Below are 57145 nucleotides of genomic sequence, written 5' to 3' on the forward strand. Positions count from 1 at the left end.
GCCGCGGAACATGGCGTCCCGCAGGCCGAAGACACCGGTGGCGCCGGCCAGTTCCCGCAGCAGGGCGAGGGTCTCGTCGGTGATCAGGTGCTTGGAGTAGTCGATGCGCAGGTCACCCACGCGTACGACGTACCGCTCGGCGCGCGAGGGGTCGGCGGCGAACAGCTCACGCAGGTCCGGACGGAGCAGCGCCTCGGCGCGGTGGTCCTCCAGGGCCGTCCACTCGGGACGGCGGGTGAGCTCGGGGGAGTCAGACATGGACAGGGGTCTCCTCGGTGCCCTCGCCGCGCAGGGCGATGGCGTACATCTCGTCCGCGTCGAGGCGCCTGAGCTCCTCGGCGATCAGTTCGGCGGTGGAGCGGACCTTCAGCGCCAGCGTGCGCGGCGGCTGGTCGGGCAGGGTCAGCGTGGCGACGGGGCCCTCGGGCCGGTCGATGACGATCTCGCCGGCCGCGGTGCCCAGGCGGACGGTCGTGACGGCCGGGCCGTCGCTGACCACCCGGTCGGCCGTGACGCCGAGGCGGGCCTCCAGCCAGCGGGCCAGCAGTTCGGCGGCCGGGTTGTCCGCCTCGGCCTCCACGACCGCGGAGGTGACCTTCATCCGCGCCTGGTCCAGGGCGGCGGCCAGCATGGAGCGCCACAGCGTCAGCCGGGTCCAGGCGAGGTCGGTGTCGCCGGGGGCGTAGGTGCGCACCCGCTTGTTCAGGGTCTCCATCGGGTTCTCGACCGCGTACAGGTCGGTGATCCGGCGCTGGGCGAGCGCGCCCAGCGGGTCCTTGGCGGGGTTGTCCGGGGCGTCCACCGGCCACCACACGACCACCGGGGCGTCCGGCAGCAGCAGCGGCAGGACGACGGAGTCGGCGTGCTGCGACACCTCGCCGTACATGCGCAGCACGACGGTCTCGCCGGTGCCCGCCTCGGAGCCGACCCGCACCTCGGCGTCGAGGTGGGACTTGGTGCGCTCGCGCGGGTTGCGGGTGTGCCGCTTGATGACGACCAGGGTGCGCGAGGGGTGCTCGTGCGAGGCCTCCTCGGCCGCCTTGATCGAGTCGTAGGCGTTCTCCTCGTCCGTGACGATGACCATCGTCAGGACCATGCCCACGGCCGGGGTGCCGATGGCCCGGCGGCCCTGGACCAGCGCCTTGTTGACCTTGCTTGCCGTGGTGTCGGTCAGGTCGATCCTCATGGCCTGCGCCAGCTCCGTCCGTCTCGTGCGAGCATCTCGTCGGCTTCCTCGGGGCCCCAGCTGCCCGAGGCGTACTGGGCGGGCTTGCCGTGGGTGGCCCAGTACTCCTCGACCGGGTCGAGGATCCGCCAGGACTCTTCCACCTCCTGGTGACGCGGGAACAGGTTGGCGTCACCCAGGAGGACGTCCAGGATCAGGCGTTCGTACGCCTCGGGGCTGGACTCGGTGAAGGACTCGCCGTAGGCGAAGTCCATGGACACGTCCCGGATCTCCATCGACGTGCCGGGCACCTTGGAGCCGAAGCGGACCGTCATGCCCTCGTCCGGCTGGACGCGGATGACGATCGCGTTGGCGCCGAGTTCCTCGGTGGCCGTCTGGTCGAAGGGGGAGTGCGGGGCGCGCTGGAAGACGACCGCGATCTCCGTGACCCGGCGGCCGAGACGCTTGCCGGTGCGCAGGTAGAAGGGGACGCCCGCCCAGCGGCGGTTGTCGATCGCCAGCTTCATCGCGGCGTAGGTGTCGGTGGTGGAGGCCGGGTCGATGCCGTCCTCCTCCAGGTAGCCGCGCACCTGCTCGCCGCCCTGCCAGCCGCCCGCGTACTGGCCGCGCACGGTGTGCTCGCCCAGGTCGTCCGGGAGCCGCACGGCCCGGAACACCTTCAGCTTCTCGGTGAGCAGCGACGCCGCGTCGAAGGAGGCGGGCTCCTCCATCGCGGTGAGCGCCATCAGCTGGAGCAGGTGGTTCTGGATGACGTCGCGGGCGGCGCCGATGCCGTCGTAGTACCCGGCACGCCCGCCGATGCCGATGTCCTCGGCCATGGTGATCTGGACGTGGTCGACGTAGGACCGGTTCCAGATCGGCTCGTACATCTGGTTGGCGAAGCGCAGCGCCAGGATGTTCTGGACCGTCTCCTTGCCCAGGTAGTGGTCGATGCGGAAGACCTGGTCCGGCTCGAACACGTCGTGCACGAGGGCGTTCAGCTCCTGCGCGCTCCGCAGGTCGTGCCCGAACGGTTTCTCGATGACGGCGCGGCGCCAGGAGCCCTCCGGGGCGTCCGCCAGGCCGTGCTTCTTCAGCTGCTGGACGACCTTGGGGAAGAACTTCGGCGGCACCGAGAGGTAGAAGGCGTAGTTGCCGCTGGTGCCGCGCGAGGCGTCCAGCTCGTCGACGGCCCTGCGCAGCTCCTCGAAGGCGTTGTCGTCGTCGAAGTCGCCGGGGATGAACCGCATGCCCTCGGAGAGCTGCTGCCAGACCTCCTCGCGGAACTCGGTCCGGGCGTGCTCCTTGACGGCCTGGTGCACGACCTCGGCGAAGTCCTGGTCCTCCCAGTCCCGGCGGGCGAAGCCCACCAGGGAGAAGCCCGGCGGCAGCAGGCCGCGGTTGGCCAGGTCGTAGACGGCCGGCATCAGCTTCTTGCGGGACAGGTCGCCGGTGACACCGAAGATGACCAGACCGGACGGGCCCGCGATACGGGGCAGCCGGCGGTCCTGCGGGTCACGCAGGGGGTTGCTCCAGTCGTGGACCGGGATCTGCGCCGAAGCCTTCCCTGCACGGGCCTGCTCCGGGCCCTGGTCCGGGTTCTGCTGCTCCCGGATCTGCTTCAGGGTCCGCTCCCGCTGCTGCGCCGGGGTCTCGGCGGGGGATTCGGCGTCCGCGACGCCCGCCGCCTCCTGGGCGTCCCGGACCTCCTTGGCCTCCTTCGTCGCCTTGGTCTCGCCCGCGTCCGGGTCGGGAAGCTTCTTGCTCATTCCCCGTCAACTCCCTTGTCGTCGACCTTGCTGTCGAGGGACTTCGTCACGGCGTCGAGCAGGTCCTGCCAGGCCGCCTCGAACTTGGTCACGCCCTCGCGCTCCAGCTGCTCCACCACCTCGTCGTACGAGATGCCGAGCCGCTCCACGGCGGCGAGGTCGGCCCTCGCCTGGGCGTAGCCGCCGGTGACCGTGTCGCCCTGGACGTCACCGTGGTCGGCGGTGGCCTCCAGAGTGGCCTCCGGCATGGTGTTCACGGTGCCGGGAGCGACCAGCTCCTCCACGTACAGGGTGTCCCGGTATGCCGGATCCTTCACCCCGGTGGACGCCCACAGGGGGCGCTGCCGGTGGGCGCCGGTCCCCGCCAGGGCGGTGAAGCGGTCGCCCGCGAAGACCTCCTCGTACGCCGCGTAGGCCAGCCGCGCGTTGGCCAGGGCCGCCTTCCCCTTCAGGGCGAGGGCCTCGTCCGTGCCGAGCACGGTCAGCCGCTTGTCGATCTCGCTGTCGACGCGGGAGACGAAGAAGGAGGCGACGGAGTGGACCGTGGCCAGGTCGTGCCCGGCGGCCCGCGCCCGCTCCAGGCCGGCGAGGTAGGCGTCCATGACCTCGCGGTAGCGCTCCAGGGAGAAGATCAGCGTGACGTTGACGCTGATGCCGGCGCCGATGACCTCGGTGATCGCCGGGAGACCGGCCTTGGTCGCCGGAATCTTGATCATGACGTTGGGGCGGTCCACCAGCCAGAACAGCTGCCGGGCCTCGGCGATCGTGGCCGCCGTGTCGTGGGCGAGGCGCGGGTCGACCTCGATGGAGACCCGGCCGTCCCGGCCGCCGCTCGCCTCGTACACCGGGCGCAGCACGTCGGCGGCGGCGCGGACGTCGGCGGTGGTCATCATCCGCACCGCCTCGTCCACGGTCACGCCGCGCACCGCGAGGTCGGCGAGCTGCTCCTCGTAGCCGGCGCCGGAGCCGATGGCCGCCTGGAAGATGGACGGGTTGGTGGTGACGCCGACGACCCCGCCGGTGGCGACCAGCCGGGCCAGGTCCCCCGACTCGATCCGGGTGCGGGACAGGTCGTCCAGCCAGACGGAGACACCCTCGTCGGCCAGGCGCCTCAGCGCCTTCGGGGTCCCGGTTGCTTCGGTCACAGTGATCATCATCTTCTTTCTGGCGTTGCGATCAAGCAGGAACGTCGCGGTCAGGCGCGGGCGGCGGCGAGGGACTCCCGGGCCGCGGCGGCGACGTTCTCGGCGGTGAAGCCGTACTCGGTGAACAGGGTCTTGGCGTCGGCGGAGGCGCCGTAGTGCTCCAGCGAGACGATGCGTCCCGCGTCGCCGACGAAGCGGTACCAGGTCAGGGCGATCCCGGCCTCCACGGCCACCCGGGCCTTCACGGCCGGCGGCAGCACGCTCTCGCGGTACGCCCGCGGCTGCTCGTCGAACCACTCCACGGACGGCATCGACACCACCCGGGTGGGGGTCCCCCCGGCCTCCAGCAGCTCCCGTGCCGCGACGGCGACCTGGACCTCGGAGCCGGTGGCGATCAGGATCACCTCCGGGGTCCCGGTGGAGGCGTCCCGCAGGACGTAGCCGCCCTTGGCCGCGTCCGGGTCCGCCTCGTAGGTCGGCAGGCCCTGGCGGCTGAGGGCGAGGCCGTGCGGGGCGGGGGCGGTGGAGTGGCGGCGCAGGATCTCCGCCCAGGCGGTGGCCGTCTCGTTGGCGTCGGCCGGGCGGACGACGTTCAGGCCGGGGATGGCGCGCAGCGAGGCGAGGTGCTCGACCGGCTGGTGGGTCGGGCCGTCCTCCCCGAGGCCGACGGAGTCGTGCGTCCACACGTACGTCACCGGCAGCTGCATCAGCGCCGACATGCGCACGGCGTTGCGCATGTAGTCGGAGAAGGTCAGGAAGGTGCCGCCGTAGATCCGGGTGTTGCCGTGCAGCGCGATGCCGTTCATCTCGGCCGCCATCGAGAACTCGCGGATGCCGAAGTGGACGGTACGGCCGTACGGGTCGGCCTCGGGCAGCGGGTTGCCCTCGGGGAGGAAGGAGGAGGTCTTGTCGATGGTGGTGTTGTTGGAGCCGGCGAGGTCGGCGGAGCCGCCCCACAGTTCCGGCAGCACCGGGCCGAGTGCCTGGAGCACCTTGCCGGACGCGGCCCGGGTGGCGACCGCCTGGCCCGGCTCGAACACCGGCAGCGCGTCCTCCCAGCCCTCGGGGAGCCGGCCGGCCACCACGCGGTCGAAGAGCGCCGCGCGTTCCGGCTGGGCGCCGCGCCACTTGTCGATCCGCTTGTCCCAGGCGGCGTGCGCCTCGGCGCCCCGGTCCAGCGCCTTCCGGGTGTGGGCGAGGACCTCGTCCGCGACCTCGAAGGACCGCTCCGGGTCGAAGCCGAGGACGCGCTTGGTGGCGGCGACCTCGTCCGCGCCGAGGGCGGAGCCGTGCGAGGCCTCGGTGTTCTGGGCGTTCGGCGCCGGCCAGGCGATGATCGTGCGCATGGCGATGATGGAGGGGCGGCCGGTCTCCGCCTTGGCGGCGGTGAGGGCCGCGTACAGGGCGTGCACGTCGACGTCGCCGTTCTCGGCGGGCTCGATGCGCTGGGTGTGCCAGCCGTACGCCTCGTACCGCTTCAGCACGTCCTCGGAGAAGGCGGTCGCGGTGTCGCCCTCGATGGAGATGTGGTTGTCGTCGTAGAGGAAGACCAGGTTGCCGAGCTTCTGGTGACCGGCGAGGGACGACGCCTCGGCGGAGACGCCCTCCTGGAGGTCGCCGTCGGAGACGATCGCCCAGATCGTGTGGTCGAAGGGGGACTCGCCGGCCGGGGCCCCGGGGTCGAACAGGCCGCGCTCGTAGCGGGCGGCCATCGCCATGCCCACCGCGTTGGCCACGCCCTGGCCCAGCGGGCCGGTGGTGGTCTCGACGCCGGCGGTGTGCCCGTACTCGGGGTGACCGGGCGTCTTCGACCCCTGCGTCCGGAACGCCTTCAGGTCGTCCAGCTCCAGCTCGTACCCGGCGAGGTAGAGCTGCGTGTAGAGGGTCAGCGAGGTGTGTCCGGGGGAGAGGACGAAGCGGTCACGGCCGGTCCACTCGGGATCGGCGGGGTCGTGACGCATCACCTTCTGAAAGATCGTGTAGGCGGCCGGGGCGAGGGCCATCGCCGTCCCCGGGTGCCCGTTCCCGACCTTCTGCACGGCATCGGCCGCGAGAACGCGGGCGGTGTCGACGGCACGCCGGTCGAGTTCGGTCCATTCGAAGCGGTCCGCTGTGTGCGTGCTCATCTTCAAGAAATCCTCGATTGGAGCGGAGTGACTGGTCTGACGTGTTCAAACTTAAAAGTCTGACTTTTTGGAGTGAAGGTCATCGTGTGCCAGCCTGTGGTGAAACTGGGACACGCCTCGGGCGCTCGCGCGCGCGAGGGGACGGTACGAGAAGGACATGGCGGACGAACAGAACAAAGACGCCGGTGGCGACGGGGGCGGAGGCGCTGTCGGCGGCAGGGACGGGGGCAGCCACGGCGGCGACGGGATCAAGACGTTCCCCTTCCCGGTCGATCTCAGCCTCCTCGGCGTCGGCATGCAGGTCGGCCCGATGGGCACCGGCCGTGCCTGGCACGCGCAGGCCCCGTTGCACCGCGTGCACCGCATCGACTTCCACGTCGTCATGCTCTTCACCGGCGGCCCGGTCCGCCACATGATCGACTTCACCGAGTACGAGGCGACCGCCGGCGACCTGCTGTGGATCCGCCCCGGACAGGTCCACCGCTTCTCGCAGACCAGCGAGTACCGCGGAACCGCGCTGACCATGCAGCCCGGCTTCCTGCCCCGCGCCACCGTCGAGGCCACCGGCCTCTACCGCTACGACCTGCCGCCCCTGCTGCACCCCGACCCGGCCCGGTACGACGCCCTGACGGCCTCCCTGGAACAGCTGCGGCGCGAGTACGAGGACGCCACCACCCTGCCGCTGAGCCTGCACACGGCGGTGCTGCGGCACACGCTCACCGCCTTCCTGCTGCGCCTCGCGCACCTCGCGGCCAGCTCGGCCGAGGCGGCGCGCACCCAGCAGGCCGACACCACGTTCACCCTGTTCCGGGACGCGGTGGAGCGCGGCTTCGCCACCAACCACAGCGTCAGCGCCTACGCCGACGCGCTCGGCTACTCCCGCCGCACCCTGGTCCGCGCGGTGCGCGCCGCGACCGGCGAGACGCCCAAGGCGTTCATCGACAAGCGCGTCGTCCTGGAGGCCAAACGGCTCCTCGCCCACACCGACATGCCGATCGGCCGCGTCGGCGCGGCGGTCGGCTTCCCCGACGCCGCGAACTTCTCCAAGTTCTTCCACCAGCACACGGAGCTGACGCCGGCGGCGTTCCGGGCGGAGCTGAGCTGAGCACGGCGAAGGGGGCCGCGCGGTGCCGCGCGGCCCCCTTCTCGCGTGGGTGCTCAGTGCCCGAAGCTGAACCAGTTCACGTTGACGAAGTCGGCCGGCTGGCCGCTGGTGAACGTCAGGTACACGTCGTGGGTGCCGGTCACCGACGAGATGTTCGCCGGGATCGTCCGCCACGACTGCCAGCCGCCCGTGCTGCCCACCGCGAAGCTGCCGACGGGCGTGGCGGTACGGCTGTCCAGACGGACCTCCACCAGCCCGCTGACGCCGCTCGCCGCCCCGCTCGCCACCCGGGCGTTGAACTGGGTGGCGGCGCTGGAGCCGAAGTTCACGCCCTTGTACTGGACCCAGTCGCCGTTGGCGAGCGAGCCGAGGTTCTGCCCGCCGCCCGAGTCGGTGGTGGTCTCGCTGATGCTGCCGGACTGGGCGTCGTAGGACTCGGCCTGGATGGCGGTGTAGGCGTCCCGGTTCGTGGGCGGCGTGGTGGAGCCCCCGCCGGACGACAGCACCTGGACGTAGTCGACCAGCATCGGGTGGCCGGGGACGGTGCCGCTGTCCGGGCCGCCGCCGAAGGCGCCCGGGAAGCCGCCGCCCATCGCCACGTTGAGGATGACGAAGAAGCCGTGGTTCGTGGCGTTGGACCAGGTGGTGGCGTCCATCTGGTCGGCGCGCACGGTGTGGTAGTTGACGCCGTCGACGTAGAAGCGGATCTGCTCGACGCTGGTCGAGCGGTCCCACTCCATGCGGTAGGTGTGGAACCCGGACTGGCAGGTGGAGCCGGGACAGGCGGTCGAACCGCCGATGCCGGTGGTCTCGTTGCAGGGGCCGCCCGGATTGGTCCCGCAGTGCATGGTCGACCAGACGGTGTTGAGACCCTGGACGTTCTCCATGATGTCCAGCTCGCCCACGCTCGGCCAGTTCCAGTAGTTGCCCCGGAACGGCGCCCCCAGCATCCAGAAGGCGGGCCAGTAGCCCTTGGCCGCGGCGCCGGTGACGTTCGGCATCTGGATGCGCGACTCGACGCTCAGCTTGCCGCCGGCCGGGGGCTGGAAGTCGGTGCGGTTGGTCTCGATGCGGCCCGAGGTCCAGTTGCCGTTCGCGTCCCGCAGCGGCGTGATGCGCAGGTTGCCGCTGCCGTCGAGGGAGACGTTGTTCGTGCTGGACGTCATCGTCTCGACCTCGCCGGTGCCCCAGTTGGCGGCGCCGCCGGGGTACGAAGTACCGGTCGCGTACTGCCAGTTGGACGTGTTCACGCCGGAGCCGGCCGCGCCGTCGAAGTCGTCCAGGAAGACCTGCGTCCAGCCGGACGGGGGCGTGGGCGCGGAGGCGTCCGCGGGCGGGGCGGCGAGGGTGGCGCCGGCCACGGCCAGCCCGAGCGCCCCCAGGGCGGCGACGAGCGCGCGCCGCAGGGGACGACGTCTGTGCGGGGTGCCGGAGGTTTCGCGCATGGGGGTGCCTCTCGGTACGGGGTGGGAGGATGCCGGGCAGTGCGACTCCGCAAGCGCGTTCTGAGAGCGCTCTCAGAGTGCGGCCAATGTGCTCCCCGGGCCCCCGGCCGTCAAGAGGTGAAGCCGATAAAGTCCTTGCCCCGTGAGGGAGTTCAGCCTCCGAAGGGCACGAAAAGCGCCCTTCGGACCGTGCCGTCCTCCCCGCACCGGCGGGCGGCTCAGCTCAGCGCGCTGCCCGCCTTCCACTTCTTCCAGGACAGGTTCCAGCCGTTGAGTCCGTTGGCCGGGTCGACGGTTTTGTCGCCCGAGTTCTTCACGATCACCACGTCCCCCAGCAGCGAACCGTCGTAGAACTCGTACCCCGCCGTGTCCTCGTCCGCCCCGCCCTTGGCGTCGTGCAGGCCGATGCAGCCGTGGGTGCCGTTGGTGTGGCCGAAGGCGGAGGCGGCGGTCCAGTAGTTGCCGTGGATGAAGGTGCCGGAGGTGGTCAGCCGCTGGGCGTGCGGCACGTCCGCGATGTCGTACTCGTCGCCGAGCCCGACCGTCGAGGACTGCATCCGGGTCTCCTTCAGCCGCTCGCTGATCACCATGATCCCGGCCCAGGTGGTGTGCTCGGAGTCGCCGCCGGTGACGGGGTAGGTGGCGGTCTTCTCGCCGTCCCGGACGACCGTCATCTTCTCGGCCTTCAGATCGACGGTGCTGATCTGGGACCGGCCGATGCGGAAGGTGAAGTTCTTCGTCTGGGTGCCGTAGAGGTCGTCGGCGGCGCGGACGCCGGCCAGCCGGAGGCCGACGGTGACGGTGGTGTCCTTCGCCCAGTACTTCTTGGGCCGGAAGTCCAGCCGGGTGTCGCTGAACCAGTGGCCGACCACCTCGACCCCGGAGTCGGCGCTCACCGTGATCGCCGACTCCACCGCCGCCTTGCGGGTCACCGCGTGCGAGAAGGTGATCGACACCGGCATGCCGACGCCGTAGGTGCCGCCCGCCTCGGGGGTCACGGTCGCGGTGAGGGAGCGGGCCTCGGCGGTGCCGCTCGCCGGGGCGGTCCCCTCGGCGGCCCGCGCGGTGCCGGTGCCCGCGCCCGCCAGCGCCGCCGCGACCGGCACGGCGCCGAGCACGGCGAGCACCCCGCGCCGCGACCACCGTCCCGGCTGGGCGTCCTGCTGGTCGGATATGGGGTGGCTGCTCACGGGACGGGCCTTTCGGGGGTTGGGCGGGGATCGGGTGCAGTCTGCACCTTATAGCTGGGTCGGAGCTGTGCGGCGCTGTTCGTCCCCTGGGGCGGCTGTGAGAAATGTGGCAGACGGGAACAGGCTCCCGGCCCGCGCGTCCGGTCCTCGTCAGGGGCGGGACGGCCCGCCCGGCCGCCACCCCAGCCCCCGTGAGATCCCGCGCGCCGCCAGCCGTACCGCCGGTGACAGCGCCGGGACGCGGACGGCGCCGTGCGGGACGACGACCGAGACGGCCGCCGTCACCGTCCCGTCCGGCCCGCGCACCGGGGCGGCCACCGAGACCGCGTCCTCGGTGACCTGCCGGTCACTGACCGCCACCCCCGTGCGCCGCACCTCCGCCAGCACCCCGCGCAGCCGGACCGGGTCGGTGACGGTGTACGGGGTGAAGGCGGCCAGCGGACCGGCGCAGTACTCCTCCTGGAACTCCGGTGCCCCGTGCGCCAGCAGGGCGAGGCCGACACCCGTGGCGTGCAGCGGCCAGCGGCCGCCCACCCGGATGTGCACGCCGACCGCCGACCGCCCCGACAGCCACTCGACGTAGACCACCTCGCCGCCGTCCCGCACCGCGAGCTGCACGTTCTCGTGCGTCGCCTCGTACAGGTCCTCCAGATGGGGCAGGGCGCTCTGCCGCAGTCCCAGGCCGCGCGGCGCGAGCGCGGCCACCTCCCACAGCCGCAGCCCCACGTGGTAACGCCCCGACCCGTCGCGCTCCAGGGCACCCCAGGCCGTGAGGGCGCCCACCAGCCGGTGCGCGGTGGTCAGGGTGAGCCCGGCCCGGCGGCTGATGTCCGTGAGGCACAGCGCGGCGTGCTCGTGGTCGAAGGCGGCGAGCACCGACAGCAGCCGGTCGGTCGCGGAACGGCCGGACGGGGGAGGAGCGGGGGCGGAAGGGCCGGGCGACAGAGAAGCGGGCGGAGGAGACGCGGACAGGGGAGCAGGGGGCAGGGAACGGTCGGACAAGGAACGGCCGGGGACGGAGGAGTCGGTGACGGAACGGACTGTCATGGCGCCGGGTCTCTTTCCGGGAGGGGGCCGGTGCCGACCCCGGTGCGGTCGCGTACCGGGCGCGGCGGTCCCCGTGAAGGTAGGCACCGGACGCGCCCCGGTCAATGCGCCGGTACCCCGTCCGCCGGACGGCCCGCGTGCCATGATCGGCGGCAGCGGGGGCCGGCGGCGGGCCGGCCGGTGCGGGAAGGACGCGGGTGTGAGGCTGACGATTCTGGGCGGCGGCGGATTCCGGGTGCCGCTGGTGTACGGGGCACTGCTCGGGGACCGCGGCGAGCGGCGGGTGAGCGAGGTGGTGCTGCACGACCTCGACGCGGACCGGCTGACCGCGGTGACCCGGGTCCTGGCCGAACAGGCCGCCGGCGTCCCCGACGCGCCCCGCGTCACGGCCACCACCGACCTCGACGAGGCGCTCACCGGCGCCGACTTCGTCTTCTCCGCGATCCGGGTCGGCGGCCTGGCGGGCCGCGCGGACGACGAACGGGTCGCGCTCGCCGAGGGCGTCCTCGGCCAGGAGACGGTCGGCGCGGGCGGCATCGCCTACGGCCTGCGGACCGTCCCCGTCGCCGTCGACATCGCCCGCCGGGTGGCCCGCCTGGCCCCCGACGCCTGGGTCATCAACTTCACCAACCCCGCCGGACTGGTCACCGAGGCGATGTCCCGGCACCTCGGCGACCGCGTCATCGGCATCTGCGACTCGCCGGTCGGCCTCGGCCGCCGTGTCGCCCGGGTGCTCGGCGCCGACCCGCGCGAGGCGTTCGTCGACTACGTCGGCCTCAACCACCTCGGCTGGGTGCGCGCGCTGCGCGTCGCCGGCCGCGACGAACTGCCCCGGCTGCTCGCCGACCCCGCCCTGCTCGGCTCCTTCGAGGAGGGCCGCCTCTTCGGCCCCGACTGGCTGCGCTCGCTCGGCGCGATCCCCAACGAGTACCTGCACTACTACTACTTCAACCGGGAAGCCGTACACGCCTATCGGCAGGCCGAGCGCACCCGTGGCGCCTTCCTGCGCGACCAGCAGGCCGGGTTCTACGCCGAGGCCCGCGACCCCGGTGTCTCCGCCCTGGAGCTGTGGCAACGCACCCGCGCCGAGCGCGAGGCCACCTACATGGCGGAGAACCGGGAGGCGGCCGGCGCCGGCGAACGCGAGGCCGAGGACCTCTCCGGCGGCTACGAGGAGGTCGCCCTCGCCCTGATGCGGGCCGTCGCCCGGGGCGAGCGCACCACCCTGATCCTCAACGTCCGCAACGGCTCCACGCTCGCCGCCCTCGACGCCGACGCCGTCATCGAGGTGCCCTGCCTGGTCGACGCGAGCGGCGCGCGTCCCCTGGCCACCGCGCCGCTGCCGGACCACGCCACCGGCCTCGTCTGCTCGGTCAAGGCCGTCGAACGCGAGATCCTCGCGGCGGCCGAGTCCGGCTCCCGCGCCCGGGCCGTGACGGCCTTCGCGCTGCACCCGCTCGTCGACTCCGTGAACGTGGCGCACCGCCTCGTCGACGGCTACACCGCCGTCCATCCCGGCCTCGCCTATCTCCGGTAGACGAGGCCGCACTCCGGCCGGAACGTTCCCATGAAGAATTAAGGAACGCGCGAAGCCCCAGCTCAGCCGTGCTGTAGGGCGAAAATCGACCCCGGCGCGTCGCCTGCCGTACACCTCCGGTTCGCCTGCCGCCCCTGGGATGCGGCCAGTACGACGAAGAGAGAGGTGGCACGGTGCGAGACCCGCGACTGTCCGCGATCGGCAAGGGACTGAAGCGCCGGGGGAGGCTGATGGCCCAGGCCGTCAGCCCGCCGCGCCGGGGCCTCGACGCGGTGCCCGCGCCCCGCAAGGCGGCGGACGACCGCGGCGGGTACACCGCCCCGCCCGCGCCGCGCCTGGTGGAGTCCCCGGTGTTCGTCCTGTCCTCGGTGCGCTCCGGGTCGACCCTGCTGCGGGTCCTGCTGAACAGCCACAGCCGCATCCGCGCCCCGCACGAGATGCATCTGCGCACCCTGCGCGTCCAGCTCTCCCGGCCGTTCACCCCCAAGGCCATGCAGGCGCTGGAACTCGACCGGGAGGAACTGGAGCACGTCCTGTGGGACCGGGTGCTCCACCTCGAACTGGTCCGCAGCAGCAAGGACGTCATCGTCGACAAGACCCCGGCCAACGTCCACGTCCTGCCCCGGCTGAGCCGATGTTGGCCCAAGGCCCGCCGGATCGTCCTGCTGCGCCACCCGGGCGCGGTCGTGGCCTCCCTCACCGCCCGCCGCAGCGACCCGGACCACACCGCCATCCGCGCCGAGGTCCTCGGTTACGCGGAGAAACTGGAGGAGGCGCGGCACGACCCCGCCGCCCACGTGATCACGTACGAGGACCTCACCGCCGAGCCGGAACGGGTCACCCGGGGCATCTGCGCGTACCTCGGCGTCCCCTGGGAGCCCGGCATGCTCGACTACGGCAGCAAGGACCACGGCGACTTCCGGCCCCAGCTGGGCGACTGGTCCGAGACCCTCAAGTCCGGCCGCATCCGCGCCGCCCGTTCCGCCGCCCCCGGCACCGACCTGCCGCCCCGGCTGCGGGACCTGGCACGGGCCTGGGGGTACCGGGACTGACCGCCCGCCGCCGGTACCCCCGCACGCGTGCGTCAGGGACGGCGCGGCCGGGTCGGGGCGGGGCGCCGGTCCGGATAGGTGACGTCCGGTATCCCGACGCCCAGGGCGGTCAGGCGGCGGGCTGTCTCGGCGGGGCTCAGGCCCAGCCTGCCGACGACGGTCAGCACCTCCTCCATCTTCAGCGGCCCGTTGGGCTTCGGCAGCGCCAGGGCCACCTCCAGGTCGTCGGCGTCGGCCGTGACCGGCAGCTCGACGGCGTGGCCGAGGCGGGTCAGCCGCTCGGCGATCGCGACGGGGGAGTCGCCCGTGGCCCGCGCCGCGCGCAGCACGTGCTCCACCGCCGGTGTCCTCCGCCACGGCAGCCAGGGCGCCCGCCCGTCGAGGCCCTGACTGAGCACGAGGATGTCCACGTCGTCGAAGCCGTCGAGTTCCGGCAGGGTGTGCTGGGCGTAGCCGTACTCCCCGAGCCGCTCGTCGATCTCGGCCGGGGTACGGCCGAGCACCCGCGCGGCGCGCAGGACATGACCGAGACCGGCGTCGCCGGAGAGCACCCAGGGGGCGTCGCCGTCCGCGTTCTGGCTGAGGATCAGGGCGTCCTCGGGCAGCGGGACGAACGGCAGGCGATGACCCAGGGCGACCAGCCGGGACGCGACCTCGTAGGCGCTGATCCCCAACCGGTGGGCGACGTCCCGGGGGTGGGCCCGGTCCACGGGCCGGCCGGGGTCGAGGAACTCCTTGCCCAGGCCGTACTGGCTGATGATCTCCAGGTCGTCGGGGTGGGACTCCTCCGGCAGTGAGCCGGGCAGGTGCCGGTACCCCAGGGCCCGCAGCCGGCGCCCGATCCCGGCCGGGCCGGTGCCTTCGGCCCGCGCCCGCCGGATGATGTGCCGGGGCGGCACGAGCGCGTCCGGGTCCAGCCAGCCGGTGTCGGTCCTGACCAGCGCGGCGGCGCCGGCACCGACCGGCCCGGCCGACGGATCGTCCGGCAGGACGACGTCGGTGTAGCCCAGCTCCCGGTACCGCTGGGCGGCCTCCAGGACGCCGGTGCCCGCCTCCTCGGCGGCCCGCACGACCCGTCCGTAGGGCACCGTGTCCGTCAGCGGGGCCGGACCGCCCTCCCTCTGATCGGTGATGAGCCGGAGGTCGTCGTCGGTGACGACCCGGTCGGGCAGCTCGGGCACCCGGTCGTGGCCCAGTTCCCGCAGCCGGGCCACCACGGCCCCCACGTTCATGCCCTCGGAGTGCGCGCGGTACAGCACGTGCCCGACCGGCACGGGCTCGGCCCAGGAGATCCAGGGCGCGGAGTCGTCTTGCACCGGCGGGCTGATGAGCCGCAGGTCGCTCTCCCGTGCCTCGGCGGGGACGCCCCGCGCGGGCAGCGCGTAGCCGAGCCGGCGCAGCCGGTCGGCGGCCTCGGCGGGGGCCCGTCCGGTGCGGACGCAGACGACGAGGAGGTGGGGCAGCAGGTCGGGGCCGTGCTGCTGGGGCCGGCTGGTGCGCCCCCGCCAGACGCCCTCGATCAGGTCGAGGTCCTCGGCGGTCACCGAGCCGGCCGGCGGGCCGTCGGGCAGCCGCCGGTGGCCCAGGTCGCGGAGCCGGGCGATGACCTTGTGCGGGTCCCGGCCGTGTGCCTGGGCGAAGCGCAGGACGTGGTGCAGCGGCACCGGCTGCCCGGCGTCGAGCCAGGGAGCCTGGCCGTCCAGCCCCTCACTGACCAGGACCAGGTCGTCGGGGCCGGTCTCCGCCAGGCCGGGTCCGACGCGGAAGCCGAGGGCGGTGAACCGCTCGCCCAGCGCGGCCACCGCGGCGGCCGACTCCCGCGGGGTCTTCGGCGCGTCCGTGCGGTGCCGCAGGCTGGGCAGCACCCGCAGGGCATGGCCGAGCGGCACGGGTTCGGTGTCGGCCAGCAGGAAGCCGGACTTCTTGAGCACCAGATGCCGGTCGTCGTCCTCGGCCCGGTCGGGGAAGGTGTCGGGGGAGGGCGCCCGGTAGCCCAGTTCAGCGAGGCGGTCGGCGAGTTCGCCGGGCGGCCGCTTCAGCTGGACGGCGGCGAGGATCGCGAGGGACCGCAGCCGAGGCGCGTCCTCCTCACACAGCCAGGGCCGGCCGCTCAGCCGTGGGCTGATCAGCTTCAGGTCGTCGTCGTCCACCGACTCCGGGAGCCGGTCGGAACCCGGCAGCGCCAGGCCGAGCGCGGCACAGCGGTCCGCCAGCTCGGCGGGCGGCCGTCCCAGTTTGCGGGCGGCACGCAGGACATGGGCCCGCAGGTACGGGAAGTCCGCCGTCGTGAGCCAGGGCGGGCGGCCGTCGAGGTCGCGGGTGAGCAGCTTGGTGTCGTCGTCGGTGAGCGAGGCGAGCAGCTCGGGCGGCGGCACCCGGTAGCCCAGTTCGGTGAGCCGGGCGGTCACGTCGGCGCGGTCCAGACGCCGTTGCCCCGCCGCGCGCAGGACATGGTGCGCCGGTACCGGCCGGTCCGGGTCCAGCCAGGGGGCCTCGCCGGTCAGGTCGGCGCTGACCAGGACACGCGCGGCGGGGTCGTCGGGGAGCGGGATCTTCGGCATGGGGGCCTTTCTGCGGTGGGTGGGCGAGGACGCGGCGGGTGTCACTCGGCGACGGCCGTGTAACGGACGGGCTCGTCGTCCCAGTCGTCCTCCTCCTGCCGGCCGGACAGGTCCACCCGCACGCCCGCCGGTTCCAGCGCGTCCCACACGCGCAGCATCATGGCGTCGCTGAGGTAGTGGTGGTGCAGGTCGAGGTAGCGCAGATGGGTGAGCGGCTGGCCGCGCAGCAGTGCCTCGGCGCCCTCGTCGCCCAGCGAGCCCATGGACAGGCGCAGCGAGTCCAGCCGCGCCACCACCGGCGCCTGGGCCACCGCGGCGGCTATCTCGTCCTGGAAGAGGCTGTTCTGCAACCCCAGGTGGCGCAGCGCGGGCAGCCGGTCGCCGTCCAGCAGCGGCCGCAGGTCGGCCACGGTCACGTCACAGCCGTAGTCCTCGACGCCCAGCCACACCTCCAGGCAGTCCAGGTTCGGCAGGCCGGAGGCGGCGACGCCGCGCACGACCTCGGCGGACAGCCCGCCGGCCTCGAAGCGCAGCGTACGCAGCCCCTCGTGGCGGAGAGCGGGGAACTCCAGGCCGTTGCTGCCGCGCACGCCCAGCTCCCGCAGACCGGGGTAGGCCCGCAGACAGGCGCTGACGTCGGACTGCTCGATCCAGGAGACCTCGCTCTCCTCCATCTCGACATCGCCGAGGAAGAGCGCCTCCAGGGAGGTCAGCCGGTCGCTCAGCGCGTCGATGTCCTCGCCCATGGGGCCCCCGTCGAAGCCGTACCACGGGCTGCCGACGAGCAGCGCGCGGATCGAGGCCAGCGGCGCGGTGGCCACGAACCGGTTCCAGTAGTCGCCGGGGTTCTCGTTCTCGGCCCGCTCGCCGCACCGCAGGCGCCATGCCACGGACCCCGGGTCGTCCGGCAGCGGGCGGTCCTCACCGGCCTCGGGGAAGTCGAACACCGGCAGCCCGTGGAAGTGGCTCAGATGGTCGGGGCTGCGCGGATGCAGGGGCACGTCGGCCGGGAGTTCCATGGTGGTCCTAGAGAGGTGACGGGTCGGTCAGGGCACGACTGTTCTAGCAGTGGCCACTGACAACCCGTCACCTCGGGCCGCACACGCCTTCTACACGGAACGCCCGGACACGCCGGTGACGTGGCCCGCGGCCGGGGCGGGCCGGGGCTCCACGGGGCGGGCCTGGACCGGCACGGCCGGCGCCGGGACCTCCGGCTGCCGCCGCGGCAGCGGCACCGGCAGCAGCGGACGCGGCCCGGACACCACCGTGTAGTCCTGGCCGAGGAACGGCGGCACCATCTCGCCCGGGTCGTCACCGAGCGCGAGCCGCACCGCGGCCCACGGGGCGTTGATCCCGCACAGCGACAGCTGGTGCAGCCCGCCCGCCGGACGGGTGTTGACGTCCATCAGCACCGGACGCTCGCCGTACATCCGGAACTGGATGTTGGACAGGTGGTGCAGCCCGAAGCCCTCCGCGACCCGCCGCGCGGGCTCCAGCCAGCGCTCGTCGAGCGTGAACCCGCGGCGGCGGCCGTTCTTGGTACGGCCCACCGCCATGCGCACCCGGTTGTCGGTGCCGGTGAGGCAGTCCACCGACACCTCCGGCTCCTCCAGGCGCGGCATCACCAGCCAGTCGACCGGCTCGTCCGCCGCCCGCACCGCCTCCACCGCCAGGTCCAGCGGCACGTACGGGGACGGGAAACCGCTCAGGTGCACCAGGGAGAAGGGGCTGCGGGTGATCACCCGGAAGCCCACCCCGCCCGCGCCGGACGCCGGCTTGAAGCACGCCCGGTGCCCCTGGTCCTCCAGTTCCTCCACCGCCGCGACCAGTTCGTCGGCCGTCCGTACCCGCCACCAGGGCGGCACCGGCACGCCGACCGCCTGGGCCGCCTCGTAGCCGATCACCTTGTCCCGGAAGACGGCCACCGCCTCGGGCGGCGGGGCGAGCAGCGCCGTACCGGCCGCCTCGAACTCGGCGCGGTGCGCCACGATCGCGCTCTGGTGCAGCCGGGGCACGAACACGTCGATGCCGCGCCGCCGGCACTGGTCCAGCGCGAACTCCACGTACGCCGCCGGGGACAGGTTCTCCGGCTCCAGTTCGGCGGTGTCGGCGGCGGCCAGGACGGGGGAGTCGGGGTCGCCGTGCGTGGCATGGATCTCGACGGCCCGGTCGCCGGGATTTCTCCGCAGCTGATCCATGAAGAACACGTTCTCCGCGTACGTGCGGTTGAGCCAGACGCGTACGCGAGAGACCATGCAGGCCGCCTTCCACGGTAAGCGGGCAGGGCACAGCCGGCCGTGCCCGGCCAAGGGAGAAAAGGGACACCGAGCCGCTCCGCGTGAAGGGGGAGTCAGGGGCGGTGGTGTTGGGGCGATCATAGGGGTTCGGGGGCGGCCCCGTGCAACGCGCGTGTTAAGGATCGACAGCGGCCGTGCCACGAGCGCGTGGCCGGACCGGTCGGTCTTGTCGCCCCGGCCCGCCGTGTGATCTCGTGGGGGCGACCGGCCGGGTCCGCGGGGGCGGGCGTGCGGCGCCGGAGCGTACGGAGGGGCGAGACGTGACGTCGACGGCCGGTGGCGCCGGACAACTGTGGGCCGTCAGCGACCTGCACATCGGATACGAGGAGAACCGGGCCCTGGTCGAGGCCATGCGCCCCGCCTCGGACGACGACTGGCTGCTGGTCGCCGGTGACGTCGCGGAGACCGTCGAGGACATCCGCTGGGCGCTCGGCATGCTCGCCGGCCGCTTCCGCCGCGTCGTCTGGGCGCCCGGCAACCACGAACTGTGGACCCACCCCAAGGACTCCGTCACCCTGCGCGGCACCGAGCGCTACGAGCACCTCGTCGAGGTCTGCCGCGGACTCGGCGTGACGACACCCGAGGATCCCTACCCGGTCTGGGACGGCCCGGGCGGCCCGGTGGCCGTCGCCCCGCTCTTCCTCCTCTACGACTACTCCTTCCTGCCGGACGGCTGCGCCACCAAGGACGAGGGGCTGGCCTACGCGCACGGCACCGGCATCGTCTGCGCCGACGAATACCTGCTGCATCCCGACCCCTACCCGAGCCGCGAGGCCTGGTGCCGGGCCCGGGTCGCCGAGACCGAGGCACGGCTCGCGGCGCTGCCGGACGGCCTGCCCGTCATCCCGGTCAACCACTATCCGCTGGACCGGCACCCCACCGAGGTCCTGTGGCACCCGGAGTTCGCCATGTGGTGCGGCACCCGGCTGACCGCCGACTGGCACCGCCGCTTCCGCGTCGACACCATGGTCTACGGCCACCTCCACATCCCCCGCACCACCTGGCACGAGGGCGTCCGCTTCGAGGAGGTGTCGGTGGGCTACCCCCGGGAGTGGCGCAGACGGTCGGGGCCGCCCGGGCAGCTGCGTCTGATCCGGCCGTACGAGAACACGGGGGAGGGCGGCGCGGACGGCGGCGACGGCACGGGCACGAAGGGCGGGTTCCGGTGATCGAGGAGGTGCTCCCCGAGACGGTGGCCGCCGAGGAGGCGCACGGCCACGACACCGCCGGGCACACGCCGCTGCACCCCGAGGAGGAGCCGCTCGTGGCCCGCGCGGTGCCCAAGCGCCGCCGGGAGTTCACCGTCGTACGCTCCTGCGCCCGCCGGGCCATGGCCCGCCTCGGCGTGCCGCCCCAGCCCATTCTGAACGGTGAACGCGGCGCGCCGCGCTGGCCGTCCGGCCTGGTCGGCAGCATGACCCACTGCGACGGCTACTGCGCCGCCGCGCTGGTCCGCGCCACCGACCTGGCATCCCTCGGCATCGACGCCGAACCGGACGGGCCGCTCCCGGAGGGGGTGCTGTCCGCCGTGGCGCTGCCCGCGGAGGCCGCGCGGCTGGACCGGCTGGCCGCCGAGCGGCCCCACGTGCACTGGGACCGGCTGCTGTTCAGCGCCAAGGAGTCCGTCTACAAGGCGTGGTTCCCGCTCACCGGCACGTGGCTGGACTTCTCCGAGGCCGACATCGAGTTCACCGAGGACCCCGGCGGCAAGGGCCGCGGCGCGTTCCGTGCGGCGCTGCTGGTGCCGGGGCCCCGGGTGGGGGAGCGGCGGCTGGACCGCTTCGACGGCCGCTGGGCGGCCCGGGACGGCCTGCTCGTCACCGCCGTCACCGTACCGCCGCCCGCCTGACGGACGTCAGGGCTCGGAACACCAGCTCGCCAGCAGCCGGAAGAACGCCTCCTCGCTCCCGGTCAGCCCCGCGTCGCGCAACGCCTGTTCGGCCTCCGCGAGGACGGCCGGCGGGACGACCGGGGGCGACGGGGCGCCGGGCGCGTCCGCGACCGAGTCGAAGGCGGCCCGTACGGTGTGCAGCAGGCGCAGATACGCCTGGACGGCGGCGCGTTCCCGGTCGGTCGGCACGGCGGTGGTCATCGGTCGGCTCTCCCCACATCGACGTCGAGCGCGCCGCCCCGTACGGCGGCCACCCCACCAGCTTGCCGCCCCCCACTGACAATCCGGGCGAGCGGCGCACGGCGGGCGGGTCGGGGCGGGCGAGTCCCGTCGGGCCGCGCGCCCTCGGCCGCCTTCTCGGCCCGTGTCGTCCTCGGTTGTCTGCTTTCTCGGCCCGTGTCGCCCTCGGATGCCCGCCGCCTCACCCCGAACTGCCCCCGGGAGCCCGCCGCCTCACCCCGAACTGCCTCCGGATGCCCGCCGCCTCACCCCGAACTGCTCCCGGATGCCCGCCCCTCACCCCGCGCAGCCCCCGGGATACCCCAACGACGCCTCGATCCGCCCCGCCAGACGGTCCCGCCGCACCGGCCCCCGCAACGACGCACCCGCCAGCCGGCTACGGCACTTGCTGGCCAGCAGCAGGCCGAAGCCCTCCGCCTCGCGTTCGTCGGCCAGGTCGAACCGGGAGCGGGCGGCGACCGCGCGGACGGTGGCCCGCAGGGTGTCGTCGTCGACGTCCCCGTCCAGCAGCCGGGCGGCGACCGCGGCGCCCTCGGCGACGTGCCCCCGGTGTCCGGCCCACATGTGCCACAGTTCGTGACCCAGGATGACCAACTGGTGTTCGGGGGCGGTGCGTTCCTCCACGACGACCAGGTCACGGTCGGCCATGTCGAGCCACAGTCCGCTGGCCGTCCCGGGCGGGAACGCGGCCGTACGGAACAGCACCGGACGCCCCCGGCGCCGGCTCATCGCCCCGCACAGTTCCGCGTACAGGTCGGCGGGCGGCGCCGGCACCGGCAGGGACAGTTCCGCCACCAGCCGGCCGCACAGGCGGCGCATCTGTCTCCCGGTGCCCCAGCTCACTCCCGGGCTCACGACTCGGGCCGCTTGACGCTCTCCAGGAGCATGTCCAGCCACTCGGCGACCTTGTCCCGGTGCTGGTCGGTGGGCAACTGCGCGGCCCGCCAGGCGATCCCGCGCACACCGTGGTCCTGTAACAGCCGCTCCAGCGGGTCGCCCGCCGCCTCGGTCGCCGCCCGCTCCCGGTCGGCGAGCTGCTGCAACAGCTCCTGCTCGGTGCGCTGCAGGGCGCCGGCCAGTGCCTCCGGGTCCTCGGCCGTCAGGAACCCGGCGTGCACCCGGAAGAAGCGCTGGAGGGCGTCGCAGTGCTCCATGGTGGGCCGCCGGTCGCCGTTGATGAGCGCGCCCGCCTGCTGGCGCGACATCCCGGCGCCGTCGGCGATCTCCTGCTGCGTGTACCTGCGGCCGTTGGGCTTGAGCCGGGTACGCCGCAGCAGGTCGAGGCGTTGCGTGAACCGGGCCTGCACATCGGGCTCCCCGGCCGCCCGGCCGCCCAGCAGGGCCTTGACCACGGACTCGGGCACCCCGGAGGCGGCGGACAGCCGGCCGGTGTCGAAGACCTCGGCGTGCGGCACGCCGAGCCGGTCGGCGAGCGCGGCGACGCGGGAGAGCACGGACGGCAGTGCTGCCGTCTGCGTGGTGCCCGGACCCTCGAAGTCACCCGCCACCGACAGATCTCCTACGTCTCTCACCGGACCCACAGGCCACGCACAAGCGGTTGCCGTGAACTTCCCGGAGAGTAGCCGTCGTTCGAACTGACATCCAGACGTCGCCACAACTGTGGCCAATTTCGGCCGTCAACGGTCATGAAATGCCACGATAGTTGACATGCCTTGCGTCCGAGCAGCAGGATCGGGGCGCCGCGTGAAGGCCGCATAGGCAAGAGGGGTGACCTCCCGATGGCATTTCAGGCAGGCGGACAGCGGCCGGCACCGCGGCCCGCCCCCGTGACTCCCGAGGCCCAGGCGTACCTGGACGACTACGCCGCGCTTCTGGACGCCGTCCCGCATCCCTCGTTCGTCGTCGACCACCGCTGGGACGTGGTCCTGGCCAACGGCGCGTTCCGGACACTTTTCCGCGAGGCCGGGCCGCACCCGACGGCGATGCCCGACGACAACTTCCTCCGTTACGTGCTCTTCCACCCGGACGCGCCCGCGGTCCTCGGCGAGGCCGAGCACGAGTCGCGCTGGTGCCTGCCGATGCTGGCCCACTTCGCCTCCGACATCGAGTGTCACGGCCACGACCACGTGCTCCAGGCGATCCGCCGCGACATCGCCCAGGACCCGATCATGGAGGCCGCCTACCGGCAGGGCCTGCCGCACTGGATCCGCGCGGTCGGCGAGGAGGCCGTGGAGCACGACGGCACGGTACGGCCGCTGCGCCACCCCGACGCCCGCCGGGCCACCGCCGAGTGCCGCGTCGTCGTCGAGACCTCTCGTTCGCTGGAGGAACTGGGCTATCGGCGGCTGACCCTGGTGCTGCGTCAGGCCCGGCGCACCCCGTCCCGCGAGCGCCGCACCCGGACCGGCAGCGCCCACCTCAGGGTGGTCCCGGCCGCGGACTGACCGCCGTCCTCGTCGGCGAGCTCCGGAGACCGCTTTACGCAAACCGCTTGCATTACTTGCGCTATTCTTGCGCGCATGACGCGACGACTTGCTGAGGTGGCGAAGAAGGTCGGGGTCAGCGAGGCCACGGTCAGCCGGGTGCTCAACGGCAAGCCCGGGGTCTCCGAGGCCACCCGGCAGGCGGTCCTGTCCGCCCTGGACGTGCTCGGCTACGAGCGGCCCACCCAGCTGCGCGGCGAGCGCGCCCGGCTCGTCGGCCTGGTCCTGCCCGAGCTGCAGAACCCGATCTTCCCGGCGTTCGCCGAGGTCATCGGCGGCGCCCTGGCGCAGCTCGGCCTCACCCCGGTGCTGTGCACGCAGACCAAGGGCGGCGTCTCCGAGGCCGACTACGTGGACCTGCTGCTGCAACAGCAGGTCTCCGGCGTCGTCTTCGCCGGCGGCCTGTACGCCCAGGCCGACGCGCCGCACGGCCACTACGAGCGGCTCGCCGACCGCAAGATCCCGGTGGTGCTGGTCAACGCGGCCATCGAACACCTCGGGTTCCCCGGTGTCTCCTGCGACGACGCCGTGGCCCTGGAACAGGCCTGGCGGCACCTGGCCTCGCTCGGCCACGAGCGGATCGGCCTCGTGCTCGGCCCCGCCGACCACCTGCCCTCGGGGCGGAAGCTGGCCGCCGCGCGGGCCGTCGGCGAGGTGCGTGACGAGTACGTGGCCCGCGCGATGTTCTCCATCGAGGGCGGCCACGCGGCGGCGTCCCGGCTGATCGACCGCGGTGTCACCGGCTTCATCTGCGCCAGCGACATCCTCGCCCTCGGTGTCGTACGGGCCGCCCGGCGCAAGGGGCTGGACGTGCCGTCACGGATCTCCGTCGTCGGCTACGACGACTCCGCGCTGATGAACTGCACCGAGCCCCCGCTGACCACCGTCCGGCAGCCCATCGAGGCGATGGGCCGGGCCGTCGTGGAACTGCTCAGCGCGCAGATCAACGGCCGGTCCGTGGCCGCCGAGGAGCTGCTGTTCGAACCGGAGCTGGTGGTGCGCGGCTCCACCGCGCAGGCTCTCCGCGTCTGACCGGCCGTCGCGAGTCCCCGAGATCCAACTACTTGTCGAATAATTGCAAATCCTGCGTGACATCTTGCGCCGTGCTGTTGCCGGTGCTTGAGTGTGCGGCGCCCACCGCTCCTGTCCTGAGGGGTCACCGATGTCACGCACCGGGTTCCGCCGTACCTTCGCCGCGCTGAGCGTCTGCTCGCTCGCCCTCACCGTCTCCGCCTGCGGGTCCGGCGACGACGAGTCCGCGAGCGGCAAGACCCGCATCACGGTCAACTGCATGCCGCCCAAGAGCGCCAAGGTCGACCGGGCCTTCTTCGAGGAGGACGTCGCCGCCTTCGAGAAGGCCAACCCGGACATCGACGTCGTCCCGCACGACGCCTTCCCCTGCCAGGACCCCAAGACGTTCGACGCCAAGCTCGCCGGCGGCCAGATGGAGGACGTCTTCTACACGTACTTCACCGACGCCCGGCACGTCGTCGACATCGGCCAGGCGGCCGATCTCACCCCGTACGTCAAGGAGCTGAAGAGTTACGACACCCTCCAGCAGCAACTGCGCGACATCTACACCGTCGACGGCAAGGTCTACGGCATCCCGCGCACCGGCTACTCGATGGGCCTGATCTACAACAAGGCGCTCTTCGAGAAGGCCGGACTCGACCCGGACCGGCCCCCGGCCACCTGGGACGAGGTACGCGCCGCCGCCAAGAAGATCGCCGCCCTCGGCGACGGCACCGTCGGCTACGCCGACTACAGCGCCCAGAACCAGGGCGGCTGGCACTTCACCGCAGAGCTGTACTCGCGCGGCGGCGACGTCGTCGGCGCCGACGGCAAGAAGGCCACCGTCGACACCCCGGAGGGGCACGCCGTCCTCCAGACGCTGCACGACATGCGCTGGAAGGACGACTCGATGGGCAGCAAGCAGCTCCTGGTCATCAACGACGTCCAGCAGATGATGGGTTCCGGCAAGCTGGGCATGTACCTCGCCGCCCCCGACAACATCCCGATCCTGGTCAAGGAGAAGGGCGGCGCCTACGAGGACCTCGCCCTCGCCCCGATGCCCGGCGGCCAGGGCACCCTCATCGGCGGCGACGGCTACATGTTCAACAAGAAGGCCAGCCCCGAGCAGATCCGGGCCGGCCTCAAGTGGCTCGACCACATGTTCCTCACCCCCGGGGAGGGCTTCCTCGGCGACTACGCCCGTGCCAAGGCGGAGGACGCCCCGGTCGGCCTGCCCGAGCCCCGGCTGTTCACGGGCGCCGCCGACGCCGAGGACCAGCAGGTCAAGAAGGCCAACGCCAACGTCCCGGTGGAGAACTACCAGTCCTTCCTCGACGGCAACCAGAAGCTGGAGATGAAGATCGAGCCGCCCAGCGCCCAGCAGATCTACTCCGTCCTCGACGGCGTCGTCTCCGCCGTCCTGACCAAGGAGGACGCCGACATCGACCAGCTGCTCGACGACGCCTCCGGGAAGATCGACAGCATCCTGGCCCGGAGCTGACCGGTGACGAAGACGGCTGAACGACCGACCGGGGCCGTGCCGGTCCGCCCGGTACCGGCGTCACCCGTGCGCACGGACCGCGGGCGGCGCCGCCTCGCCGAACAGGGCCGCGCCTACGGCTTCCTCCTCGGCGGACTGATCTGCTTCGCGCTCTTCTCCTGGTACCCGGCGATCCGCGCGGTCGTCATCGCCTTCCAGAAGTACACGCCGGGCGCCGAGGCCGAGTGGGTCGGCACCGCCAACTTCACCCGGGTCTTCCAGGACCCCGAGTTCGCCGACGCCTGGCGCAACACCCTCACCTTCACCGCGCTGGCCCTCCTCATCGGCTTCGCGGTCCCCTTCGTCCTCGCCCTGGTCCTCAACGAACTCCGGCACGCCAAGGCGTTCTTCCGGGTCGTGGTCTACCTGCCGGTGATGATCCCGCCGGTGGTCAGCGCCCTGCTGTGGAAGTGGTTCTACGACCCGGGCGCCGGCCTCGCCAACGAGGCCCTGCGCTTCCTGCACCTGCCCACCTCGAACTGGTCCAACGGCGCCGACACCGCCCTGGTCTCGCTGGTCATCGTCGCCACCTGGGCCAACCTGGGCGGGACCGTCCTGATCTACCTCGCCGCCCTCCAGTCCATCCCCGGCGAGCTGTACGAGGCCGCCGAACTGGACGGCGCGAACCTGCTGCAACGCGTCCGGCACGTCACGGTCCCGCAGACCAGGTTCGTGATCCTGATGCTGATGCTGCTCCAGATCATCGCGACGATGCAGGTCTTCACCGAACCGTTCGTGATCACGGGAGGCGGCCCGGAGAACTCCACGGTCACCGTCCTCTACCTCATCTACAAGTACGCCTTCCTCTACAACGACTTCGGCGGCGCCTGCGCGCTGAGCGTCATGCTCCTGCTGCTGCTCGGCCTGTTCTCCGCCGTCTACCTCCGGCTCACCCGCTCCGACGGGGAGGACGCATGAGCTCCGCCCGTACCCTCGTCTCCCCGGCCGTCCTGGCCCGCCCGCGCGGCAGGGCCGCCTACTGGGCCGTCTTCACCGGCACCGTCCTGCTCTTCGCGCTCGCCTTCCTCTTCCCCGTCTACTGGATGGTGACCGGCGCGCTGAAGTCCCCGGACGAGGTGGCCCGTACGCCACCCACCCTGGTGCCGGAGAAGTGGCGGACCAGCGGCTACACCGACGCCTGGGAGCTGATGCAGCTGCCGACCCACCTGTGGAACACGGTGGTCCAGGCGGCCGGCGCCTGGATCTTCCAGCTCGTCCTGTGCACGGCCGCCGCCTACGCCCTGTCCAAGCTGAAGCCCGCCTTCGGCAAGGTGATCCTCGGCGGTATCCTCGCCACCCTGATGGTGCCGACCCAGGCCCTGGTCGTCCCGAAGTACCTGACCGTCGCCGACCTCGGACTGCTCAACGACCCCCTGGCCATCTGGCTGCCGGCCGTCGCCAACGCCTTCAACCTCTACCTGCTCAAACGCTTCTTCGACCAGATACCCCGCGATGTGCTGGAGGCCGCCGAGATCGACGGCGCCGGGAAGCTGCGGGTGCTGTGGTCGATCGTGCTGCCCATGTCGCGTCCGGTCCTCGGCGTGGTGTCGATCTTCGCGCTGGTCGCCGTCTGGCAGGACTTCCTGTGGCCGCTGATGGTCTTCTCCGACACCGAGAAGCAGCCGATCAGCGTGGCGCTCGTCCAGCTCTCACAGAACATCCCGCTGACCGTGCTCATCGCCGCGATGGTGATCGCCAGCATTCCCATGGTCGCCATGTTCCTGGTCTTCCAGCGGCACATCATCGCCGGCATCAGCGCGGGCAGCACCAAGGGCTGACGCCCTCCCTCACCCTCGTAGAAAGGCACGCACCGTGGGACAGCCCACCCCTGCCCCGAACACCTCCGACTGGTGGCGCCGCGGCGTCATCTACCAGGTGTACGTCCGCAGCTTCGCCGACGGTGACGGCGACGGCACCGGCGACCTGGCCGGTGTCCGGGCCCGCCTGCCCTATCTCGCCGAACTCGGCGTGGACGCCCTGTGGTTCACCCCCTGGTACCTCTCCCCGATGAAGGACGGCGGCTACGACGTCGCCGACTACCGTGCCGTCGACCCGTCCTTCGGCACCCTCGCGGAGGCGGAGAAGCTGATCGCCGAGGCCCGTGAGCTGGGCATCCGCACCATCGTCGACATCGTGCCCAACCACGTCTCCGACCAGCACCCCTGGTTCCGGGCGGCGCTGGACGGCGGCCCCGAGCGGGAGCTGTTCCACTTCCGTCCGGGGCGGGGCGAGAGCGGTGAACTGCCGCCCAACGACTGGCAGTCGGAGTTCGGCGGGCCCGCGTGGACCCGGCTCCCCGACGGCGACTGGTACCTCCACCTCTTCGCCCCCGAACAGCCCGACCTCAACTGGGCCCACCCGGCCGTCCGCCAGGAACACGAGGACATCCTGCGGTTCTGGTTCGAACGCGGGGTCGCCGGCGTCCGCATCGACTCCGCCGCGTTGCTGGTCAAGGACCCCGGCCTGCCCGACTTCACCGAGGGCCGCGACCCGCACCCGTACGTCGACCGCGACGAACTCCACGACGTCTACCGCTCCTGGCGGGCCGTCGCCGACGAGTACGGCGGGGTCTTCGTCGGCGAGGTGTGGCTGCCGGACACCGAGCGCTTCGCGCGGTATCTGCGCCCCGACGAGCTGCACACCGCGTTCAACTTCTCCTTCCTGACCTGCCCCTGGGAGGCGGACCGGCTGCGCGCCTCCATCGACACCACGCTCGCGGAGCACGCGCCGATCGGGGCGCCCGCGACGTGGGTGCTGTGCAATCACGACGTCACGCGTACGGTCACCCGGTACGGGCGGGCCGGGGACACCGGGTTCGACTTCGCGTCCAAGGCGTTCGGCACGCCGACCGACCTCGCTCTCGGCACCCGACGGGCGCGGGCCGCCGCCCTGCTGTCGATGGCGCTGCCCGGCGCGGTCTACGTCTACCAGGGCGAGGAACTCGGGCTGCCCGAGGCCGACATCCCGCTCGACCGCATCCAGGACCCCATGCACGCTCGCTCGGGCGGGGTCGACCCGGGGCGGGACGGGTGCCGGGTGCCGTTGCCCTGGGCGGCGGACACGGCGCACTCCGGGTTCGGCGGCGACCCCTGGCTGCCGCAGCCGGCCGGGTGGGGGGCGTACGCGGCGGACCGGCAGGACGGCGATCCCGGCTCCATGCTCGCGCTGTACCGGGAGGCGATCCGGGGCCGGTCGGTTTTCGGGGACGCGGCGCTGAGCTGGCTGCCCGGACCCGAGGGAGTTCTCGCCTTCAGCCGTGGTGACGTCACCGTCGTGGTGAATCTCTCGGACTCGGCCGTCGATCTTCCCGCGCACACCAGTGTCCTGCTGCGCAGCGGGTCCCTGGACCCGGACGGGCGGTTGCCCGAGGACGTGGCCGTGTGGCTGCGCTAGAGGCTCGGCTGCGGGCCGGCTGAGGCTGGTCGCGCAGTTCCCCGCGCCCCTGACGGGGCGCTTCCCTGACCCCCACTTGAAAGGGAACCGCACATGCACCTCACCAGATCCGCTCACCTCGGTGTCGCCGTCGCCCTCGCCGCCGGCACCCTCGTCGCCCTGGCCCCCGGTGCCGCTCAGGCCGCCGCCGGGGCCACCCTCCCCTTCACCTCCGTCGAAGCCGAGGCCGCCACCTCCACCGGCACGAAGATCGGGCCGGACCACACCCAGGGCACCCTTCCCTCCGAGGCGTCCGGACGGCAGGCCGTACGCCTCACCGCCGGGCAGCGCGTCGAGTTCACCGTGCCCCGGGCCGCCAACGCCGTGAACGTCGCCTACAGCGTCCCCGACGGCCAGTCCGGCTCGATGAGCGTCTACGTCAACGGGCAGAAGCTCACCAAGACCCTCCCCGTCACCTCCAAGTACTCCTACGTCGACACCCCCTGGATCGCCGGCTCCAAGACCCACCACCTCTACGACAACGCCCGCCTGTTGCTCGGCCAGGACGTCCAGGCCGGTGACAAGGTCGCCTTCGAGGCGACGAACGTCCAGGTCACCGTGGACGTGGCCGACTTCGAGCAGGTCGCCGGGGCGGCGACGAAGCCCGCCGGTGCCGTCTCCGTCACCGACAAGGGCGCCGACCCCGCAGGCCAGGGCGACTCCACCCAGGCGTTCCGGGACGCCATCGCCGCCGCGCAGGGCGGGACGGTGTGGATACCGCCGGGGGAGTACCGGATCACCTCCTCCCTCAACGGTGTGCAGAACGTCACGATCCAGGGCGCGGGCGCCTGGCACTCCGTCGTGCGCGGCTCCCGCTTCATCGACCAGCAGAGCAGCGCGGGCCGCGTCCACCTCAAGGACTTCGCGGTCATCGGCGAGGTCACCGAACGCGTCGACTCCGCCCCGGACAACTTCGTCAACGGCTCCCTCGGCCCGGACAGCTCCGTCTCCGGCATGTGGCTCCAGCACCTCAAGGTGGGCCTCTGGCTGACCGGCACCAACGACAACCTCGTCGTCGAGAACAACCGCATCCTCGACACCACCGCCGACGGCCTCAACCTCAACGGCAACGCGCGGGGCGTCAAGGTCAGGAACAACTTCCTGCGCAACCAGGGCGACGACGCGCTCGCCATGTGGTCGCTCAACCAGCCCGACGTCGGCAGCAGCTTCACCGACAACACCATCACCCAGCCCAACCTCGCCAACGGCATCGCGATCTACGGCGGCACCGACATCACCGTCAGCGGCAACCTGATCTCCGACACCAACGCCCTCGGCAGCGGCATCGCGATCTCCAACCAGAAGTTCCTCGACCCCTTCCACCCCCTCTCCGGCACCATCACCGTCGACGGCAACACCCTCGTGCGCACCGGCGCCATGAACCCCAACTGGAACCACCCCATGGGCGCCCTGCGGGTCGACTCCTACGACAGCGCCATCGAGGCGCAGGTGAAGGTCACCGACACGACGGTCACCGACAGCCCGTACAGCGCCTTCGAGTTCGTCTCCGGCAGCGGGCGCGGCTTCGCCGCCAAGAACACCACCGTCGACGGGGCGACCGTGAACAAGGTCGGTACGGTCGTCGTCCAGGCCGAGACCCCGGGCGCCGTCACCTTCCGCGACGTCACGGCCACCGGCGTCGGTTCCGCGGGCGTCTACAACTGCCCCTACCCGGCCGGCTCGGGCACCTTCACGCTCACCGACGGCGGCGGCAACTCCGGCTGGGACAGCACCTGGGCCGACTGCTCCACCTGGCCCCAGCCCGGCCAGGGCAACCCCGACCCCGACCCGGACCGCAACCTGGCCGCGGGCCGCCCCGCCACCGCCACCGGGTCCCAGGACGTCTACACGCCCGGCAAGGCGGTCGACGGCGACCCGAACACCTACTGGGAGTCGGCGAACAACGCCTTCCCGCAGTCCCTCACCGTCGACCTCGGCTCCCGGCAGCCCGTACGGCGGCTGGTGCTGAAGCTGCCGCCGTCCGCGGCCTGGGGCGCCCGCACCCAGACCCTGTCCGTGCAGGGCAGCACCGACGGGTCCGCGTACACCACGCTGGTGGGCGCACAGGGCTACCGGTTCGACCCGGCCACCGGCAACACGGTGACCGTGCCGGTGAGCGGCGACGTCCGCTATCTGCGGCTGCACGTCACCGGCAACACCGGCTGGCCCGCCGCCCAGTTCAGCGAGGTGGAGGCGTATCTTTCGTGACCTCCGGCCGACCGGCCGCCGCCCCGCGCTTCGCCGCCTGGATCTGCTCGTACACATGGGTCCGCAGTTCGGTGAAGCGCGGGGCGGCGCGGGTGCGCACCTGGTCGCGCTCGGCCGGCAGGTCGACCGTGAGCTGCTCGCGGACCACGGTGGGGGAGGCGGAGAGGACGACGACCCGTTCGCCGAGGTACACCGCCTCGTCGATGTCGTGGGTGACGAACAGGATGGTGATCCCGCGCTCCTGCCACAGCCGCCGCACCAGGTCCTCCAGGTCGGCGCGGGTCTGCGCGTCCACCGCCGCGAACGGCTCGTCCATCAGCAGTACCTCGGGCTCGTAGGCGAGCGCCCGAGCGATGGCGGCCCGCTGCTGCATTCCGCCGGAGAGCTGCCACGGGTAGGCGCCGGCCGCGTCCGCCAGACCTACCGAGGCGAGCGCGTCCGCGACCAGTTCACGGCGCCGTGACTTGGTCATGTCCTTGTGTTTCAGGGGAAGTCCGACGTTCTCGGCGACCCGCATCCACGGGAAGAGACTGCGCCCGTACTCCTGGAAGACGAACGCCATCCCGGGCGGCGGCCCGTGCACCGGCCGCCCGGCCAGCGACACCTCGCCGCCCGTCGGCGTGAGCAGCCCGCCCACGCACTTCAGCAGCGTCGTCTTGCCGCACCCGGAGGGCCCGACCAGACACACCAGTTCACCGGCCTCGACGGTGAACGTCAGATCGCGCACCGCCTCGATCCGGCGCCCGGATCCCTCGTACACCTTCCGCAGGCCGCGTACGTCGAGCATGGACCGCCCTTTCGAGGACTGGGCTCATGGCCGCCGGGAGGCGGCGCGCGAACCGTGGTACCAGCCGAGCACCCGCCGCTCGACCAGCTGGAAGAGGACCGAGAGCACGAAACCCAGCAGACCGAGCAGCAGGATGCCGGTCCACATGTCGGGGATCGCGAACGAACGCTGGAACTGCACGACGGTGAACCCGAGCCCGTTGCTCGCCGCGAACATCTCGCTGATCACCATCAGGATGATGCCGATCGACAGGGCCTGCCGCAGCCCCGCGAAGATCTGCGGACTCGCCGACGGCAGCACGACGGTACGCAGCCGCGCCACGCCCGAGATGCCGTACGAACGGGCCGTCTCCGCCATCACCTGGTCGACCGCGCGGACGCCCTCGACCGTGTTGAGCAGGATCGGCCACACCGAACCGGCGGCGATGACGACGATCTTCATGGTGTCGCCGATCCCCGCGAACAGAATGATCACCGGCACCAGCACCGGCGGCGGCACCGCCCGCAGGAACTCCAGGACCGGCTCGCACACCGCCCGCACCCGCCGGTAGGACCCGATCAGCGTGCCCAGCGAGACACCGGCCACGGCCGCCAGGGCGTAGCCCGCCAGCAGCCGCAGCACACTGGGCAGTACGTCCCCGCGCCACCGCTCGCCCGTCCACACGTCCGGGAACGCGGTGACGATGGTCCGCAGCGGCGGCCAGTACACGTCCCGGCTGCCGTCCGACGCCACCCACCACACGGCGACCAGCACCGCGGGCAGCGCGAGCGTGAACACCAGCCGCAGCAGCACCGTCCTCACACCGCCACCTCCCCGCGTACCGACTGGTGCCAGGCCAGCGCCCGCCGCTCCACCGACCGGGCACCCACGTTGATCAGCAGCCCCAGCAGACCGGCGACGACGATCAGCGCGTACATCTCCGGCACCGCCTGCGAGGTCTGCGCCACCGCGATCCGCGCGCCCAGCCCCGGTGCGCCGATGACCAGTTCGGCGGTGACGGCGAGGATCAGCGCGACCGCCGCCGCCAGCCGCACCCCGGTCATCACGTACGGCAGCGCGGTCGGCCACAGCACGTGCCGCACCCGCGCCCACGCCCCCAGACCGTACGACCGTGCCGTCTCCTCCGCCACCGGGTCGACGTCCTGGACGCCGTACAGGGTCTGGATCAGCACCTGCCAGAAGGAGGCGTAGACGACCAGGAGCAGCACCGAGCGCAGTTCGGTGCCGTAGAGGAGGACGGCGAGCGGGATCAGCGCGACGGACGGGATCGGGCGGAGGAACTCGATCGTGGACGCGGTCGCCTCGCGCAGGTGCGGCACCACGGACAGCAGGACCCCGACGACGATCCCGGCGCCGACCGCGATCGCCAGGCCCAGCGCCCAGCCGGTGAGGGTGTCGCCGAGGGCGGTCCAGAAGGCGCCGTCGGTGACCTCGGTGACGAACGCGTCCGCGATCCGGCTGGTCGGCGGGAAGTACTCCTCCTTCACCAGGCCGAGCCGCGGCACTGCCTCACCGAGGGCGAGGAAGGCCGCGAGCCCGGCCGCGCCCAGCGCGGTGTTCACCCCCTTCACGGCAGCAGCTCGTCCAGGTCGGGCTCCTGCTTGAACAGGCCGCCCTCCCGGCCCAGTTCGGCCAGCGCCTCGATGGAGGCACGGTTCGCCTCGGCCGGCCACTTCGGCAGGGTGACCTCCGCCAGGACGTCCGCGGGGATCTTGGTGTACGTGGCGACGATCTCGCGGACCTCGTCGGGGTGGGAGTCGGCGTAGGCGAGCGACTCGGCGGTGGCCTCCTGGAACTTCTTCACCACCTCCGGGTTCTGCCGCGCGTACTGGGTGGAGGTGAAGTACATGGCGACGGTCAGGTCGGGGGCGATGTCCACCATCGAGGAGGCGATCTCCCGGCCGCCCTGGCTCTTGATGGTGGCCAGCGCCGGTTCCACCACCATCGCCGCGTCGATCTGCCCGCCGTCCAGCGCGGCCGGCATCTGGTCGAAGGCCAGCTCGACGAAGTCCACCTTGTCCGGGTCGCCGCCCGCCTTGCCGACCGAGGCCCGCACGGCGGTCTCGTTGATGTTCTTCAGCGTGTTGATGGCGACCTTCTTGCCCTCCAGCTCCTTCGCCGACTTGACCGGGCTGTCGCCCTTGACGGTGATCGCGCCGAAGTCCTTTCCCTCCTCACCGGTGGAGGCGATGCCGTTGGCCACGGCCTTCACCGGCACGTTGTTGGACTGGGCGATCAGCAGCGACGTGGTGTTGGAAAATCCGAACTGGAACTGACCGCTCGTCACGCCCGGCACGATCGCCGCGCCGCCCTGTGCGAGGGTCAGGGACAGCTTCAGGCCGTGCTTCTCGTAGAAGCCCTTCTTCTGGCCCAGATAGAGCGGGGCGACGTCGACGATGGGGATGAGGCCCACCTTGACGGAGGTGGTGGAGCCGGAGGAGCCGGAGCCGTCGGACCCCCCGGAGCCGGACGAGCCGCAGGCCGTTGCGACGACCAGGACGGAAACGGCCGTGAGGCCGACGAGCAGACGACGCATGACTCCCCCTGTGAGAGTGTGTGCGCGAACAGCACGAACGTGCTGAGCGGGAACGTAGGGCCCAGGGGAAGTGACGGTCAATGCCCGTGCACTCACTAAGCGTTGACAGCTTTGTTGACAGTGGCTGGGGGCAGATCACAGATCCAGGACGAGCCGCTTTCCCCGGCACCGGGAGACGCAGATGAGCATCGTCTCCCCGGCCGCCCGCTCCTCCTCGGTGAGCACCGAGTCCCGGTGGTCGGGGACGCCTTCGACCACCTCCGTCTCACAGGTTCCGCAGGTGCCCTCCGTGCAGGAAAACAGCACCTCGGCGCCGGCCGCGCGCACGGCGTCGAGGACGGAGACGTCCGGCGGGACGGCGACGGTGCGGCCACTGCGGGCGAGGACGACCTCGAACCCGTCGTTGTCCAAGGGGAGTCGCTCCTTGGGGCGGAACCGCTCGGTGCGCAGGACGCGCGGCGGGCACCGCTCCTCCACCGCGTCGAGCAGCGGACCGGGACCGCAGCAGTAGACGAGGGTGCCGTCCGGTACGCCGTCCAGCACGGTGGCGAGGTCCAGCAGCCCGGTCTCGTCCTCGGGGGCGAGGGTGACCCGGTCGCCGTAGCGCGCCAGTTCCCCCGTGAACGCCATGGAGCTGCGGCTGCGTCCGCCGTACAGCAACGACCAGCCGGCGCCCGCCCGTTCGGCGGCGGCCAGCATCGGCAGGAGGGGGGTGATGCCGATGCCGCCGGCGATGAACCGGTAGCGGGCGGCGGGCTCCAGCCGGAAGTGGTTGCGCGGCCCGCGCACCCGCACCGTGCCGCCCCGGCCCAGGTGCTCGTGCACATACGCCGATCCGCCCCGCCCGGCGTCCTCCCGCAGCACGGCGATCCGCCACGCCTCCCGGTCGGCCGGGTCGCCGCACAGCGAGTACTGCCGCTCCAGCCCCGGGCCGAGGAGGACGTCGATGTGCGCGCCGGGCTCCCAGGCGGGCAGCGGTCCGCCGAGCGGGTGGCGCAGGGTGAGGGCCAGCACGGCGTCGGCCGCCGGCCGGACGTCCGCGACGACGAGTTCGCTTTCGTACAGGGTCATGAACCGTTTCCTCGGGGATCGTGTCCGTCCGGGTGGGCGAGCATCCACTCCCACATCGCGACCGGGTCCTCGGCGGTGTGCTCGGCGCCGCAGTGACAGGTGCCGTGCAGGACGTCGGTGCCGGGCAGCCAGTCGACGCGGTACACCTCACCGGTGGTCACGCGTCACCCTCCTCGGCCAGCCGGGCCAGGATGCGGCGGGCGGCCAGGCCGCCGGTGTCGATGTTGATGCTCAGCTCCTGGTAGCCGGCGCGCTCGGCGCCCAGCGCGCGCTGGAGCAGGTTGAGCGCGTCGACGTCCTGCATCACGACGGTGTGGTTGTTCTTCCGCAGGAACTCGGTGACCTCGGCGTCGTCCGTCGCCCAGTCCCGGGAGACCGCCCAGAAGTCGTACACCTCGCCGTCGGCGGACGGGGTGATGGCGTACGTGATCTCGGTGTGGAAGGCGTGCGGATCGCTGCCGTCGGCCTCCGGCCGCACGCCCACCGGGGCGACGCGGCTGTGCAGCAGATACAGACTGGGCGCGTGGTACTCGATGTCCTGCCACCGGTCGATCCGGCCGCTGATGCCGGTCGACTTGGCGTAGAACGGCGGGCACTCGGCGTCGTCCATGTGCCGGCTGACCCGGACGATCCCGGCGCCCTCGTCGACCTCCGTGGTGATCGGCGTCTCGGCGACCTCGGGGGTGCCGATGTAACCGCCGTGCAGATACGTCTCGTGGGACAGGTCGAGGAGGTTGTCGACCAGCAGCCCGTAGTCGCAGTGGATCGGCTCCATGCCGCGGACCGTGACCCAGCCGGGGGAGTCCAGGTGCCGGGCACGCGGCACGGCCTCGGGGTCGGCGAGCGCCGGGTCGCCGATCCACACCCACACCAGCGAGTCGCGTTCGGCCACCGGGTAGGAGGCGACGCGGGCGGTGCGCGGCACCCGTTTCTGCCCCGGCACGTACACGCAGGTGCCGGTGGTGTCGTACGTGAACCCGTGGTAGCCGCACACGATCCGGTCGCCGTCGAGTCGGGTCGGGGCCTCGGAGAGCGGGTAGCGGCGGTGCACACAGCGGTCGTGCAGGGCGACCGGCGTGCCGTCCTCCGCGGTCCGGTACAGCACGAGCGGCTCCCCGAGCACGGTCCGGCCGAGCAACTCGCGCCCGACCTCGTGGGCGTAGGCGGCGACGTACCACTGGTTCCTGGCGAAGGCGGTGGTGTGAGGCATGGGGCGGCTCCCGTCTCTCTGTCGTGGCGACATGGTCCGGAGCGGGCTCGCACGGGCGCAACGGGGCTTCCGTCCCACGGAAGACGAGCGGGTGCGGTTCCGGTATCCGGGCGCTCCTTGACGAACAACGGGATGTGCTGCTGAATTGACCACATGACTGCCCAGCGGCGCCTGGTCTCGCGCGATCACATCGACTTCGGTCGGGTGTGGTCGGCCGCGTGTTGCGCCTGACCCGGCAGCGGGCCCTCTGACCGGCCCCTCCCACGCTCGGTGACCCCTTCGCGGGCCGGTTCCTGTCTTCGCGGGCGCTGCCGCGGCACCGCCTCCTCCGACGCCCGTCGTCGGCACCCGTAGCAGCCCGTACGCGCCGTCGCGGCGGGTGTCCGCGACGTGGTGACCCGGTCCCTCACCGCCGTGCCCGCCCCCCCCCTGCGGGGGGCCGGCGTTCTCGTCACGGACTTCCAGGAAGGCGCACACTCGTGTCCTCAACGTCCCTTTCCCCGCTGCACCTCGCCGTCGCCCTGGACGGCACCGGCTGGCACCCCGCCTCCTGGCGTGAGGCGGTGGCCCGGCCCTGGGACCTGTTCTCCGCCGCCTACTGGGCCGACCTGGTCGCGGAGGCCGAGCGCGGGCTCCTCGACTTCGTGACCATCGAGGACGGCCTCGGCCTCCAGTCGTCCCACTTCCTCGCCCCGGACCACCGCACCGACCAGGTACGCGGTCGCCTGGACGCCGTCCTCATCGCCTCCCGCGTCGCCCCGCTGACCCGGCGCATCGGCCTGGTGCCGACGGTGGTCGTCACCCACACGGAGCCCTTCCACATCTCCAAGGCGATCGCCACCCTCGACTACGTCAGCACCGGCCGGGCCGGCCTGCGTGTGCAGATCACCGCCCGTCCGAACGAGGCCGCGCACTTCGGCCGCCGTACGATCCCGCGCATCGAGTCCTACGACGCCCCGGGCACCCAGGAGCTGATCACCGACCTCTTCGACGAGGCCGCCGATCACGTGGAGGTGGTGCGCCGCCTCTGGGACAGCTGGGAGGACGACGCCGAGATCCGGGACGCCGCCACCGGCCGCTTCATCGACCGCGACAAGCTGCATCACATCGACTTCGAGGGCCGGCACTTCAGCGTCAGGGGCCCCTCCATCACGCCCCGCCCGCCGCAGGGCCAGCCGGTCGTCACCGCCCTCGCGCACGACACCGTCCCGTACCGGCTCGTGGCCCGCGCCGCCGACATCGGCTACGTCACGCCGCACGACGCCGACGAGGCCCGCGCGATCGTCGCCCGGATCCGCGCCGAGCAGAACGCGGCCGGACGGGCCGCCGAGCCGCTGCACGTCTTCGGCGACCTCGTGGTCTTCCTCGACGACGACCCGGCCGCCGCGCGGGCACGCCGGGAACGGCTCGACGCGCTCGCGGGACAGCCGTACACGAGCGACGCGCTGGTCTTCACCGGGACACCGTCCCAACTGGCGGATCTGCTCCTGGAGTTGCGCGGCGCCGGGCTGTCCGGCTTCCGGCTGCGCCCCGCCGTCGCCGGGCACGACCTCCCGGCGATCACCCGAGGGCTGGTCCCCGAACTCCAGCGACGCGGCGTCTTCCGCCGCGCCTACGAGGCCGGCACCCTGCGCGGCCTGCTGGGCCTGCCCCGCCCCGCCAACCGTTACGCGGCAGCCTGAACCGTCGGAAGGAAGACCGCAGCGCCATGACCAAGCCCCTGAAGCAGATCCACCTGGCCGCCCACTTCCCCGGCGTCAACAACACCACCGTGTGGAGCGACCCGAGGGCCGGCAGCCACATCGAGTTCAGCTCCTTCGCGCACTTCGCCCGGACCGCCGAACGCGCCAGGTTCGACTTCCTGTTCCTGGCCGAGGGACTCCGGCTCCGCGAACAGGGCGGACACATATACGACCTGGACGTCGTCGGCCGCCCCGACACCTTCACCGTCCTGGCCGCGCTCGCCGCCGTCACCGAGCACCTCGGACTGACCGGCACCATCAACTCCACCTTCAACGAGCCGTACGAGGTGGCCCGCCAGTTCGCCAGCCTCGACCACCTCTCCGGCGGGCGGTCCGCCTGGAACGTCGTCACCTCCTGGGACGCCTTCACCGGCGAGAACTTCCGCCGCGGCGGCTTCCTGCCCCAGGAGGAGCGCTACTCCCGCGCCCGGGAGTTCCTGGCCACGGCGCACGAACTCTTCGACTCCTGGCACGGCGACGAGATCCTCGCCGACCGGGCCACCGGCACCTTCCTGCGGGACGCCGACGCGGGCGCCTTCGCCCACACCGGACAGCACTTCGACATCCACGGACGGTTCAACGTCCCGCGCTCCCCGCAGGGCCGCCCGGTGATCTTCCAGGCCGGGGACTCCGAGGAGGGCCGCGAGTTCGCCGCCGCGGAGGCGGACGCCGTCTTCAGCCGGCACGGCACCCTGGAGGCGGGCCGGGCCTTCTACACGGACGTGAAGTCCCGCCTGGCCAGGTACGGCCGCCGCCCCGACCAGCTGCTCATCCTGCCCGCCGCGACCTTCGTCCTCGCCGACACCGACGCGGACGCCGAGGAACTCGCCCGCGAGGTGCGCCGGCAGCAGGTCAGCGGGGCCACCGCCATCAAACACCTGGAGTTCGTCTGGAACCGGGACCTGTCGGCGTACGACCCGGAAGGGCCCCTGCCCGACATCGACCCGGACGTCGGCGCCCGGCACATCTCCCAGGGCCGCGCCCAGGTCCGCATGTACCGGGACCCACTGGCCACCGCCCGTGAGTGGCGCGAACTGGCCGCCGCGCACGGCTGGTCCATCCGCGACCTGGTCATCAACACCGGCAACCGGCAGAACTTCGTCGGCTCCCCGGCCACCGTCGCGCACACCATCGACGAACTCGTCCAGGCCGACGCGAGCGACGGCTTCATCCTCGTCCCGCACATCACCCCGGGCGGGCTGGACGAGTTCGCCGACAAGGTGGTCCCGCTGCTCCAGGAACGGGGCGTGTTCCGCACGGAGTACGAGGGCACGACCCTGCGCGACCACCTGGGCCTGGCGCACCCGGCCGACGTCCGCGGTGAGCGGGTGGCGTCGTGAAGTTCATCGCCGTCACCCTGATCGCGCACCGCCCGGACCCGGTCACCGGCGTACGGAAATCGACCCACGAGCGTTTCCGCGAGGTCCTCGGCGACGCCGTGCTCGCCGAGGAGCTGGGCTTCGACGGCTTCGGGGTGGGGGAGCGGCACGAACGGCCGTTCATCTCCTCCTCGCCGGCCGTGGTACTGAGCCATGTGGCCGCGCTGACGAAACGCATCCGTCTCTTCACCGCGGTGACGACCCTGAGCCTGCTCGACCCGGTCCGCGCCTACGAGGACTACGCCACCCTCGACCACCTCTCCGAGGGCCGGCTCGACCTGATCATCGGCAAGGGCAACGGCACCGCCCAGCGCGAGCTGTTCCACGTCACCCCCGAGGACCAGTGGGAGCGCAACGCCGAGAGCTACGAGGTCTTCCGGCGGATCTGGCGCCAGGACAAGGTCACCGCGCGGACCCGCTTCCGCCCGCCGCTGACGGACTCCGAGGTGTGGCCCCGGCCCTTCCAGCGGCCCGTCCGCGTCTGGCACGGCAGCGCCACCAGCAAGGAGTCGGTCGACCTGGCCGCCCGCCACGGCGACCCGCTGTTCTCCGCCAACGTCACCAACCCCGTCGAGCCCTACGCCGAGCTGGTCCGCCACTACCGCGAGCGCTGGGAGCACTACGGGCACGACCCGGCCGGCATCGCGATCGGCGCCGGCACGGCGGGCGTCCACGTGGCGCCCACCTCCCAGGAGGCGCTGGCCGCCTACCGGCCGGTCTTCGAAGCCGGTCTGGCCTTCTCCAGGCAGGCGGGGCTGCCCGTCGTCTTCGAGACCCTGGAGGACTTCGCCGAACGCAGCTCCGCCCTGATCGGCAGCCCCCAGCAGGTCATCGACAAGGTGCACCGCTACCACGAGCGGCTCGGCCACACCGTGCTCCACCTGCACGCCGACGCCCACGGGCTGCCGGACGCCCGGCACCGAGCCTCCCTGGAGCTGTTCCAGTCCCTGGTCGCCCCCGTACTGCGCCGCGAGATCCCGGACCCGCCGTTCCCGTGGGAACCGGCGCTACCACTCACCCAGGAGTCCGCCCGCCTCTGACCTCCCCCACACGGCGTCCGCGGCCCCGTTCCGATCGCGGCTGGAGCGAGGGCCGCGGACGCCCCGCGCAACTCCACCGGCCTCGCCCCGCGGGCCGAGCGGCCCGGCGGCGCCCGCCACTGGTCCGAGGCCGGCTTCGGCATCCCCCACGAACGCCCCGTCCGCCTGCTGCGGGAGTTCCTCACCGCGTTGCGCCGGCTGGTGGAGACGGGGACGGCCGACTTCCACGGTGAGCTGCTGACCGCCGCCCCACCGCTGCCGGCGGCGGTGCCGGGCTCAGAGCCGCCGGTGCCGATCCTGGTCGCCGCCATGGGGCCGCAAGCGCTGCGGGTCGCCGGCCAACTCGCGGACGGGATCCTGCCCCTGCTCGCCGGACCGCGCGCCCTGGCCGAGCACATCGTCCCGGCCGTCACCGCCGCGGCACGGGCGGCGGGCCGTCCGGCACCGCGCATCGTGGCGTTCGTCCCCGGAGTGGTCACCGCCGACCCCGGAGCCGTGCGGGAGGCCGCGACCGAGACGCTCGCGTTCTACGAGCGGTTCCCCTCCTACCAGCGTGTCATCGAGCTGTCCGGCGGTACGCGGGCCGCCGACCTGGCCGTGATCGGTGACGAGGAGACCGTCGCCGCCGAGGTGCGGCGCTACCGCGAGGCCGGCGCGACCGAGGTGGTGTTCACCGCGACCGACCTGGGAGGCGAGGCGGACCGGCGCCGCACCTGGAAGCTGCTCGGGGAACTGGCGCACAGCTGAGGCGCAGGGCCTTCCTCACGAAGCGGCCCCGTGCGCGCGGGCGTTGCGCACGAACAGCTCGTGCAGATCGCGCACTGCCCGGGGGACGGAACCGGAATGCCGGCGCTGCAGGACCAGCAGTACCTCGGTTCCGTCCCCCGCGAGCGGCCGCACCGTGATCGTGCCCCGCCGTTCCAGCGGGTCGCCGACGACGCTGAAGTCCGGCAGCACCGTGGCGCCCAGTCCCTCGGCGACCATCAGCTTGCCCATCTCCGCCCCGTCGGTGGAGTACGAGAAGACCGGTGTCCGGCCGCGGAGCAGCCGGTGCAGGAAGCGGTGCATGACGTAGCCGGACCGCATGACGACGAGCGGCTCGGCGAGGAGGCTGTCCGTGTCCACCGCGTCCAGGGCCGCCAGCGGACTGTCGGGGCGCACGCACACCACGGGGCGGCCGCGCAGCAGCTCGGTGGTCTCGAAGCCGGGCGGCATGTCGTCGCCCCGGAGGTAGTTGACCAGCCCCAGGTCGAACGCGCCCTCCAGCAGCCCTCGAAGGATCTCGGCCTGCTGCGCGCCCACCAACTCGACCTGGGTGACCGGGTGCGCGGCCCGGAACTCACGCACGGTCGGGATGACCAGCGGGACGGTGGCCGTGTTGACCGTGCCGAGCCGGACCATGCGGCTGATGCGGTGCTGGTCGTCGGCCGCGCCGCGCAGCCGGTCGACCGCGTCCAGCACACTCATGATGTGCGGCAGCAGCTCCCGGCCCTCGTCGCTGATCCTGGCCCCGGACCGGTTGCGCTCCAGCAGGTCCACGCCGAGCTCGCGCTCCAGATTGCGCACGGTCTCGCTGAGCGCCGGCTGGGACAGATGCAGTTCCTCCGCGGCGCGCCTCAGCGAACGAACCGGGTGACGGCGGTGATGTATTCGAGCTGTTCGATACGCACGACAGGAGACTGGCGCCCGTCCCGCGTCGAGTTCAAGGGAATCCCTGTCACAACCTCGTGAATACCGACTCTCAGGATGTGGAATCACGGCCAGGAACTCTTGACCGGCAGGACGCTCCACTGATTCTATCGGTGACATGAAGCGACAGGATCTCACGCGTCGACGCCACGTCGACCTTGCGCGTGTCTCCAGCTCCTGCTGTCGCTGTCGGGCCTGAGCGCACCAGCTGAGCCTCCGAGGGAAACCCTCGCACTGGCCCCGATCTCCCCTCGTGAATTCCACCGCCGGCCGTTTTCCGCCGTGATTTCGGCCTTTCCGGGAACAGTGCGCCCGCACGCCTGAATCCCGGTCATCGCAACACGTTTCCCGGTCACCGCACGCGCTTTTCGCATGCGCTTTCCCGCACGCTCTCTCGCCAGGAGTTCTCCATGTCCGAACCACCCGGATCCGACCCCGTCCGCTTCGCCTACTGGGTGCCGAACGTCAGCGGCGGCCTGGTCACCAGCACCATCGAGCAGCGCACCGACTGGGGCTACGACTACAACCGCGAACTCGCCGTCCTCGCCGAGAACAACGGCTTCGACTACGCCCTCAGCCAGGTCCGCTACATGGCAAGCTACGGCGCCGAGTTCCAGCACGAGTCGACCAGCTTCAGCCTCGCCCTGCTGCTCGCCACCCAGCGGCTCAAGGTCATCGCCGCCGTCCACCCCGGCCTGTGGCACCCCGGCGTCCTCGCCAAGCTCGGCGCCACCGCCGACCACTTGTCGAACGGCCGCTTCGCCGTCAACGTCGTCAGCGGCTGGTTCAAGGGCGAGTTCACCGCCCTCGGCGAGCCCTGGCTGGAGCACGACGAGCGCTACCGTCGCTCCGAGGAGTTCATCCGCGCCCTGCGCCAGATCTGGACCGAGGACCACGCCGAACTCGCCGGTGACTTCTACCGGTTGCGTGACTTCTCCCTCAAGCCCAAGCCGCTGAACACCCCCGAGCGCCCGCACCCGGAGATCTTCCAGGGCGGCAACTCCACCGCCGCCCGCGCCATGGCGGGCCGCGTCTCCGACTGGTACTTCAGCAACGGCAAGGACTTCGACGGCGTCACCGAGCAGATCGCCGACGTCCGCGCCTCGGCCGCCCGAGCGGGCCGTACGGCACCGAAGTTCGGCCTCAACGGTTTCCTCATCGCCCGTGACACCGAGGCCGAGGCCCGCGACACGCTCCGCGAGATCGTCGCCAAGGCCGACACCGAGGCCGTCCACGGCTTCCGCGACGCCGTCCAGCAGGCCGGTCCGTCCACCGCCGACGGCAAGGGCATGTGGCAGGACTCCGGCTTCGAGGACCTGGTCCAGTACAACGACGGCTTCCGTACGGGCCTGATCGGCACGCCCGAGCAGGTCGCCGAGCGGATCGTCGCCTACAAGCGGCTCGGCGTCGACCTCTTCCTTCTCGGCTTCCTGCACTACCTGGAGGAGGTCGAGTACTTCGGCAAGCGCGTGCTCCCCCTGGTACGCGAACTGGAGGCACGGGAGGCCGAGCCGGAGCCCGTCGCCGCCGCCCACGCCTGACCTGACCGCACCCGCATCCGCACCCGAGACCAGAGGACCTCACCATGAGCACCGCCGCACCGGCCGACTGGAAGACCGCCCCCGCCCCGCTGACCGCCCAGGACTGGATCGCCCGCGCCGCCGAGGTCGCCGCCGTCCTCGCCACCGACGCCGCCGCCCGCGACAAGGCCGCGGCCACCCCGTACGCCGAGGTCCAACTGCTGAAGGACTCCGGCCTGGTCACCCTCCTCGGCCCCGTCGAGCACGGGGGCGCGGGCCAGGACTGGCCCACCGCCTACCGCGTCGTCCGCGAGGTCGCCAAGGCCGACGGCTCCATCGGCCAGTTGCTCGGCTACCACTACCTGTGGAACTGGGCCGCCCGTCTGGTCGCCACCCGCGAACAGTGGGAGCACGTGGAGGCCGAGGCCGCCCGCAACCAGTGGTTCTTCGGCGGCGCGGTCAATCCGCGCGACGAGGACGTGACGGTGAAGGACGAGGGCGACACCCTCACCTTCACCGGACGCAAGTCCTTCTCCACGGGCGGCAAGGTCTCCGACGTCACCGTCCTCGAAGGGGTCCTGGAGGGCACCGACGACCACGTCTTCGCCATCGTCCCGTCCGACAGCGAGGGACTGACCTTCCACGACGACTGGGACAACATCGGCCAGCGCCTGACCGAGAGCGGCGGCGTCACCATCGACGCCGTACGCGTCCCCTGGTCGGCCGCGGCGGGCTATGTGGACAAGCAGTTCCAGCCGCGCGTCTACAACACCCTGAACGTGCCCACCATCCAGCTCGTCTTCGTCAACTTCTACCTCGGCATCGCCGCCGGCGCCCTGGAGACCGCCGCCACCTACACCCGGACCAAGTCCCGCGCCTGGCTGCACGGCGGTCAGGAGCACGCCGTGGACGAGCCGTACGTCATCGACACCTACGGCGACCTCACCGCCAAGCTGTGGGCCGCCGAAGCGCTGGCCGACGCCGTGGCCGCCGAGGGCCAGAAACTGCACGACGCCCCGGACGCGGTCACCGAGCAGGCCCGCGGCGAGTTCGAGGTGCGAGTCGCCGCGGTGAAGGCCCGCGCCACCGACGTGGCCCTGGAGGTCACCAACCGGATCTTCGAGGTGACCGGCGCCCGGTCCACCGCCTCCGCGTACGGCTTCGACCGGTTCTGGCGCAACGTCCGCACCCACACGCTCCACGACCCGGTGGCCTACAAGCGCCGCGAGATCGGCCGCCACGTCCTCACCGGCGAACTGCCGCAGCCCACCTGGTACTCCTGAAAGGACCTCCGATGGCCACCATCCTGTCCGTCTCCGGCAGCCCCTCCGCCACCTCCCGCACCGCCCGGCTGCTGCGCCACCTGGACGAGCGGCTCAGGGCCCAGGGGCACGACGTGATCCCGTTCGACGTCCGCACCCTGCCGCCCGAGGCCCTGCTGCACGCCGACTTCCGGAACCCGGCGATCACCGAGGCCACCGCCCTGTTCGAACGCGCGGACGGCATCGTGATCGGCACGCCCGTCTACAAGGCCGCCTACTCCGGCCTGCTCAAGGCGCTGCTCGACCTGCTCCCGCAGTACGCGCTGACCGGCAAGACCGTCCTCCCGCTGGCCACCGGCGGCACCACCGCCCACGTCCTGGCCATCGACTACGCCCTGCGCCCCGTACTGAACTCCATGGGCCCCGCCCACATCACGCCGGGCTGGTTCACCCTCGACAAGGACATCACCGTGGGCGACGACGGCACCCTGACCGTCGCGCGCGGTGCTGCCGAGGCCCTGGCCCAGGTCACCGACCAGTTCTCGCTCGCCCTCGGAGGCCGGCCGACCCTGCTGGCGGCCACCGGATGAGCGCGGTGACCGTGATCGGCGGCGACGACGAGGCCCTCGCCGTCGCCGCCGGGCTGGCCGCCGGCTTCCGCGAGGGGGCCACCGAGCGGGACGCGCTGCGCAGGCTCCCGCACGCGGAGGTGGAGCGGCTGTCCGCCTCCGGGCTGCTCGGTGTGACGGTGCCCGAGGAGTTCGGCGGCGCGGACGTCCGTACGGAGACTCTCGCCGAGATCTTCCGGCTGCTGGCCACCGCCGACGCCAGCCTCGCCCAGATCCCGCAGAGCCACTTCGTGTACGTCGGCGTGCTGCGCCGGCAAGGGACGCGGGAGCAGCTGAAGTTCTTCTTCGGCGAGGTGCTGGACGGCAGGAGGTTCGGCAACGCGCAGTCCGAGGCGGGCACCAAGCACGTCCAGGACATCAGGACCCGGCTCGTGCGGCGCCCGGACGGGACGTACGTCCTCGACGGGGTCAAGCACTACTCCACCGGCGCGCTGTTCGCCCACTGGATCCCGGTCCTCGCCCGCGCCGGTGACGACACCCTGCACGTGGCGTACGTACCGCGCGACGCGCCCGGCCTCACGGTCGTGGACGACTGGGACGGCATGGGACAGCGCACGACCGCCAGCGGAACCGTCCGCCTGGAGTCGGTGCCCGTCCCCGCCGACCGGGTCCTGCCGCACCACCTCACTTTCCAGGGCCCTCAGCTTCATGGCGCCGTGGCCCAGTTGCTGCACGCCGCCATCGACGCCGGGATCGCCTCCGGAGCACTCGCCGAGGCCGTGGAGTTCGTCCGCACGAAGAGCCGGCCCTGGTTCGAGAGCGGGTTCGACACCGCAGCCGAGGACCCGCTGCTGATCCAGCGTTTCGGTGAGCTGGCGATCCAGGTACGTGCCGCCGACGCGCTGCTCGCCGCCGCGGCGAGGTCCGTGGACACCGCCCGCGCCGACCTCACCGACGACTCGGCCGCCGAGGCGTCGATCGCGGTCGCCGCCGCCAAGGTGACGGCGGCGAAGGCGGCCGTGGAGGTCGGCAGCGCCCTGTTCGAAGTCTCCGGGACCCGGGCGGCGCTCGACTCCCTGGGCCTGCACCGCCACTGGCGTGACGCCCGTACCCACACCCTGCACGATCCGGCCCGCTGGAAGGTCCAGCACATCGGCCGCCACGTCCTGAACGGGACCAGGCCGCCCCGGCACGGCCTCCTGTGACGAACACCCTGATCGCACCCCTGATCGGAGCCCCACGTGTCCCTCACCTTCCACTGGTTCCTCCCCACCAACGGCGACAGCCGCCACGTCGTCGGCGGCGGCCACGGCACCCCCGCCACGGCCTCGGGCCGCGACCGGCCGCCGACGGTGGCCTACCTGAGCCAGATCGCCCGCGCCGCCGAGGACCTGGGCTTCACCGGCGCGCTCACCCCCACCGGCGCCTGGTGCGAGGACGCCTGGCTGACCACCGCCATGGTCAGCCAGCACACCGAGCGCCTGAAGTTCCTCGTCGCCTTCCGGCCCGGCTTCGTCTCGCCCACGCTCGCCGCGCAGATGGCGTCCACCTTCCAGCGCCAGACCGGCGGACGGCTGCTGCTCAACGTCGTCACCGGTGGCGAGAGCCACGAGCAGCGCGCCTACGGCGACTTCCTCGACAAGGACGACCGGTACCGGCGTACCGGCGAGTTCCTCCAGGTCGTCCGTGGACTGTGGGAGGGCAGGAGCGTCGACCTGGACGGTGCGCACCTGCGGATCGAGGACGCGCGGCTGGCCCGGGTGCCCGACCCGGTGCCCGAGGTGTACTTCGGCGGCTCCTCGCCCGTGGCGGGTGAGGTCGCCGCCCGGTACGTCGACACGTACCTCACCTGGGGCGAACCGCCGGCGGCCGTCGCCGGGAAGATCGCCTGGATCCGGTCGCTGGTGGCCAAGGAGGGCCGCACCCTCCGCTTCGGCATCCGGCTGCACGTCATCACCCGGGACACCTCCGAGCAGGCCTGGGCGGAGGCGGACCGGCTCCTCGACGGCTTCGACCCCGACACCGTGGCGTCCGTGCAGGCCGGGCTCGCCCGCAGCGAGTCCGAGGGACAGCGGCGCATGCTCGCCCTGCACGGCGGCGGCCGCGACGGGCTGGAGATCCACCCCAACCTGTGGGCCGGCATCGGGCTGGTGCGCGGCGGAGCGGGCACGGCCCTGGTCGGCAGCCACGACGAGGTCGCCGAACGGATCGAGGAGTACGCCGGCCTGGGCATCGACGAGTTCGTCCTGTCGGGCTATCCGCACCTGGAGGAGGCGTACTGGTTCGGCGAGGGCGTCCTGCCGAAGCTCCGGGCGCGGGGCCTGTGGCAGCACCCGTCCGGCGAGCGGCCGGCCCCTTCCGCGCAGGTCCCCTTCGCCGGCGCCGGCGGCCCGCGATGACCCAGGTGCTCACCGGCGACGCCGAGGCGGTCGCCGGCGCGGCCGGGCCGGCCGCCGGGTCAGCCCGCGCGGCCCGGCCCGGTACGTCCCGCGGCATGCGGGACGTCTCCTGGCGGCACGGCAGGACCGGCGGCACGGCGGGACGCGGTCACAGCGCCCGCGCCGCATAGGCCCGGACGTCCGGGTCCGGGTCCGTCGTCGCGGCGGCCAGGGCCGCTCGGGCGTCCTCGGCCGCGCGGTGGCGGGTCAGGGCCAGTACGGCGGCCTTGCGGACGTCGGCGTTGGCGTCGGCGACGGCCTTGGCCAGTGCGGGGACGGCGAGGCCGGGAGCCGCGGCGGACAGGGCGCCGGCGGCACCGGCCCGCACCTGCCAGGCCGGGTCGGTCAGGGCCTCCTCGGCGCGGGCGGCCAGGACGGCCGGGCAGCCGGCCGTGCCCAGGGCCTCGTAGGCGGCCGCGCGTACCAGGTCGTTCACGAAGCGGCGGAGCTTGTACTCGACCTGGGGCTGCGGTGGGCCGTCGGGGCTGCGCAGCGGACGGTAGATCAGCTCGTGCGCCTGCGACAACTGGTCCAGGGGCGACTCTCCCTCGTAGCGCCCGTACTGGGACGCGTCCGCGCCCGCCAGGTCGCCGTAGACGAACGCGCCGATCATGTAGTTGTGGGGGACGCAGGCCAGGTCGTCGGCGGCGTACAGCCGGGGGACGGTCGTACGGGCGTGGTCGTCGACCCGCACCCCCGACGCCGAATGGCCGCCGCACAGGCCGATCTCGGAGATGTGCATCTCCACGTCGTGGGTGCGGTAGTCGTGGCCGCGGCCCGCGTGGAAGGTGCCGCGCGTCGGGCGCTCGGTGGAGTGCAGGATCGACTCCAGGGCCGAGACCGACTCCTCCGGGAGGTGGCTGAGCTTCAGGTACACCGGTCCGCGGTCGCTGGCCACCTCCGCGGCGAACTCGGCCATCGTCTGCCCCGACCAGTAGTCGGAGTCGACGAAGCGTTCGCCGTGCCGGTCGACCTGATAACCGCCGAAGGGATTGGCGACGTACGCGCGGGCCGGGCCGTTGTAGTCCTTGATCAGCGGGTTGATCTGGAAACACTCGATGCCGGTCAGCTCGGCACCCGCGTGGTACGCCATCGCGTAGCCGTCGCCCGCGTTCGTCGGGTTCTCGTAGGTGCCGTAGAGACAGCCCGGCGCGGGCAGGCCGAGACGGCCGCAGGCGCCGGTCGCCAGGATCACCGCGCCCGCGCGGACGGTGACGAAGGCGCCGGTGCGGGTGTTGAGGCCGGCCGCGCCCACGGCGCGCCCGTCCTCGGGAGACGTCAGCACACGCACCGGCATCACCCGGTTCTCGATCCGGACCCGCTCGCGCATCTCGCGCCGCCGCAGCTGCCGGTACAGGACCTTCTTGACGTCCTTGCCCTCCGGCATCGGCAGCACGTATGAGCCTGAGCGGTGGACCTGGCGGACCGCGTAGTCGCCGTGCTCGTCCTTCTCGAACTTCACGCCGTACGACTCCAGGCGCCGCACCATGGCGAAGCCGCGGGTGGCGGTCTGGCGGACGGTGGACTGGTCGACGATGCCGTCGTCGGCGCGGGTGATCTCGGCCACGTAGTCGTCGGGTTCGGCGCGGCCGGGGATGACCGCGATGTTGACGCCGTCCATGCCCATGGCGAGCGCGCCGGAGTGGCGGACGTGCGCCTTCTCCAGCAGCAGGACGTCCGAGCCGTGCTCGGCGGCGGTCAGCGCGGCCATGGTGCCGGCGGTGCCGCCGCCGATGACGAGGACGTCGCAGGCCAGTTCCTCGGCGTCGCCGAGGGCGGGGACGCGGAGGGTCTCCGAGGGGGTGTGCGCGGGGGTGGTCACCGGGGGGCCTTTCAGATACCGAGCGAGGTGAGGATGTCGCGACGCTGGGCTGCGCGCGCCGGGTCGTCATGGGCGGCGCCCTCGCGCGGTCGCGGCACGTCCCGTACGGCGATCAGCCGGCCCGCGCCAGCGAGGCGGCTGCCCCTTGCCGGTCCCTGTGCGGCGAGTGGGAGCCGTACGACCCGCGCCACCTTCGCTCACGCCGCCGCCCGCAGGGGCCGGCGACGGCTGAGGGCGGCGGAGAACTGGTCGGTGACCTGGTCGAGCGCCTCCTGTGTGCCCGGTTCGACGAGGACGCCGCCGTCCTGCCGTACCTCGATGTGCTGGTCCAGGACGAAGCAGCCGGGGGTGATGTGGGCGGGGCCCATGGAGTTCAGTACGGGGCGCAGGGCGTAGTCGATGGCCAGGACGTGGGCGGTGGTGCCGCCGGTGGCCAGTGGCAGGACGGTCTTGCCGGTCAGCGCGTACTGCGGCAGCAGGTCGAGCAGTGACTTCAGCAGCCCGGAGTAGGCGGCCTTGTAGACGGGGGTGCCGATCACGACGCCGTCCGCCTGTTCGAACAGGGCGGTGGCCTCGGTGATCGCCGGGTGGCCGAAGTCGGCGTGCAGCAGGGCCTCGGCGGGGAGCGTACGCACGTCCAGCGGGATCACGTCGTGCCCCTGGGCCCTGAGCCGGCCGTCGAGGTGACGCAGCAGCCGGGCGGTGCGGGAGGCGGCGGAAGGGCTGCCGGAAACGGAGAGAACAGTCGCCACGAGGAGCTCCTTCACAGGGCTTTGCCCGGGTTGAGGATGTGGTGCGGATCGAAGGCCGCCTTGACGCGCTGCTGCAACGCGTGCTGCTCCGGACCGAGTTCGTCGGCCAGCCACCGCCGCTTGAGGGTGCCCACGCCGTGCTCCCCGGTGAGGGTGCCGCCCAGGCGCAGCGCGGCGGTGAAGATGTCGCCCGCCGCCCGCCAGGCCGCGTCCGGGACGCCGGGCACATCGGGGTCCAGGACGAGGATGGGATGCAGGTTGCCGTCCGCGGCGTGCGCGAAGGTGAAGATCTGTACGTCGTGACGCCCGGCGGCCGCGTCGATCTCGCGGACGGCGTCGGCCAGGCGGCTCCTGGGCACGGCGATGTCCTCGATCAGCACCCGGCCCAGCCGCTCCAGGGCGGGCAGGGCGAGCCTGCGGGCCGCGAGCAGCCGGTCCGCCTGTGCCGGGTCCGCGGTGGTCTCCACCGAAGCCGCGCGCCCGCGCAGCAGCCGTACCGCGAGCTCCGCCTCGGCGGCCGCCGCACGTCCGTCGCACTGCACGAGCAGCAGCGCTCCGCCCCGGGACCGCAGGTCCGTGCCCCGCGCGGCGTCCACGGCACCGAGCACCGGCCCGTCGAGCAGCTCCGCCATGGCGGGCTCCAGCCGGGCGGCGGTCAGCGCCGACACGGCCTCGGCGCCCTCGGCGAAGGAGTCGAAGTACGCGGCCACGGTGGCCGTCGACTCCGGCACCGGGCGCAGCCGCACCGTCGCGGCGGTGATCACGCCCAGGGTGCCCTCGGAGCCGGTGAGCAGGGCGGTCAGGTCGTAGCCGGTGACTCCCTTGACCGTGCCCCGGCCGGTCCGGATCGGCGTGCCGTCCGCGAGGACCACGTCGAGGCCCAGTACGGCGTCCCGGGTCACCCCGTACTTGGCGCAGCGCAGCCCGCCCGCGTTGGTGGCGATGTTGCCGCCCACGGTGGAGATCGCCGCGCTGGCCGGGTCGGGGGCGTAGCGCAGTCCGAACCCGCCCGCCGCGCGGTCCAGTTCGGCGGTGACGACGCCCGGTTCGACGACGGCGACCTGGTCGTGCGGGTCGAGGTCGAGGATCCGGTTCATCCGGGACAGGTCCAGCACGAGCGTGCCGGTGCCGGCGTTCGCGCCGCCGGACAGTCCGGTCCCGGCCCCGCGCGGCACCACCGGTACCCGCAGCGCGTGCGCGTGCCGCAGTGCCGTCCGCACGTGCTCGGCGTGCGCCGCGTGCACGACGGCCAGGGGCTCGCCGTCCGGGCGGCTGCCGGAGCGGTCGGCGGCGTACGGGGCGGTGGCCCCGGGGCCGGTGGTGAGCGCGTCCGCCGGCAGGTCGCGGCCCAGGGCGGATAGCAGGGCCTCGGCCCGGTCGAGTCGGGTGACGGTCATCGGGTGTCCTCCAGGGCACGGCTGCCGACGGCGAGCAGGGCCACGTCCTCCTGCGGGGCGTGCACCGGGGCGCACTGGACGTCACGGAAGTGGCGCTCCAGCGGGTTGTCGCGGCTCAGCCCCGGATTGCCCAGCAGCCGTACCGCGAGCCCGACCCCCTCCACCGCGTGCCGGTCGGCCAGGGTCCGGGCGCCCAGGGCCAGTTCGGGCGTGTACGTGGCGTCGGCCGCGTCCACCCGCTCGGCGCCCCCGAACACCAGCTGCTCCGCGGAGTCCAGCCGCAGGGCGATCTCACCGGCGGCCCGGCGGAAGCGTTCCGTACGGGCCACCGGGTGGCCGAGGTTGGCGGGTACCCGCTCGTGCGCGAAGCGGTGGAAGTACCGCTGGGCCGCGCGGGCCACGCCCAGGTACAGGGCTGCGAGCGGGAGGTGGAGGGCGGCGCCCGCGCGGTTGTCCTGTTCGGCGCCCGGACCGTGGGCGGCCATGTCGACCACGTGGCCGGCGGGGACCTCGACTTCGCGCAGGGCGATGTCGTGGCTGCCGCTGGCCCGCAGCCCCAGGTGGTCCCAGCGGTGGGTGATCTCGATGCCGGGGGAGGTGCCGGGGACGGCGAACGTGCCGACCCTCGGCGCGGTCTCGTCCGTGGTGGCCCACACCAGCAGCCAGTCGAGCCCCTCGACGCCGGTGGCGAACCGCTTGCGGCCGGTGAGGGACCAGCCGGTCGCCGTGCGCCGGGCCACCGTCGCGGGCAGCCCGCCGCGCGCGGGGGAGCCCAGCTCGGGTTCCACCCGCACGTGGTTGAGCAGCACCGGCCGCTCGGCCGCCGCCGCCAGGACCTGCCCGTACACCTCCTCGGGCCAGTGCGGCCGTACGGCCTGACGGTGGTGGACGGCCAGGTTCATCGCCGCGATGAGCGCGACCGAAGGGTCTCCCTCGCCCAGCGCGTGCAGGATGCGCGCGGTGGCCGCGACCCCGAGGCCCGGACCGCCGTAGCGCTCGGCGACGGTGGCGGTCAGCAGGCCGGCCTCGTGCGCGGCGCGGACACCCTCCGCCGGAAAGGCGCCCGTACGGTCGTGCGCGGCGGCGGTGGCGGCGAGCCGGCCGGTGACCGGGGCGAGGCCGGCCAGGTCGGGCGCCCGGAAGCGGAGTGCGGTGGTCATGAGGACAGGGCCTTCCGCAGGGGAGCGTCGAGGCGGTGGGTCCAGAACGCGGCGACCTCCAACGGCTGTCTGAGCGCGCCGAGTTCCACGAAGGCGTCGGCGACCTGCTGCTGGGACGCGGTGGCCTTCGCGGTCACGAGCCCCACTTCTGTCCTGCGCTGGGCCTCGCCCCGCGACAACTCCTCCAGTGCCTCGTCCACCGGCTGGTGGGTGGCGGCGGCGACCACCTTCGCGTACTCCTCCTGGCGCCCGTCACGGACGTACGCGTACGCCTGGTCGATCCGGGCGAGCAGATCGGCCAGCGCCTCGCGTCCGTCCGCGCTGCCGAGCGTGTCGTCGGAGGCGGACCACAGGAAGTTGCCGGACAGGACGTCCGCGCCGTCGCCGATGGTGCGGGCGCCCCGCTGGTGGGCGGTGATGACCGCGTTGCCGTATCCGGCGAAGGCGTCGAGGGAGCCTCCGTTCAGCGCGGCCAGCGCCTTGTCGGGCTCCAGCGGGGCGGCGGTGATGTCGTCCCAGCCGAGCCCGGCCCGCTGGAGCAGGGCGTAGAGGAAATAGTGGGCCGTGGTGTTCTTGACGTAGCCGACCTTCTTGCCCTTCAGCTTCGCGACCGAGGTGACGTCCGAGTCCTCGGGGACGACGACCTCCTGGTTGAGGGTGTTGCCGTGCTGCACGGCGACGACCTTGAAGCCGGGCCTGCCGTCGGCGGCGGCGAACACCGGCGGGATCTCACTGGAGCTCGCCACGTCCAGTGCCCCGGCGCGTACCGCCTCCAGTTGCTTGTCGCCGCCCTGGAACAGGCTCCAGCGCACCCGGTACGGCGTGTCGTCGAGGCGGGCGAACTTCAGCAGGGCCTCCTCCCGCTTCCAGCCGGTCGCCCCCACGCGCAGCGTGACGGTGTCGCCGCCGTCCTCGGCGCCCGCGGGGCCGCCGCACGCGCCGAGGGCGCCGATGAGCAGTCCGGCGAGGGCGAGAGCGGGACCGGCCCGCCTCACGCGGCCGCTCCCGACGCGGCGCGGTGGGCCAGTTCCTGGCGGACCAGCGGGAGGACGTGCCGGGCGTAGTCGATGGCGTCGTTGAGCGGGTCGTAGCCGCGGATGGACAGCAGCTCGCAGCCGATGTCGACGTAGTCGAGCAGCGCCTTGGCGACCGTCTCCGGCGAGCCGACCAGTGCCGTGGACGCGCCGGCGGCGTCGGTGGCCGCCGCGGGGGCGGTCCACAGGCAGCGGTCGTGCACCTCGCCGCGCTCGGCGACGGCCAGCAGCCGTTGCGAGCCGACGTTGGCCGGGGTTCCCTGGCCGAGCGCCGGGTAGTGGTGCTGCCGGGCGCGCTGCTCGTGGTGGGTCTTGAGGGAGCCGAGGACGCGGTGTGCCTTCTCCCAGGCCAGTTCGTCGGTGGGCGCGATGATCGGGCGGAAGGAGACCCAGATGCGGGGGCGGGGCCGGCCGGCGGCGTCCGCGTGGGCGTGGACCGCGGCGATCTGCTCGGCCGTCTCCTTCAGCGGCTCGCCCCACAGCCCGAAGATGTCGCCCTGCTGTCCGCCCACCCGGTAGGCGTCCTGCGAGGAGCCGCCCACGGAGATGGGGATGGTGCCGTTGTGGGGCGTGACATCAGAACGGAAGCCCTCGAAGCGGTAGTACGGCCCCTCGTGCGAGACCGGCCCGTCGGCCGCCCACACCTCGCGCAGAATCCGGATGTACTCGTCGGAGCGGGCGTACCGCTCGCTCTTGCTCAGGTAGTCGCCCTCGCGCCGCTGCTCCTCGTCACTGCCGCCGGAGATGATGTGCACCACCAGGCGCCCCTTGCTGATCCGGTCCAGCGTGGCCAGGGCGCGGGCCGCGTGGGTCGGGAAGATCACGCCGGGCCGGTGGGCGAGGACGGGTTTGATGCGCTCGGTGTGGTGCGCCACGAACTGTGCCAGCTGGAGCGCGTCGGGCGAGGCGGAATGGTAGGTGACGAGGGTGTAGTCGAAGCCGCCGTCGTCCAGGGCGCGGGCGTAGCGGCGGGCGTGGTCGACGTCGATGCCGCTGCCCGCGGTGGGGTCGCCCTCGGTGGCGGGGTTGGGGTGGACGGCGCTGATGAACTCGACCGGCATGGCGGGGCTCACTCCTTGACGAGGCTGGTGTCGACGTGGTCGGCGAGGGTCGGATCGGGGGTGAGGACGCCGATGCCGTGCATGGTGTCGCCGACGTCCTGCACGGCCCGGACGACTTCCGAACTCACCGGCAGCAGCTTGCTGTTGGCCTGGCTCACCAGCGCCTTGGCGACCTCGGCGGAGGCGCCGTTGGTGCGCTGGATGGCCTCGGCGTAGTCGTCCGGGTGCTCCCGCGACCAGGCCAGGGCCGCGTCGAGGCGGCGCAGGTAGTCGGCGACGGCGGCCTTCCTGCCCGGGTCGGCCAGCGCTTCCTCGGAGGCGCCGATGAAGCCGTAGCCGCTCACGCGCCCGTCGGCGCCGTTGACCAGGAGCCGGCCGCCCTGCTGCTCGGCGACCGCCTTGTAGACCCCGAAGGTGGCCCAGGCGTCGATCTTCCCGGAGGTGAACGCGGCCTGGGCGTCGGTCGGCAGCAGGTACTGCACCCGCACGTCGTCGTAGCTCAGTCCCGCCTGCCGCAGCACGTGCGCGAGCAGGTACTCGGCGACGGACCCCTTGGCCGAGGAGACCACGACCTTCCTGCCCTTGAGATCCTCGACGCTGCGCACCGAGGAGTCCTCGCGGACCACGATCCCGGTGTGCGTACCGTCGTTGCGCAGCGCCCCCACCACCTTGACCGGCACACCGCCGGAGAGGGCCTGGAGCGTGGGCAGGTCGGCGGCGTACGAGGTGTCCGCGGCGCCCGCCTGGACGGCCTGGAAGAGCGGCGCCGCACCCTCGAACTCGGCCCGCTTCACCGCGTACGAGGTTCCCTTGAGCGCGCCGGAGGCGTTGAACAGCGTCTGCAGGTTCTTCGCCTGGTCGCCGATGGTCAGCGTCACCCGCGAGGCGGAGCCACCGGACGCGGCCTCGCTGTTCCCGCCGCAGGCGGCGGTGGCGAGCAGCGCGGTGAGGAGGAGCGCGGAGCGCAGCGCGCGGCTGACGCGGTGGACGGGGGTGACGGGGTTCATGCGGGTGCCTCTTCCTGGGGATGCGCCGAGGCTTCGTGGACACCCAGGCGCCGCAGCAGTTCGCCGCGGAGTCGTACGAAGTCGGGGGAGCCGAGGTCGCGCGGCCGCTCCAGGCCCACTTCGGCCTCGTGGGCGATCCGGCCGCCGTCCATCACCAGGACCCGGTCGGCCAGCAGCAGCGCTTCCTCCACGTCGTGCGTGACCAGCAGGACCGAGCAGCCGTGCCGCCGCCACAGGTCCCCGACCAGGCGCTGCGCCCTGCCCCGGGTCAGGGCGTCGAGGGCGCCGAACGGCTCGTCGAGCAGCAGCAGCTCGGGCTCGCGCCCCAGGGCGCGGGCCAGCGAGACCCGCTGGGCCTGGCCCCCGGAGAGGGTCTTGGGCCAGCTGCCCGCGTACTCCTCGATGCCCACCTCGGCCAGATAGCGCTCGGCGAGCGCCCGGTCCGGGGAGCCGGGCAGACCGAG

50 protein-coding genes and 4 pseudogenes (1 of these 54 cut by a window edge) are annotated in these 57145 nt (G+C 72.6%); 23 read left to right on the forward strand and 31 right to left on the reverse strand.

The genetic code is table 11. The features are described from left to right. The 5 genes and pseudogenes from J7I94_RS30105 to tkt all read right to left on the reverse strand — a co-directional run. Positions 1–258 (reverse strand): annotated as a pseudogene (locus J7I94_RS30105) (glucose-6-phosphate isomerase); the annotation flags it as partial. Beyond that, on the reverse strand, positions 251–1186 hold the full coding sequence (opcA, locus tag J7I94_RS30110; protein ID WP_215172132.1) for a glucose-6-phosphate dehydrogenase assembly protein OpcA: 936 nt from the start codon (positions 1184–1186) through the stop codon (positions 251–253). The gene opcA and the pseudogene J7I94_RS30105, both read right to left, overlap by 8 nt. Continuing rightward, a complete protein-coding gene (zwf, locus tag J7I94_RS30115; RefSeq protein ID WP_215172134.1) occupies positions 1183–2934 on the reverse strand; it encodes a glucose-6-phosphate dehydrogenase in 1752 nt (583 codons plus the stop codon). Before zwf ends, opcA begins: the two co-directional genes overlap by 4 nt. Continuing rightward, positions 2931–4088, reverse strand: coding sequence for a transaldolase (gene tal, locus J7I94_RS30120; RefSeq protein WP_215172230.1), 1158 nt, complete (start codon positions 4086–4088; stop codon positions 2931–2933). Before tal ends, zwf begins: the two co-directional genes overlap by 4 nt. A gap of 41 nt (positions 4089–4129) precedes the next feature. Then, complete coding sequence (gene tkt / locus J7I94_RS30125; protein WP_215172136.1) at positions 4130–6205, reverse strand: transketolase; 2076 nt, start codon at positions 6203–6205, stop codon at positions 4130–4132. Positions 6206–6362: 157 nt separating this feature from the next. Between tkt and J7I94_RS30130 the strand changes: the two genes are divergently transcribed. Next, the gene (locus J7I94_RS30130; protein WP_215172138.1) at positions 6363–7310 is read left to right on the forward strand and encodes an AraC family transcriptional regulator; all 948 of its coding nucleotides are present in this window, start codon (positions 6363–6365) and stop codon (positions 7308–7310) included. Positions 7311–7363: 53 nt separating this feature from the next. On the opposite strand, the gene J7I94_RS30135 is transcribed toward J7I94_RS30130, so the two are convergent. From J7I94_RS30135 to J7I94_RS30145, 3 genes are all read right to left on the reverse strand, one after another. After that, entirely contained in the window at positions 7364–8755 is a 1392-nt protein-coding gene (locus J7I94_RS30135; protein WP_215172140.1) for a glycoside hydrolase family 16 protein, read from the reverse strand. Between the two features lie 218 nt (positions 8756–8973). After that, positions 8974–9945, reverse strand: coding sequence for an Ig-like domain-containing protein (locus J7I94_RS30140; protein WP_215172142.1), 972 nt, complete (start codon positions 9943–9945; stop codon positions 8974–8976). A 150-nt stretch (positions 9946–10095) separates the two neighbouring features. Beyond that, positions 10096–10992, reverse strand: a complete 897-nt coding sequence (locus J7I94_RS30145; RefSeq protein WP_215172144.1) for an IclR family transcriptional regulator — start codon at positions 10990–10992, stop codon at positions 10096–10098. A 199-nt stretch (positions 10993–11191) separates the two neighbouring features. Here J7I94_RS30145 and J7I94_RS30150 point away from each other — a divergent pair, with 199 nt between their 5' ends. Further along, positions 11192–12529 (forward strand): 6-phospho-beta-glucosidase, encoded by a 1338-nt coding sequence (locus J7I94_RS30150; RefSeq protein WP_215172146.1) that lies wholly within the window; start codon positions 11192–11194, stop codon positions 12527–12529. A 173-nt stretch (positions 12530–12702) separates the two neighbouring features. Beyond that, a complete protein-coding gene (locus J7I94_RS30155) occupies positions 12703–13581 on the forward strand; it encodes a sulfotransferase (protein WP_308114761.1) in 879 nt (292 codons plus the stop codon). 32 nt (positions 13582–13613) lie between these two features. Here the strand turns inward: J7I94_RS30155 and J7I94_RS30160 are convergent, their stop codons facing one another. The 3 genes from J7I94_RS30160 to J7I94_RS30170 all read right to left on the reverse strand — a co-directional run bounded on the left by J7I94_RS30160 (position 13614) and on the right by J7I94_RS30170 (position 18397). Next, positions 13614–16142, reverse strand: coding sequence for a hypothetical protein (locus tag J7I94_RS30160; protein ID WP_215172148.1), 2529 nt, complete (start codon positions 16140–16142; stop codon positions 13614–13616). 41 nt (positions 16143–16183) lie between these two features. Further along, positions 16184–17161, reverse strand: coding sequence for an STM4015 family protein (locus tag J7I94_RS30165; RefSeq protein ID WP_215172150.1), 978 nt, complete (start codon positions 17159–17161; stop codon positions 16184–16186). A gap of 90 nt (positions 17162–17251) precedes the next feature. Beyond that, positions 17252–18397 (reverse strand): ATP-grasp domain-containing protein, encoded by a 1146-nt coding sequence (locus J7I94_RS30170; RefSeq protein WP_215172152.1) that lies wholly within the window; start codon positions 18395–18397, stop codon positions 17252–17254. Positions 18398–18699: 302 nt separating this feature from the next. Here J7I94_RS30170 and J7I94_RS30175 point away from each other — a divergent pair, with 302 nt between their 5' ends. Together J7I94_RS30175 and J7I94_RS30180 are read left to right on the forward strand one after the other, a co-directional pair. Then, positions 18700–19608, forward strand: a complete 909-nt coding sequence (locus tag J7I94_RS30175; protein ID WP_215172154.1) for a metallophosphoesterase — start codon at positions 18700–18702, stop codon at positions 19606–19608. Next, positions 19605–20288 (forward strand): 4'-phosphopantetheinyl transferase superfamily protein, encoded by a 684-nt coding sequence (locus tag J7I94_RS30180; protein WP_215172156.1) that lies wholly within the window; start codon positions 19605–19607, stop codon positions 20286–20288. Before J7I94_RS30175 ends, J7I94_RS30180 begins: the two co-directional genes overlap by 4 nt. Positions 20289–20294: 6 nt before the next feature. Here the strand turns inward: J7I94_RS30180 and J7I94_RS30185 are convergent, their stop codons facing one another. From J7I94_RS30185 to J7I94_RS30195, 3 genes are all read right to left on the reverse strand, one after another. Then, positions 20295–20531 (reverse strand): hypothetical protein, encoded by a 237-nt coding sequence (locus J7I94_RS30185; protein ID WP_215172158.1) that lies wholly within the window; start codon positions 20529–20531, stop codon positions 20295–20297. Positions 20532–20846: 315 nt separating this feature from the next. Continuing rightward, positions 20847–21389 (reverse strand): toxin-antitoxin system, toxin component, encoded by a 543-nt coding sequence (locus tag J7I94_RS30190; protein ID WP_215172160.1) that lies wholly within the window; start codon positions 21387–21389, stop codon positions 20847–20849. A gap of 32 nt (positions 21390–21421) precedes the next feature. Beyond that, positions 21422–22078, reverse strand: a complete 657-nt coding sequence (locus tag J7I94_RS30195; RefSeq protein WP_215172162.1) for a helix-turn-helix transcriptional regulator — start codon at positions 22076–22078, stop codon at positions 21422–21424. Positions 22079–22309: 231 nt separating this feature from the next. On the opposite strand from J7I94_RS30195, the gene J7I94_RS30200 reads away from it, so the two are divergent. The 7 genes from J7I94_RS30200 to J7I94_RS30230 all read left to right on the forward strand — a co-directional run bounded on the left by J7I94_RS30200 (position 22310) and on the right by J7I94_RS30230 (position 31205). Next, positions 22310–22975: a hypothetical protein gene (locus J7I94_RS30200; RefSeq protein WP_215172164.1), complete on the forward strand. Its 666-nt coding sequence runs from the start codon at positions 22310–22312 to the stop codon at positions 22973–22975. Positions 22976–23050: 75 nt separating this feature from the next. Beyond that, entirely contained in the window at positions 23051–24046 is a 996-nt protein-coding gene (locus J7I94_RS30205; protein WP_215172166.1) for a LacI family DNA-binding transcriptional regulator, read from the forward strand. Positions 24047–24176: 130 nt separating this feature from the next. Next, positions 24177–25526 (forward strand): ABC transporter substrate-binding protein, encoded by a 1350-nt coding sequence (locus J7I94_RS30210; RefSeq protein WP_215172168.1) that lies wholly within the window; start codon positions 24177–24179, stop codon positions 25524–25526. Positions 25527–25529: 3 nt separating this feature from the next. Next, complete coding sequence (locus J7I94_RS30215; protein ID WP_215172170.1) at positions 25530–26483, forward strand: carbohydrate ABC transporter permease; 954 nt, start codon at positions 25530–25532, stop codon at positions 26481–26483. Further along, positions 26480–27343: a carbohydrate ABC transporter permease gene (locus J7I94_RS30220; protein ID WP_215172172.1), complete on the forward strand. Its 864-nt coding sequence runs from the start codon at positions 26480–26482 to the stop codon at positions 27341–27343. The genes J7I94_RS30215 and J7I94_RS30220 overlap by 4 nt, the downstream gene beginning before the upstream one ends. A 34-nt stretch (positions 27344–27377) precedes the next feature. Then, entirely contained in the window at positions 27378–28958 is a 1581-nt protein-coding gene (locus J7I94_RS30225; RefSeq protein ID WP_215172174.1) for a glycoside hydrolase family 13 protein, read from the forward strand. 93 nt (positions 28959–29051) lie between these two features. Further along, positions 29052–31205, forward strand: coding sequence for a discoidin domain-containing protein (locus tag J7I94_RS30230; RefSeq protein WP_215172177.1), 2154 nt, complete (start codon positions 29052–29054; stop codon positions 31203–31205). Here J7I94_RS30230 and J7I94_RS30235 read toward each other — a convergent pair. The 7 genes from J7I94_RS30235 to J7I94_RS30265 all read right to left on the reverse strand — a co-directional run bounded on the left by J7I94_RS30235 (position 31177) and on the right by J7I94_RS30265 (position 36809). Beyond that, the gene (locus J7I94_RS30235; protein ID WP_215172179.1) at positions 31177–31992 is read right to left on the reverse strand and encodes an ABC transporter ATP-binding protein; all 816 of its coding nucleotides are present in this window, start codon (positions 31990–31992) and stop codon (positions 31177–31179) included. The genes J7I94_RS30230 and J7I94_RS30235 overlap by 29 nt on opposite strands. 24 nt (positions 31993–32016) lie before the next feature. Next, on the reverse strand, positions 32017–32793 hold the full coding sequence (locus J7I94_RS30240; RefSeq protein ID WP_215172181.1) for an ABC transporter permease: 777 nt from the start codon (positions 32791–32793) through the stop codon (positions 32017–32019). Further along, on the reverse strand, positions 32790–33563 hold the full coding sequence (locus J7I94_RS30245) for an ABC transporter permease (RefSeq protein ID WP_215172183.1): 774 nt from the start codon (positions 33561–33563) through the stop codon (positions 32790–32792). Before J7I94_RS30245 ends, J7I94_RS30240 begins: the two co-directional genes overlap by 4 nt. Continuing rightward, positions 33560–34528, reverse strand: coding sequence for an ABC transporter substrate-binding protein (locus J7I94_RS30250; protein WP_215172185.1), 969 nt, complete (start codon positions 34526–34528; stop codon positions 33560–33562). Before J7I94_RS30250 ends, J7I94_RS30245 begins: the two co-directional genes overlap by 4 nt. Positions 34529–34663: 135 nt before the next feature. Beyond that, complete coding sequence (locus tag J7I94_RS30255; RefSeq protein ID WP_215172187.1) at positions 34664–35599, reverse strand: PDR/VanB family oxidoreductase; 936 nt, start codon at positions 35597–35599, stop codon at positions 34664–34666. After that, positions 35596–35760, reverse strand: coding sequence for a hypothetical protein (locus J7I94_RS30260; protein ID WP_215172189.1), 165 nt, complete (start codon positions 35758–35760; stop codon positions 35596–35598). The genes J7I94_RS30255 and J7I94_RS30260 overlap by 4 nt, the downstream gene beginning before the upstream one ends. Continuing rightward, positions 35757–36809, reverse strand: coding sequence for an aromatic ring-hydroxylating dioxygenase subunit alpha (locus J7I94_RS30265; protein ID WP_215172191.1), 1053 nt, complete (start codon positions 36807–36809; stop codon positions 35757–35759). The genes J7I94_RS30260 and J7I94_RS30265 overlap by 4 nt, the downstream gene beginning before the upstream one ends. 479 nt (positions 36810–37288) lie before the next feature. Here J7I94_RS30265 and J7I94_RS30270 point away from each other — a divergent pair, with 479 nt between their 5' ends. From J7I94_RS30270 to J7I94_RS30285, 4 genes and pseudogenes are all read left to right on the forward strand, one after another. Further along, a complete protein-coding gene (locus J7I94_RS30270; protein WP_215172193.1) occupies positions 37289–38491 on the forward strand; it encodes an LLM class flavin-dependent oxidoreductase in 1203 nt (400 codons plus the stop codon). 26 nt (positions 38492–38517) lie between these two features. Next, positions 38518–39891 carry an NtaA/DmoA family FMN-dependent monooxygenase gene (locus tag J7I94_RS30275; protein WP_215172195.1) on the forward strand — a complete coding sequence of 458 codons (1374 nt, stop codon included), beginning with the start codon at positions 38518–38520 and terminating at the stop codon, positions 39889–39891. Then, positions 39888–40970 (forward strand): LLM class flavin-dependent oxidoreductase, encoded by a 1083-nt coding sequence (locus tag J7I94_RS30280; RefSeq protein WP_215172197.1) that lies wholly within the window; start codon positions 39888–39890, stop codon positions 40968–40970. Before J7I94_RS30275 ends, J7I94_RS30280 begins: the two co-directional genes overlap by 4 nt. Before the next feature lie 36 nt (positions 40971–41006). Further along, positions 41007–41717, forward strand: a pseudogene (locus J7I94_RS30285) (TIGR03564 family F420-dependent LLM class oxidoreductase); the annotation flags it as partial. A gap of 15 nt (positions 41718–41732) precedes the next feature. Here the strand turns inward: J7I94_RS30285 and J7I94_RS30290 are convergent. Then, a pseudogene (locus tag J7I94_RS30290) lies at positions 41733–42640 on the reverse strand (LysR family transcriptional regulator). 137 nt (positions 42641–42777) lie between these two features. On the opposite strand from J7I94_RS30290, the gene J7I94_RS39600 reads away from it, so the two are divergent. From J7I94_RS39600 to J7I94_RS30320, 7 genes are all read left to right on the forward strand, one after another. Beyond that, a complete protein-coding gene (locus J7I94_RS39600; RefSeq protein WP_358839838.1) occupies positions 42778–42858 on the forward strand; it encodes a putative leader peptide in 81 nt (26 codons plus the stop codon). Positions 42859–43069: 211 nt separating this feature from the next. After that, on the forward strand, positions 43070–44200 hold the full coding sequence (gene sfnG, locus J7I94_RS30295; protein WP_215172199.1) for a dimethylsulfone monooxygenase SfnG: 1131 nt from the start codon (positions 43070–43072) through the stop codon (positions 44198–44200). 44 nt (positions 44201–44244) lie between these two features. Beyond that, a complete protein-coding gene (locus tag J7I94_RS30300; RefSeq protein WP_215172201.1) occupies positions 44245–45462 on the forward strand; it encodes an acyl-CoA dehydrogenase family protein in 1218 nt (405 codons plus the stop codon). Between the two features lie 11 nt (positions 45463–45473). Next, positions 45474–46031 carry an NADPH-dependent FMN reductase gene (gene ssuE, locus J7I94_RS30305; RefSeq protein ID WP_215172203.1) on the forward strand — a complete coding sequence of 186 codons (558 nt, stop codon included), beginning with the start codon at positions 45474–45476 and terminating at the stop codon, positions 46029–46031. Continuing rightward, a complete protein-coding gene (locus J7I94_RS30310) occupies positions 46028–47215 on the forward strand; it encodes an SfnB family sulfur acquisition oxidoreductase (protein WP_215172205.1) in 1188 nt (395 codons plus the stop codon). The genes ssuE (J7I94_RS30305) and J7I94_RS30310 overlap by 4 nt, the downstream gene beginning before the upstream one ends. A gap of 36 nt (positions 47216–47251) precedes the next feature. Then, entirely contained in the window at positions 47252–48409 is a 1158-nt protein-coding gene (locus tag J7I94_RS30315; RefSeq protein WP_215172207.1) for an LLM class flavin-dependent oxidoreductase, read from the forward strand. Further along, the gene (locus J7I94_RS30320; protein WP_215172209.1) at positions 48406–48579 is read left to right on the forward strand and encodes a hypothetical protein; all 174 of its coding nucleotides are present in this window, start codon (positions 48406–48408) and stop codon (positions 48577–48579) included. The genes J7I94_RS30315 and J7I94_RS30320 overlap by 4 nt, the downstream gene beginning before the upstream one ends. Here J7I94_RS30320 and J7I94_RS30325 read toward each other — a convergent pair. The 9 genes and pseudogenes from J7I94_RS30325 to J7I94_RS30360 all read right to left on the reverse strand — a co-directional run. Beyond that, positions 48558–50270 (reverse strand): fumarate reductase/succinate dehydrogenase flavoprotein subunit, encoded by a 1713-nt coding sequence (locus tag J7I94_RS30325; RefSeq protein WP_215172211.1) that lies wholly within the window; start codon positions 50268–50270, stop codon positions 48558–48560. The genes J7I94_RS30320 and J7I94_RS30325 overlap by 22 nt on opposite strands. An 11-nt stretch (positions 50271–50281) precedes the next feature. After that, positions 50282–50404: pseudogene (locus tag J7I94_RS38740) on the reverse strand (ABC transporter ATP-binding protein); the annotation flags it as partial. A gap of 63 nt (positions 50405–50467) precedes the next feature. Further along, positions 50468–51022: an NADPH-dependent FMN reductase gene (ssuE, locus tag J7I94_RS30330; protein WP_215172213.1), complete on the reverse strand. Its 555-nt coding sequence runs from the start codon at positions 51020–51022 to the stop codon at positions 50468–50470. Positions 51023–51033: 11 nt separating this feature from the next. Then, on the reverse strand, positions 51034–52419 hold the full coding sequence (locus J7I94_RS30335) for an FAD-binding oxidoreductase (RefSeq protein ID WP_215172214.1): 1386 nt from the start codon (positions 52417–52419) through the stop codon (positions 51034–51036). Then, on the reverse strand, positions 52416–53579 hold the full coding sequence (locus J7I94_RS30340) for an acyl-CoA dehydrogenase family protein (protein WP_215172216.1): 1164 nt from the start codon (positions 53577–53579) through the stop codon (positions 52416–52418). The genes J7I94_RS30335 and J7I94_RS30340 overlap by 4 nt, the downstream gene beginning before the upstream one ends. Then, on the reverse strand, positions 53576–54574 hold the full coding sequence (locus J7I94_RS30345; RefSeq protein WP_215172218.1) for an ABC transporter substrate-binding protein: 999 nt from the start codon (positions 54572–54574) through the stop codon (positions 53576–53578). Before J7I94_RS30345 ends, J7I94_RS30340 begins: the two co-directional genes overlap by 4 nt. After that, positions 54571–55674, reverse strand: a complete 1104-nt coding sequence (locus J7I94_RS30350; RefSeq protein ID WP_215172220.1) for an LLM class flavin-dependent oxidoreductase — start codon at positions 55672–55674, stop codon at positions 54571–54573. Before J7I94_RS30350 ends, J7I94_RS30345 begins: the two co-directional genes overlap by 4 nt. Positions 55675–55682: 8 nt before the next feature. Next, the gene (locus J7I94_RS30355; RefSeq protein WP_215172222.1) at positions 55683–56681 is read right to left on the reverse strand and encodes an ABC transporter substrate-binding protein; all 999 of its coding nucleotides are present in this window, start codon (positions 56679–56681) and stop codon (positions 55683–55685) included. Next, positions 56678–57145, reverse strand: partial view of an ABC transporter ATP-binding protein gene (locus J7I94_RS30360; RefSeq protein ID WP_215172224.1) — the 3' portion only. It continues 261 nt past the right edge of the window; 468 of the gene's 729 nt are visible here — the last part of the coding sequence; its start codon lies off the right edge, out of view; the stop codon is at positions 56678–56680. The genes J7I94_RS30355 and J7I94_RS30360 overlap by 4 nt, the downstream gene beginning before the upstream one ends.

Origin of the sequence: Streptomyces sp. ISL-12 (assembly GCF_018614415.1) — a bacterium.
Lineage (GTDB): Bacteria > Actinomycetota > Actinomycetes > Streptomycetales > Streptomycetaceae > Streptomyces.

Coding starts and splice junctions, on each gene's coding strand:
- J7I94_RS30255 (WP_215172187.1), bottom strand. CDS start 35,599: ATGACCCTGTACGAAAGCGAACTCGTCGTCGCGGACGTCCGGCCGGCG.
- J7I94_RS30145 (WP_215172144.1), bottom strand. CDS start 10,992: ATGACAGTCCGTTCCGTCACCGACTCCTCCGTCCCCGGCCGTTCCTTG.
- J7I94_RS30340 (WP_215172216.1), bottom strand. CDS start 53,579: ATGACCACCGCACTCCGCTTCCGGGCGCCCGACCTGGCCGGCCTCGCC.
- J7I94_RS30310 (WP_215172205.1), top strand. CDS start 46,028: ATGAGCGCGGTGACCGTGATCGGCGGCGACGACGAGGCCCTCGCCGTC.
- tkt (WP_215172136.1), bottom strand. CDS start 6,205: ATGAGCACGCACACAGCGGACCGCTTCGAATGGACCGAACTCGACCGG.
- opcA (WP_215172132.1), bottom strand. CDS start 1,186: ATGAGGATCGACCTGACCGACACCACGGCAAGCAAGGTCAACAAGGCG.
- J7I94_RS30170 (WP_215172152.1), bottom strand. CDS start 18,397: ATGGTCTCTCGCGTACGCGTCTGGCTCAACCGCACGTACGCGGAGAAC.
- J7I94_RS30320 (WP_215172209.1), top strand. CDS start 48,406: ATGACCCAGGTGCTCACCGGCGACGCCGAGGCGGTCGCCGGCGCGGCC.
- J7I94_RS30135 (WP_215172140.1), bottom strand. CDS start 8,755: ATGCGCGAAACCTCCGGCACCCCGCACAGACGTCGTCCCCTGCGGCGC.
- J7I94_RS30130 (WP_215172138.1), top strand. CDS start 6,363: ATGGCGGACGAACAGAACAAAGACGCCGGTGGCGACGGGGGCGGAGGC.
- sfnG (WP_215172199.1), top strand. CDS start 43,070: ATGTCCGAACCACCCGGATCCGACCCCGTCCGCTTCGCCTACTGGGTG.
- J7I94_RS30185 (WP_215172158.1), bottom strand. CDS start 20,531: ATGACCACCGCCGTGCCGACCGACCGGGAACGCGCCGCCGTCCAGGCG.
- J7I94_RS30205 (WP_215172166.1), top strand. CDS start 23,051: ATGACGCGACGACTTGCTGAGGTGGCGAAGAAGGTCGGGGTCAGCGAG.
- J7I94_RS30220 (WP_215172172.1), top strand. CDS start 26,480: ATGAGCTCCGCCCGTACCCTCGTCTCCCCGGCCGTCCTGGCCCGCCCG.
- J7I94_RS30160 (WP_215172148.1), bottom strand. CDS start 16,142: ATGCCGAAGATCCCGCTCCCCGACGACCCCGCCGCGCGTGTCCTGGTC.
- J7I94_RS30355 (WP_215172222.1), bottom strand. CDS start 56,681: ATGAACCCCGTCACCCCCGTCCACCGCGTCAGCCGCGCGCTGCGCTCC.
- J7I94_RS30335 (WP_215172214.1), bottom strand. CDS start 52,419: ATGACCGTCACCCGACTCGACCGGGCCGAGGCCCTGCTATCCGCCCTG.
- J7I94_RS30230 (WP_215172177.1), top strand. CDS start 29,052: ATGCACCTCACCAGATCCGCTCACCTCGGTGTCGCCGTCGCCCTCGCC.
- J7I94_RS30250 (WP_215172185.1), bottom strand. CDS start 34,528: ATGCGTCGTCTGCTCGTCGGCCTCACGGCCGTTTCCGTCCTGGTCGTC.
- J7I94_RS30275 (WP_215172195.1), top strand. CDS start 38,518: ATGACCAAGCCCCTGAAGCAGATCCACCTGGCCGCCCACTTCCCCGGC.
- J7I94_RS30210 (WP_215172168.1), top strand. CDS start 24,177: ATGTCACGCACCGGGTTCCGCCGTACCTTCGCCGCGCTGAGCGTCTGC.
- J7I94_RS30165 (WP_215172150.1), bottom strand. CDS start 17,161: ATGGAACTCCCGGCCGACGTGCCCCTGCATCCGCGCAGCCCCGACCAT.
- J7I94_RS30200 (WP_215172164.1), top strand. CDS start 22,310: ATGGCATTTCAGGCAGGCGGACAGCGGCCGGCACCGCGGCCCGCCCCC.
- J7I94_RS30265 (WP_215172191.1), bottom strand. CDS start 36,809: ATGCCTCACACCACCGCCTTCGCCAGGAACCAGTGGTACGTCGCCGCC.
- J7I94_RS30350 (WP_215172220.1), bottom strand. CDS start 55,674: ATGCCGGTCGAGTTCATCAGCGCCGTCCACCCCAACCCCGCCACCGAG.
- tal (WP_215172230.1), bottom strand. CDS start 4,088: ATGATCACTGTGACCGAAGCAACCGGGACCCCGAAGGCGCTGAGGCGC.
- J7I94_RS30235 (WP_215172179.1), bottom strand. CDS start 31,992: ATGCTCGACGTACGCGGCCTGCGGAAGGTGTACGAGGGATCCGGGCGC.
- zwf (WP_215172134.1), bottom strand. CDS start 2,934: ATGAGCAAGAAGCTTCCCGACCCGGACGCGGGCGAGACCAAGGCGACG.
- J7I94_RS30300 (WP_215172201.1), top strand. CDS start 44,245: ATGAGCACCGCCGCACCGGCCGACTGGAAGACCGCCCCCGCCCCGCTG.
- J7I94_RS30190 (WP_215172160.1), bottom strand. CDS start 21,389: ATGCGCCGCCTGTGCGGCCGGCTGGTGGCGGAACTGTCCCTGCCGGTG.
- J7I94_RS39600 (WP_358839838.1), top strand. CDS start 42,778: ATGAAGCGACAGGATCTCACGCGTCGACGCCACGTCGACCTTGCGCGT.
- ssuE (WP_215172203.1), top strand. CDS start 45,474: ATGGCCACCATCCTGTCCGTCTCCGGCAGCCCCTCCGCCACCTCCCGC.